This window comes from Kitasatospora sp. NPDC005748 (assembly GCF_040630735.1).
Lineage (GTDB): Bacteria > Actinomycetota > Actinomycetes > Streptomycetales > Streptomycetaceae > Kitasatospora.
On record NZ_JBEXYD010000022.1, the window covers coordinates 57,672 to 110,120 of the forward strand.

At 72.8% G+C, this 52,449-nt stretch carries 38 protein-coding genes and 3 pseudogenes (1 of these 41 cut by a window edge); 18 read left to right on the forward strand and 23 right to left on the reverse strand.

Annotated features, from left to right (window positions below; all coding sequences use genetic code 11):
* From ABZ495_RS18235 to ABZ495_RS18245, 3 genes are all read right to left on the reverse strand, one after another.
* Window positions 1–10,103: the 5' portion of a non-ribosomal peptide synthase/polyketide synthase gene (locus ABZ495_RS18235; RefSeq protein ID WP_359836812.1), read on the reverse strand. Its footprint begins 7,117 nt before the window's first position; 10,103 of the gene's 17,220 nt are visible here — the first part of the coding sequence; its start codon is at window positions 10,101–10,103; the stop codon falls past the left edge of the window.
* Between the two features lie 148 nt (window positions 10,104–10,251).
* Window positions 10,252–11,598, reverse strand: coding sequence for a serine hydrolase domain-containing protein (locus ABZ495_RS18240; RefSeq protein WP_359836814.1), 1,347 nt, complete (start codon window positions 11,596–11,598; stop codon window positions 10,252–10,254).
* Window positions 11,599–11,702: 104 nt separating this feature from the next.
* Entirely contained in the window at window positions 11,703–12,911 is a 1,209-nt protein-coding gene (locus ABZ495_RS18245; RefSeq protein WP_359808355.1) for a cytochrome P450, read from the reverse strand.
* 1,214 nt (window positions 12,912–14,125) lie between these two features.
* On the opposite strand from ABZ495_RS18245, the gene ABZ495_RS18250 reads away from it, so the two are divergent.
* A complete protein-coding gene (locus ABZ495_RS18250) occupies window positions 14,126–15,079 on the forward strand; it encodes a hypothetical protein (RefSeq protein ID WP_359836816.1) in 954 nt (317 codons plus the stop codon).
* A 47-nt stretch (window positions 15,080–15,126) separates the two neighbouring features.
* On the opposite strand, the pseudogene ABZ495_RS18255 reads toward ABZ495_RS18250, so the two are convergent.
* Together ABZ495_RS18255 and ABZ495_RS18260 are read right to left on the reverse strand one after the other, a co-directional pair.
* Window positions 15,127–15,347 (reverse strand): annotated as a pseudogene (locus ABZ495_RS18255) (ZIP family zinc transporter); the annotation flags it as partial.
* Complete coding sequence (locus ABZ495_RS18260; RefSeq protein WP_359808357.1) at window positions 15,348–16,277, reverse strand: WYL domain-containing protein; 930 nt, start codon at window positions 16,275–16,277, stop codon at window positions 15,348–15,350.
* A 56-nt stretch (window positions 16,278–16,333) separates the two neighbouring features.
* Between ABZ495_RS18260 and ABZ495_RS18265 the strand changes: the two genes are divergently transcribed.
* Both ABZ495_RS18265 and ABZ495_RS18270 read left to right on the forward strand, forming a co-directional pair.
* A complete protein-coding gene (locus ABZ495_RS18265; protein ID WP_359836817.1) occupies window positions 16,334–16,810 on the forward strand; it encodes a hypothetical protein in 477 nt (158 codons plus the stop codon).
* Window positions 16,807–17,355, forward strand: coding sequence for an NIPSNAP family protein (locus tag ABZ495_RS18270; protein WP_359836819.1), 549 nt, complete (start codon window positions 16,807–16,809; stop codon window positions 17,353–17,355). The genes ABZ495_RS18265 and ABZ495_RS18270 overlap by 4 nt, the downstream gene beginning before the upstream one ends.
* A gap of 334 nt (window positions 17,356–17,689) precedes the next feature.
* On the opposite strand, the gene ABZ495_RS18275 is transcribed toward ABZ495_RS18270, so the two are convergent.
* A complete protein-coding gene (locus ABZ495_RS18275) occupies window positions 17,690–17,950 on the reverse strand; it encodes a GlsB/YeaQ/YmgE family stress response membrane protein (RefSeq protein ID WP_329491812.1) in 261 nt (86 codons plus the stop codon).
* Window positions 17,951–18,398: 448 nt separating this feature from the next.
* Between ABZ495_RS18275 and ABZ495_RS18280 the strand changes: the two genes are divergently transcribed.
* Window positions 18,399–20,384, forward strand: coding sequence for an amino acid transporter (locus tag ABZ495_RS18280; protein ID WP_359836821.1), 1,986 nt, complete (start codon window positions 18,399–18,401; stop codon window positions 20,382–20,384).
* 500 nt (window positions 20,385–20,884) lie between these two features.
* Here the strand turns inward: ABZ495_RS18280 and ABZ495_RS18285 are convergent, their stop codons facing one another.
* Window positions 20,885–21,274: a hypothetical protein gene (locus tag ABZ495_RS18285; RefSeq protein ID WP_359808363.1), complete on the reverse strand. Its 390-nt coding sequence runs from the start codon at window positions 21,272–21,274 to the stop codon at window positions 20,885–20,887.
* Window positions 21,275–21,668: 394 nt separating this feature from the next.
* Here ABZ495_RS18285 and ABZ495_RS18290 point away from each other — a divergent pair, with 394 nt between their 5' ends.
* Entirely contained in the window at window positions 21,669–22,382 is a 714-nt protein-coding gene (locus ABZ495_RS18290) for a hypothetical protein (protein WP_359836823.1), read from the forward strand.
* A 1,192-nt stretch (window positions 22,383–23,574) separates the two neighbouring features.
* On the opposite strand, the gene ABZ495_RS18295 is transcribed toward ABZ495_RS18290, so the two are convergent.
* Window positions 23,575–24,381: a UbiA family prenyltransferase gene (locus ABZ495_RS18295; protein ID WP_359836825.1), complete on the reverse strand. Its 807-nt coding sequence runs from the start codon at window positions 24,379–24,381 to the stop codon at window positions 23,575–23,577.
* Window positions 24,382–24,538: 157 nt separating this feature from the next.
* Here ABZ495_RS18295 and ABZ495_RS18300 point away from each other — a divergent pair, with 157 nt between their 5' ends.
* The 4 genes from ABZ495_RS18300 to ABZ495_RS18315 all read left to right on the forward strand — a co-directional run bounded on the left by ABZ495_RS18300 (window position 24,539) and on the right by ABZ495_RS18315 (window position 28,214).
* Window positions 24,539–25,606: a type III polyketide synthase gene (locus ABZ495_RS18300; RefSeq protein ID WP_359836826.1), complete on the forward strand. Its 1,068-nt coding sequence runs from the start codon at window positions 24,539–24,541 to the stop codon at window positions 25,604–25,606.
* Window positions 25,607–25,612: 6 nt separating this feature from the next.
* Window positions 25,613–26,134, forward strand: coding sequence for an isoprenylcysteine carboxylmethyltransferase family protein (locus tag ABZ495_RS18305; protein WP_359808368.1), 522 nt, complete (start codon window positions 25,613–25,615; stop codon window positions 26,132–26,134).
* A complete protein-coding gene (locus ABZ495_RS18310) occupies window positions 26,131–27,144 on the forward strand; it encodes an NAD(P)/FAD-dependent oxidoreductase (RefSeq protein WP_359808370.1) in 1,014 nt (337 codons plus the stop codon). The genes ABZ495_RS18305 and ABZ495_RS18310 overlap by 4 nt, the downstream gene beginning before the upstream one ends.
* A 560-nt stretch (window positions 27,145–27,704) precedes the next feature.
* Window positions 27,705–28,214 (forward strand): hypothetical protein, encoded by a 510-nt coding sequence (locus ABZ495_RS18315; RefSeq protein WP_359836828.1) that lies wholly within the window; start codon window positions 27,705–27,707, stop codon window positions 28,212–28,214.
* Window positions 28,215–28,574: 360 nt separating this feature from the next.
* Here the strand turns inward: ABZ495_RS18315 and ABZ495_RS18320 are convergent, their stop codons facing one another.
* The 3 genes from ABZ495_RS18320 to ABZ495_RS18330 all read right to left on the reverse strand — a co-directional run bounded on the left by ABZ495_RS18320 (window position 28,575) and on the right by ABZ495_RS18330 (window position 30,584).
* A complete protein-coding gene (locus ABZ495_RS18320; RefSeq protein ID WP_359836870.1) occupies window positions 28,575–28,925 on the reverse strand; it encodes a PRC-barrel domain containing protein in 351 nt (116 codons plus the stop codon).
* Between the two features lie 331 nt (window positions 28,926–29,256).
* On the reverse strand, window positions 29,257–30,003 hold the full coding sequence (locus ABZ495_RS18325; protein WP_359836830.1) for an anti-sigma factor: 747 nt from the start codon (window positions 30,001–30,003) through the stop codon (window positions 29,257–29,259).
* Complete coding sequence (locus ABZ495_RS18330) at window positions 30,000–30,584, reverse strand: sigma-70 family RNA polymerase sigma factor (RefSeq protein ID WP_329491802.1); 585 nt, start codon at window positions 30,582–30,584, stop codon at window positions 30,000–30,002. Before ABZ495_RS18330 ends, ABZ495_RS18325 begins: the two co-directional genes overlap by 4 nt.
* A 304-nt stretch (window positions 30,585–30,888) precedes the next feature.
* On the opposite strand from ABZ495_RS18330, the gene ABZ495_RS18335 reads away from it, so the two are divergent.
* Window positions 30,889–32,529, forward strand: a complete 1,641-nt coding sequence (locus tag ABZ495_RS18335) for a molybdopterin-dependent oxidoreductase (protein ID WP_359836832.1) — start codon at window positions 30,889–30,891, stop codon at window positions 32,527–32,529.
* 129 nt (window positions 32,530–32,658) lie between these two features.
* Entirely contained in the window at window positions 32,659–33,309 is a 651-nt protein-coding gene (locus tag ABZ495_RS18340; RefSeq protein WP_359836834.1) for a fasciclin domain-containing protein, read from the forward strand.
* A gap of 226 nt (window positions 33,310–33,535) precedes the next feature.
* On the opposite strand, the gene ABZ495_RS18345 is transcribed toward ABZ495_RS18340, so the two are convergent.
* The 4 genes and pseudogenes from ABZ495_RS18345 to ABZ495_RS18360 form a co-directional block, all read right to left on the reverse strand.
* Window positions 33,536–33,760 carry a hypothetical protein gene (locus tag ABZ495_RS18345; RefSeq protein WP_359836836.1) on the reverse strand — a complete coding sequence of 75 codons (225 nt, stop codon included), beginning with the start codon at window positions 33,758–33,760 and terminating at the stop codon, window positions 33,536–33,538.
* Between the two features lie 199 nt (window positions 33,761–33,959).
* Window positions 33,960–36,197 (reverse strand): germacradienol/geosmin synthase, encoded by a 2,238-nt coding sequence (locus ABZ495_RS18350; RefSeq protein ID WP_359836838.1) that lies wholly within the window; start codon window positions 36,195–36,197, stop codon window positions 33,960–33,962.
* 863 nt (window positions 36,198–37,060) lie between these two features.
* Window positions 37,061–37,378 (reverse strand): annotated as a pseudogene (locus ABZ495_RS18355) (ATP-binding protein); the annotation flags it as partial.
* A gap of 348 nt (window positions 37,379–37,726) precedes the next feature.
* Window positions 37,727–38,977 (reverse strand): alpha/beta hydrolase, encoded by a 1,251-nt coding sequence (locus ABZ495_RS18360; protein ID WP_359836840.1) that lies wholly within the window; start codon window positions 38,975–38,977, stop codon window positions 37,727–37,729.
* A gap of 127 nt (window positions 38,978–39,104) precedes the next feature.
* Here ABZ495_RS18360 and ABZ495_RS18365 point away from each other — a divergent pair, with 127 nt between their 5' ends.
* Together ABZ495_RS18365 and ABZ495_RS18370 are read left to right on the forward strand one after the other, a co-directional pair.
* Entirely contained in the window at window positions 39,105–39,551 is a 447-nt protein-coding gene (locus ABZ495_RS18365) for a MarR family transcriptional regulator (RefSeq protein WP_359836842.1), read from the forward strand.
* 81 nt (window positions 39,552–39,632) lie between these two features.
* A complete protein-coding gene (locus ABZ495_RS18370; protein ID WP_359836844.1) occupies window positions 39,633–39,920 on the forward strand; it encodes a hypothetical protein in 288 nt (95 codons plus the stop codon).
* A gap of 403 nt (window positions 39,921–40,323) precedes the next feature.
* Here the strand turns inward: ABZ495_RS18370 and ABZ495_RS18375 are convergent, their stop codons facing one another.
* The 4 genes from ABZ495_RS18375 to ABZ495_RS18390 form a co-directional block, all read right to left on the reverse strand.
* The gene (locus ABZ495_RS18375; protein WP_359836846.1) at window positions 40,324–41,898 is read right to left on the reverse strand and encodes a SpoIIE family protein phosphatase; all 1,575 of its coding nucleotides are present in this window, start codon (window positions 41,896–41,898) and stop codon (window positions 40,324–40,326) included.
* 250 nt (window positions 41,899–42,148) lie between these two features.
* Window positions 42,149–42,565: a sigma-70 family RNA polymerase sigma factor gene (locus ABZ495_RS18380; RefSeq protein WP_359836848.1), complete on the reverse strand. Its 417-nt coding sequence runs from the start codon at window positions 42,563–42,565 to the stop codon at window positions 42,149–42,151.
* A complete protein-coding gene (locus ABZ495_RS18385; protein ID WP_359836850.1) occupies window positions 42,562–43,002 on the reverse strand; it encodes an ATP-binding protein in 441 nt (146 codons plus the stop codon). The genes ABZ495_RS18380 and ABZ495_RS18385 overlap by 4 nt, the downstream gene beginning before the upstream one ends.
* A 115-nt stretch (window positions 43,003–43,117) precedes the next feature.
* Window positions 43,118–43,492, reverse strand: coding sequence for an STAS domain-containing protein (locus tag ABZ495_RS18390; protein ID WP_359836852.1), 375 nt, complete (start codon window positions 43,490–43,492; stop codon window positions 43,118–43,120).
* A 243-nt stretch (window positions 43,493–43,735) separates the two neighbouring features.
* Here ABZ495_RS18390 and ABZ495_RS18395 point away from each other — a divergent pair, with 243 nt between their 5' ends.
* The 3 genes from ABZ495_RS18395 (at window position 43,736) to ABZ495_RS18405 (ending at window position 46,354) form a co-directional block, all read left to right on the forward strand.
* Window positions 43,736–44,605, forward strand: coding sequence for an MEDS domain-containing protein (locus ABZ495_RS18395; protein WP_359836854.1), 870 nt, complete (start codon window positions 43,736–43,738; stop codon window positions 44,603–44,605).
* The gene (locus ABZ495_RS18400; RefSeq protein ID WP_359836856.1) at window positions 44,602–45,549 is read left to right on the forward strand and encodes a sensor histidine kinase; all 948 of its coding nucleotides are present in this window, start codon (window positions 44,602–44,604) and stop codon (window positions 45,547–45,549) included. The genes ABZ495_RS18395 and ABZ495_RS18400 overlap by 4 nt, the downstream gene beginning before the upstream one ends.
* Window positions 45,550–45,787: 238 nt before the next feature.
* Window positions 45,788–46,354, forward strand: a complete 567-nt coding sequence (locus tag ABZ495_RS18405; protein WP_359836858.1) for a GNAT family N-acetyltransferase — start codon at window positions 45,788–45,790, stop codon at window positions 46,352–46,354.
* A gap of 307 nt (window positions 46,355–46,661) precedes the next feature.
* Here the strand turns inward: ABZ495_RS18405 and ABZ495_RS18410 are convergent, their stop codons facing one another.
* The 4 genes from ABZ495_RS18410 to ABZ495_RS18425 form a co-directional block, all read right to left on the reverse strand.
* Entirely contained in the window at window positions 46,662–46,988 is a 327-nt protein-coding gene (locus ABZ495_RS18410) for a hypothetical protein (RefSeq protein ID WP_359836861.1), read from the reverse strand.
* Window positions 46,989–47,303: 315 nt separating this feature from the next.
* Window positions 47,304–49,643, reverse strand: coding sequence for a collagenase (locus ABZ495_RS18415; protein ID WP_359836863.1), 2,340 nt, complete (start codon window positions 49,641–49,643; stop codon window positions 47,304–47,306).
* Between the two features lie 862 nt (window positions 49,644–50,505).
* On the reverse strand, window positions 50,506–50,649 hold the full coding sequence (locus ABZ495_RS18420; RefSeq protein WP_359836865.1) for a hypothetical protein: 144 nt from the start codon (window positions 50,647–50,649) through the stop codon (window positions 50,506–50,508).
* A 281-nt stretch (window positions 50,650–50,930) separates the two neighbouring features.
* The gene (locus ABZ495_RS18425) at window positions 50,931–51,404 is read right to left on the reverse strand and encodes a MarR family winged helix-turn-helix transcriptional regulator (RefSeq protein WP_359836867.1); all 474 of its coding nucleotides are present in this window, start codon (window positions 51,402–51,404) and stop codon (window positions 50,931–50,933) included.
* Window positions 51,405–51,461: 57 nt separating this feature from the next.
* On the opposite strand from ABZ495_RS18425, the gene ABZ495_RS18430 reads away from it, so the two are divergent.
* Complete coding sequence (locus ABZ495_RS18430; RefSeq protein ID WP_359836869.1) at window positions 51,462–52,238, forward strand: alpha/beta hydrolase; 777 nt, start codon at window positions 51,462–51,464, stop codon at window positions 52,236–52,238.
* Window positions 52,237–52,350: pseudogene (locus tag ABZ495_RS18435) on the forward strand (AraC family transcriptional regulator); the annotation flags it as partial. The gene ABZ495_RS18430 and the pseudogene ABZ495_RS18435, both read left to right, overlap by 2 nt.
* Window positions 52,351–52,449: the final 99 nt, after the last annotated feature.

Sequence of the window (52,449 nt, forward strand, 5' to 3'; positions counted from 1 at the left end):
CTCGTCCGGGCGGGCAGGCGCAGCGGCCGACCGGCCGCGGCCTGCCGGTAGGCGGTCTCCAGGTCCTCCAGCAGCACCCGCCAGGAGACCCCGTCGACCACCAGGTGGTGCACGGCCAGCAGCAGCCGGGCGGGCCCGGTGCCGCCAGTGGTGAACAGGCGGGCGGTGAGCAGCGGGCCGGTCTCCAGCCGGAACCCTTCGTGCGCCGCCGCGGTGGCCAGGGCCTCGGCCCGCTCGGCCGCGCCCGGCTCCAGGCCGGCCAGGTCGCAGACTTCGAGCAGCTCGGGCGCGGGGGCGTCCGCCGGGGCGCAGTGCTGGCGGACGCCGCCGTCCGGCTCGGCGGTGAAGCGTGACCGCAGCGCGTCGTGGTGCGCCCAGAGGGCCGTCAGGGCGCGGCGCAGCACGTCCGGGTCGACCTGGCCGGGGGTCTCCACGACCACGCTCTGGTTGAAGAAGCCGGCCTGCGGCGGGCGGGGGTCGAGGTACCAGTGCTGGATCGGCGCGAGGGCGACCTCGCCGCTCACCGGCTCGGTGCCGGCGACGGAGCCCGCCGTGCCGGTCATGACGGCCAGTGCGGCGACGGTGGGGAACCGGAACAGGTCGCGGGGGGTCAGCGCGAGCCCCGCTGCCCGGGCCCGCGAGACGACCTGGATGCTCAGGATCGAGTCGCCGCCCAGCATGAAGAAGTCGTCGTCGACGCCGACCCGGTCCACGCCGAGCAGCTCCGCCCAGATCGCGGCGAGCACCTGTTCGGTCCCGGTGGCCGGTGCCCGGTAGGCGCTGTCTCCGGACGCCGCCCAGTCGGGGGCGGGCAGCCGGCGCCGGTCGACCTTGCCGTTGGCCGTCAGGGGCAGCTCGGGCACCGTGACGAACGCGGCGGGCAGCATGTAGTCGGGCAGGTCGGCCGCCAGGTGGCTGCGCAGGGCGGTGGCGGACGGCGCCGCTACGCCTTCGGCCGGCACCAGGTGGGCGGCCAGCCGCTTGCGGCCGCCGTCCTGGTGGAGCGAGACGACCGCCTCGGCGACGTCCGGGTGGTCGGTGAGTCGCGCCTCGATCTCGGCGGGTTCGATGCGGAACCCGCGGACCTTGATCTGGTCGTCCGCCCGCCCCACGAAGTGCAGTTCGCCGTCGTCGCTCCAGCGCGCGGTGTCACCGGTGCGGTACATCCGCTCCCCCGGCGGCCCGAACGGGTCGGCCAGGTAACGGGTGGCGGTCTCGCCGGGCCGGCCGGCGTAGCCCCGGGCGAGCCCGGCGCCGGCGATGTACAGCTCTCCCACGATGCCGGGCGGTTGCGGCTGGAGCGCGTCGTCGAGCAGGTAGACGCGGGTGTTGTCCAGCGGGCGTCCGATGGGCAGCACCGCGGACAGCGACTCACCGGCGCGGAAGACCCGGCGGGTGGCGAAGGTGGTCGTCTCGGTCGGACCGTAGCCGTCGACCACGGTCAGGTCGGGGCACGCCTCCAGGACCCGGCGGACCACCGCGCCCGGCACGGCCTCGCCACCGGTCCACACTTCCCGGGCGCCGCGCAGGCAGCCGGGGTCCTCCTGGGCGAGGAGGCGGAAGAGGCCGGCGGTCAGCCAGAGGTGGCGCACACCCTGCTCGGTGACGGCGCGCCGGACCACGGCCGCGTCCAGTTCCACCGGAGGGGCCAGCACGGCCGTGCCGCCGCGCAGCAGGGGCACCCACACCTCGTAGGTGGAGGCGTCGAACGCGTGCGGGGAGTGCACGAGCACCCGGTCGTGGCCGGTGAAGGCACGGCCCAGGGCGAGCGCGGCGACATCGCGCTGGCGCACCGCGACGCCCTTGGGCGTGCCCGTCGAGCCGGAGGTGAACATCAGGTACTGGAGGTTGTCGGGGTGGACCGCCGGACCGTCCTGATCGGGCCGGCCCTCGGCGGCCGCGTGGTGCGTCGGCTCGTCCGGGCGCAGCACGCCGTCGCCGGGGCACAGGTCGCGCGCCGTCGGCTCCCAGTCGGCGTCGGTGAGCACCAGCCCGGCGCCGGCCTCGGCCAGCGTCCGGCGCAGCCGCTCGCGCGGCGCCCGCCCGTCCAGCGGCACGTACACCCCGCCGGTGCGGACCAGTGCCAGTTGGGCGACGATCAGCCACACCGAACGGTTCATCAGCACGCCGACCGGGCGTTCGACCCGGACGCCGAGCGCGGTCAGCCGGCGCGCCAGGGCGGCGGCGCGGGCGTCGAGCTCCCGGTAGCTGAGTCGCTCGTCGCCGGCTTCCAGCGCGACGGCGTCGGGCGTGCGGCGCACCTGTTCGGCGAACAGCTCGGCGACGCTGCGTTCGGGCAGGTCGGTGGCGGTGTCGTTCCAGGCGTGGAGCACCTGGGCGCGGCGCTCCGCGCTCAGCAGCGGCAGCCGGGCGGGCGGGCGCTGGGCGCCGTCGGGCATACCCGCCAGCAGGACGGTGAGGTACTCGGCCATCCGCCCAGCCGTGGCGGCGTCGAACAGCTCCGGGTCGTAGCAGAGCCGCAGCGCCAGCTCAGGGCCCGGGTAGGCCACCAGGCTCAAGGGGTAGTTGGTGGTCTCGACACCCTCCAGGCCGCTCAGGCGCAGGCCGTGGGCGGCGGCGAGTCCGTCGTCCACCGGGTAGTTCTCGAAGACGACGATGCTGTCGAACAGGGCGGTCCGCTCGGGAAGGCCGGTGAACGTCCGCATCCGGGTCAGTGGCACGAAGTCGAAGCGCCGGTCCTCGTTCTGCTCCCACTGGAGCCGGCGCAGCCAGTCGACCAGGGTGCCGACGGCCGGTACCGCGGCGCGGGTGGGCAGCGTCGCGATGAAGAGGCCGGTCATCGCCTCGGCGCCGGGCAGCTCGGCCGGCCGGCCGGACACGGTGGTGCCGAACACCACCTCGTCACGGCCTGACTGACGCCCCAGCAGCAGCGCCCAGGCGCCCTGGACCAGGGTGTTCAGGGTGAGGCCGGTGGTCTTCGCGAAGTCCTCCAGGGCCCGGGTCGCGGACGCGGGCACGCTCACCCGCACGGCCTGGCCGGACTCCGCGTGGTGGCTCTCGCGGGGTTCGCGGTCCCAGGGCAGCGGCGTTGCCTCGGCCAGGCCGCCGAGGCGCTCCCGCCAGTGCTGCTCGGCCGGGTCCCAGTCGCGCTCGCGCAGCCAGGCCAGGTAGTCGCGGTAGGGAGGGCGCTGCGCCGTCCCGTCCGGGAGGCCGAGGCCGTCGAGGACGTCCGGAGCGTCCGGCCCCGCCGCGCAGAGCGCCGCGTGGCAGGCGAAGACGTCCGACAGCACCTGGAACAGGCTCCAGCCGTCCAGGATCAGGTGGTGAAAGGACCAGACCACGCGCACCCCGGTCTCCGAGACCCGTGCGAGCGCCAGGCGCTGGAGCGGCGCCTGGGCAAGGTCGATGCCGGTCGCGCGGTCGCGGTCCAGCAGGTCGGCCAGCCGCTCGCGGCGCTCCTCCTCGGTCAGCTCGCGCCAGTCCAGGCCGGTGACCGGGACGGGGGCGCGGCGTTCCACCACCAGCAACGGCTCGGGCACGTCGTGCCACCGGACGCGGCCGCGCAGCACCGCGCTGCGCCCGGTCACCCGCTGCCAGGCCGCGGCCAGCCGGTCCGGGTCGGGTACGCCCTCCAGGACGAAGGTCAGCTGCTGGAAGTAGGCGGCGCTGTCGGCCTGGGAGAGGGCGTGGAAGAGCATGCCGGTCTGGGTCGGCGTCAGCGGCAGGACGTCCTCCACGGCGCCCGGCTCGGCTCCCACGACGCGGTCCACGGCGGCCTGGTCGAGCCGGACGAGCGGGAAGTCGGACGGCGTGCGGCCGCCCGCGCCCGGCCGGGCCGCGTGCCGGGCGAGGTCGGCCAGCGCGGTGGCGAAGCGTCCGGCCAGCGCCTCGACGGTGGAGGGCAGGTACCGCTGGTCGGAGTAGAACCAGCTGAACTCCAGCGCGTCACCGTCGAGGCGTCCGACGACCTCCAGGGCGTGCGGGCGCTCGACCAGGGGGTCGGCGTCCAGCTCCAGCGGGCGGAAGGTGCCCCGGTACAGGCCGTCCGGGCCGTCCGGGAACGCGATGCGCCCCAGGTAGTTGAAGCTGACCTGCGCCGTCCTGCCCTGCGCCGTCCTGACCTGCGCCGCCGCACCCCGCGCCGCCCCGATCCGGCCCAGCCGGTGCAGCACGTCGTGGCCCAGGCCGTGCCGGGGAACGGCCCGCAGCTGCTCCTTGACCTGCTTGAGGACCGCGTCCCAGTCCGCCTGCGCCGGAACGGCGAGGGCGACGGGGTGCCGGGTGGTGAACCAGCCGACGGTACGGCTGATGTCGAGGTCGGGGAAGAGTTCCTCCCGCCCGTGCCCCTCGACGTCGACCACCACCCGGTCCTGCCCGCTCCACCCGCACAGGACCCGGCCGAGAGCGCTCAGCAGCACGTCGTTGACCTGGGTGCGGTAGGTCTCGGGCAGGGTGCGCAGCAGGATGGCGGTGTCGGCGGCGCTCAGGCGCACGGTCACCGAGCGGGCCGAGGCGTAGGTGTCGGCGCCCGCCAGGTCGGCCGGGAGCGGGTCCGCGCGGTCCGGGAGGGCCCGCGCCCAGTAGCCCCGCTCGTCGTCGAAGCCGCCGTCGGCGGCGTGCGCGTGCAGCCGCTGGGCCCACTGCCGCAGCGGCGAGGACTTGGCGGGCAGCGCCGCCGCTCCGTCGCCGCCGTCGCGGCGGGCCCGGTAGGCCCGGTCGAGGTCCTCCAGCAGCACCCGCCAGGAGACGCCGTCCACCACCAGGTGGTGCACGGCCAGGTGCAGGACGGGCGGGCGGCCGGCCCCGCGCTCGTGCAGCACGGCGCGCAGCTGCGGCCCGTGGCGCAGGTCGAAGGGGCCGAAGTGCGGGGTGTCGGTGTCCGGGCCGCTGTGGCGGGCCAGGGCGACCCGGCGGGTCTGCTCGTCGATCCGCCAGCGCGGGTCCGCGCCGTCGGCGGCCCCGAACGATGAGCGCAGGGCGTCGTGGTGAGCGACCAGGTCGTTCAGCGCGTCCTCCAGCGCCGCCGGGTCCAGGTCCTCGGGCAGCCGGACGGACAGCGCCTGGGCGAAGTGGCCGACGCGTTCGGCGCCCGCGTCGAACCACCAGTGCTGGATGGGCGTCAGGGGGCTCTCGCCGGTGGCGGCGACCACGGCGGGGGCGGTCGGCCGCGACCGGTCGGCGGCGTCCGCGCAGCGGGCGAGCGCGGCGACCGTCTGGTGCTGGTAGACGTCCCGGGAGGTCACCGGCAGGCCGGACTGCCGGGCGCGGGCGACCACCTGGATGCTCAGGATGGAGTCGCCGCCGAGCTGGAAGAAGTTGTCCTCCGCGCCGACCCGCTCCACCTGGAGGACGTCCGCCCAGATGGCGGCGAAGGCCCGCTCGCTGGGAGAGCGGGGCTCGACGTGGCCCGCGGCGCGCGGGGCCGGTCCCGGAGCGGGCAGCCGGCCGCGGTCGAGCTTGCCGTTGGGGTTGAGCGGGAGGGTCGCCAGCACCAGGACCGCCGAGGGGACGAGGTAGTCGGGCAGCGTGAGAGCGAGCTCCCGGCGTACGGCTTCGGGCTCCGTGCGGCCTCCCGGGACGGGGACGACGTAGCCGACCAGGCGCCGGGTGCCCTCGCTCTCGCGGACGGCGGCGGCTGCCTGCGCCACGCCCTCGCAGCCGCGCAGTGCCTCCTCCACCTCCCCCAGTTCGATCCGGAAGCCGCGGACCTTGACCTGCTGGTCGATCCGGCCGACGTACTCCAGCTCACCCTCGGGGCTCCAGCGGGCCAGGTCCCCGGTGCGGTACATCCGCTGCCCCGGCGCGCCGTACGGGTCGGCCACGAACCGGGCGGCGGTCAGGCCCGGGCGGCCGAGGTAGCCGCGCGCCAGGCCGCCGCCACCGAGGTACAACTCGCCGACCACGCCCGGAGGCTGCGGGCGCAGCGCGTCGTCGAGGACGTAGCCGCGGGTCAGCGCGAGCGGCCTGCCGATCGGCGGTGCCTGCTCCGGCAGCCCGTCGCCCGCGAACCAGGCGGTGGCGTACACGGTGGCCTCGGTGGGGCCGTAGAGATTGGCGATCTCGCACCCGGGCATGACCTCCCGCAGGTCGCGCACCACCTGGGCCGGGAGGGCCTCACCGGCCAGCACGACGGTCCGCGCCTCCACCGGGGCCCCGCCGCCGGCGAGCAGGCGGGAGATCACCGAGGGCACGCCGCTGACCAGCCCGACCTGCCGCCGGCCGGGCGTGTCGGCGAGGGCGGGCAGGTCGGCGACCACCTCGACGCTCCCGCCCGCCAGCAGGGGGCAGAGCAGTTCGAAGACCGACACGTCGAAGTTGAGCGAGGTGGCGGCGATCACGTGGTCCAAGCCGCCCGGACCGAACCGCTCCCCCGCCCAGCCGGCGAGCGCGACGACCGTGCGGTGGGCGACCACCACACCCTTGGGGCGGCCGGTGGACCCGGAGGTGTAGATGACGTAGGCCGGGTGGTCCGGCGCCAGCGGCCCGAGCCGGTCGGCATCCGTCAGATCGGCTTCGTCCCTGCCCGGGGCGTCGGCGAGCTCGTCGAGGATCAGGGGCTCGCAGCCCTCCGGCAGCGCGGCGGCCGTCTGCCGGGTGGCGACGACGAGCACCGGCTCGGCGTCGTCGAGCATCAGCCGGATGCGCTCGGCCGGATAGCCCGGGTCCAGCGGGAGGTACCCCGCGCCCGACTTCAGCACCGCCCAGAGCGCCGAGGGCAGCTCGGCGGAGCGGGGGAGGCAGAGCGCGACCAGCTTCTCCGGGCCCGCGCCCCGGGAGACCAGCAGCCGGGCGAGGCGGTTGGCACGCCGGTTCACCTGGGCGTAGTCCAGTCGCACCGCGTCGCAGACCACGGCGGTCCGCTCGGGGGTGCGGGCCGCCTGCGCCTCGAACAGCTCGGGCAGGGCGACCTCCGCGGTGGTGGGCCCGGTGCGCGCGGGCGGGTTCCACGAGTCGATCAGGGTGCGCCGCTCCTGCTCCGAGAGCATCGGCAGTTCGGCCAGCCGCAGCTGCGGGCCGTCCGCCATCGCCGCCAGCAGTCGGTGCAGGTGGCGGGACATCCGGGCCACGGTCGGGGCCTCGAAGAGGTCCGTGTTGTACTCGACGGTCAGGACGCAGCCGCCCCCGGCGTCCGGGGAGAACTCCAGGACCAGGTCGAAGCGTGCGGCGGGTCGCGGCAGCGGGTGTTCTTCGAGGCGCAGGCCGCCGGCGCCCGGCAGGTCGAGGGGGGCCTGCTGGACGACGAGCACCTGCACCAGCGGGGTGCGGCTGGGGTCCCGGGGCGGGGCCAGCTCCTCGACCACCCGGTCGAAGGGCACCCCGGCGTGGACGAAGGCGTCCAGCACGGTCGTGCGCATGTTCTCGACGAACCGGTCGACGGTGACCGTCTCGTCCACGTCACCGCGCAGCACGACCGTGTTCGCGAAGAAGCCCGTCACATCCTCCAGCTCACGGCGCTCCCGCCCGTTGGTGACGGTGCCGAAGGCCACGTCCCGCTGTCCCGAGTAGCGGGAGAACAGCAGCGCGGACGCCCCCGCGAACAGGGTGAACACCGTCGTGCCGCGTCCGGTGGCGAGGTGCCGAAGCCGGGCCACCAGGTCCGCGGGCAGGTGGTGGCGGTGTGCGGCGCCGGAGGTGGTGCGCACCGCGGGCCGCGGCCGGTCGGTGGGCAGGTGCAGGTGCTGCAGCCCGGACAGGTGGCGCTTCCAGTACCCGAGGCTCCCGGCGTCCTCCGCGACCTGCGCGTTCGAGGCTTGACGCCGCTGCTCCCAGACGGCGAAGTCGGGGTACTGGAGGGCCGGCACGGGCAGCGCGTCCGGTTCGCCGGAGACCTCCGCGTGGTAGAGCGCGGCCAGTTCGCGGACCAGGACGCCCACCGACCACCCGTCGGTGATGACGTGGTGCTGCCCCAGCAGCAGCAGGTGCTCGTCGGGGGCCAGGCGCACCAGCAGCGCCCGGGCCAGCGGGCCGCCCGTCAGGTCGTAGGGGCGGCTCAGCTCGTCGGTCAGCAACCGCTCGGCGGCCTCCGCGCGCCGCACCGCGGGCAGCTCGCCGAGGTCAGCCGTGCGCAGCGGCAGGGCGGCCTGCTCCGCGATCCGCTGCACGCCCTGCCCGTCGACCGTGTCGAACGTGGTGCGCAGCGAGGCGTGCCGGGCGACCAGGCGCCGCAGGGCCCGGCTCAGCGCCTCGGGGTCCGGTGCGCCGTGCAGCCGCAGGGCCACGCCGGTGTTGTACTCCGTCCCGCCGGCCGTGAGGTCGTCGAGGAACCAGAGCCGTCGCTGGGCGTTGGACAGCGGCAGCGGCACCCCGCGCGGGGCGGCCGGGATCGGCTCGGGCGGCGCGGCGGCGCGGTGCCCGCCCAGCAGCGGGGCCAGGGCCGCCACGGAGCGTGCGGTGAAGACGTCCCGCAGGGTGAGCCGGACGCCCAGTTCGTCCCTGATCCGGGCCAGGGTGCGGGCGGCGAGGATCGAGTCGCCGCCCAGTTCGAAGAAGTCGTCCGTCGCCCCGACCGTGTCGGCGCCCAGCACGTCCGCCCAGATGGCGGCCAGGGTGCGCTCCGGCGCGGTGAGCGGTGCCGCCCGGTCGGCGGACGCCGGGCGGACGGGCGCGGGCAGCGCTCGCCGGTCGATCTTGTTCTGCGAGGTGAGCGGCATCGCCGCCAGCACGACGACGACGGACGGCACCAGCTGGGCCGGCAGCGCGGCGGCCAGGTTCGTGCGCAGCTCCGCCGGGTCGGGGGCCCGCTCCGGGTCGGCCGGGGTGACGTAGCCGACCAGGCGTTCCCGGCCCGGCTCGTCCTCGCGGACCACGACGACGGCCTCGCCGACGGCGGTGTCCCGCCGCAGGGCGGCCTCGATCTCGCCCGGTTCGATCCGGAAGCCTCGGAGCTTCACCTGCCGGTCGAGCCGGCCGAGGAACTCCAGTTCTCCCTCGGCGTTCCAGCGCGCCCGGTCGCCGGTGCGGTAGAGCCGGGCGCCCGGTTCTCCGAACGGGTCGGCGACGAAGCGGGCGGCGGTCAGCCCGGCGCGGTTCAGGTAGCCGCGCGCCACCGCTTCGCCACCGATGTACAACTCGCCTTCCAAGGAACCCGGTTGCGGACGCATCGCCGCGTCCAGCACGTACACCCGGGTGTGCGGCAGGGCCCCGCCGATCGTCGGTGTACCGGCACCGGCCGAGAGCGGCCCGGTCCAGGTGGCCACGATGGTGGCCTCGGTCGGACCATAGGAGTTGATCATGCGTCGGCCCGGCGCCCAGCGGTCGACGAGCGCGGGCGGGCAGGCCTCGGCCCCGACGATCAGTGTGCGCAGCCGGTGGGCGGTGCCCGCAGCGGGGGCGGGCAGCGTCGCCAGCGCGGCCGGCGGGATCAGGGCGTGCGTGATGCCGTGCTCGTCCAGGACGGCGGCGAGTTCGTCGCCCAGCCAGGGGCCGCCCGGGGGCACCACGAGTGTGGCCCCGGACAGCACCGAGATGAAGAGCTCCAGGACGGAGGCGTCGAAGCTGGGCGAGGAGAACTGCAGCACCCGGTCACCGGCCCGCACCGCGTACCGCTCGATGGCGGCCGCGGTGAACCCGCCGATGCCGCGATGGGTGACCGCCACGCCCTTCGGCGTCCCGGTGGAGCCCGAGGTGTAGATCACGTACGCGACGTGGTCGGCACCGACCGCCGGCCGGGGAAGGCCGTTCCCTCCCCCGTCCGCCGCGTCCAGCACGGCGCGCACGAAGCCCGGGTCGTCCAGGGTCACCGCGGGCGCCGCGTCGGCGAGCATGAGAGCGCGCCGCTCGGCGGGGTAGTCGGGATCGACCGGCAGGAAGGCGGCGCCCGCCCTCGCGGTGGCCAGCTCCGCCGCGATCAGCTCCATCGAGCGCGGCAGGACCAGTGCCACCGTCCGCTCCGGCCCGGCCCCGCGCCGTACGAGGTACCCGGCCAGCAGGTCGACCCGTGCCGCCAGCTCCCGGTAGCTCCAGGTGCGCCGGCCGTCGGTCACCGCGGGCGCGTCGGGCGTGCGGGCCACCCAGGTGGCGAACAGCTCGCCGAGCGTCGCGCCCCCGTCCACCGGGGACGCCTCGTGCTCGGGCACCCCGAAGGCTTCACCGGCCTGCTGCGGGGTGGGCGCGGGGACGAGGTGGTCGGGCTGGTCGGCCATGGAGATGAGGTCCTTCCGGGCGGGGAGGAGGCGGCGCGAGCGGTTTGCGGGCAGCGGAGTGCGGCCGGGCACGCCCGACGCGTACTCCGGCACCAAGGGCTGAACGGACTGACGAGCTGACAGGCGGACGAGCTGAGGAGCTGCGGGCTCAGGCGTGATCGGTGCGACGCGCGGTGCGCCCCGCTATCTGCACGCGGTCGATCGCACCGGTGCACGGGTCGCGGTGGAACCGCCCCCCGGCCTCCCGACGGCCGGACCCCGGGTCGACCAGGTCGAACGACAGGTCGGGGTAGCAACGCAGCGGTATCGGCACGTCGCCGTCCACCGACAGCACCGGCGAGCCACCGGGCCCCGGCGCGACGCGGTACCGGGTGCCGCCGTTGGCGTAGGCGCCCGCGCACTCGGGCAGCGCCACCGGCTCGCCCGCTGCGACGGGCTCGACCACGGTGGGCACCCGCACCCCCGCGATCCGCTCCAGGTCCTCGGCGAGGTCCCGCCAGAGCGCCGTCGCCGCACCGGCGTTGCCCGTGAAGGCGACCACCGTGCCGGTGTCCGGTTCGACCCGCAGGTGGCACGAGGTGCCCTGGGCGTTGCCGTCGTGGCCGCACCACAGCTTCTCGTCCTGCCGGAACAGGGCCAGTCCCAGCCCCCAGCCGTCGGCGAGCGCCCCCGGGTCGGCGGCGAGTTCCGCGTGGCGCAACTCCTTGGCGACCACGGGCGGCAGCGCCGCGGTCCGGCCGACCAGGGCGCCGCCGAGCGCGGCGAGGTCTTCGGCGCTCGCCAGCAGGGCGCCGGCCGGCGCCTCCAGCGGAGCCAGGTTCTGCCGGACGGGGCGGACCTGGCCCGTCGCGGTGTTGAGGGCGTGACCGGCCGCGACGGGGCGGGCGGGGGCGGACGGACCCAGGAACGCGGGCACGGTGCCCAGGGGTTCGAGGAGCAGGGCGTCCATCGCCTCGTTCCACGGCATGCCGGTCACCGTCTCCACCAGCCGCCCGGCGGCGACGTACCCGGCGTTGGAGTAGGAGAAGTCGGTCCCGGGCGCGAACAGCGCGCCCTGGGCGGTGCACACCGACGACAGGTAGTGCGCCGCGGTGGTCCGCGCCGCCGCGTCGGAGTCGGGGCCGGTGGACAGACCGCCGGTGTGGCTGAGCAGGTGACGGACCGTCACTTGTGGCAGCTCGCGGAGTTCGGGGAGGTACTCGGCGACCGGGTCGTCCGGGTCGAGGTCGCCGTCCTCGGCGAGGAGCAGCACGAGCGCGGCCGTGTAGGGCTTGGTGAGAGACCCCAGCGGGACGGCGGTGTCCTCGGCGAAGGGAGCGCCGGTGCCGGCGTCGGCCGTACCGGTGTGCACGGAGACGACCTCCGAGCCGTTGTCCAGCACCAGTTGGGCACCGGGCACCCGGTGCAGGCGGGCGAGGGCGTCGAGTCGGTGCTGCAGCTCCCGTCGCTCCGGGAACGGCGCGCGTCTGCGGGTCGGGGCAGTGTTGTACACCATGAGAAGGGACTCCCGTTGATGGCTCTCATGTGCAGGTCCGAACAGTCGGCCGCGGGTGAGCGCGGACCGACCGGGGTACGGGCGAGGGTGCGGGCGGGTCCGGCCTACGGCCTGACGACCTCGACGGGCAGGTGCCGCACGCCGAGGATCACGGCCGGGTTCTGGTACACGATGTCCTCGTAGGAGGGGACCGCCACGGAGCGGAATCGTTCCTGCAGCAGGCGCAGAGCGATCACCGCCTCCAACCGGGCCAGCGGCGCACCGAAACAGAAGTGGATGCCGTGGCCGAAGGTCAGGTGAGGATTGGGGTGGCGGGTCACATCGAAGACGTCGGGGGCGTGGAAGCGGGCCGGGTCGCGGTTGGCGGCACCGAGATGGGCGATCAGCATGGACTCGGCCGGAAGTTCGTGACCGCCGAGCACCACGGGCCGGGCCACGCGGCGACCCAACTCGGCGAACGGGGGCAGCCAGCGCAGCACCTCCTCGATGGCCGACGGGAGCAGTCCGGGGTCGGCGCGCAGCGCGGCGTCCGTGCCGGGGTGCCGGTCGAAGGTCAGCACGGCGTTGCCCAGCAGCGCGGTCGTGGTGACATGCCCGGCGACCAGCAGCAGGGCGACGAACCCGACCATCTGCTGGTCCTCCAGGCGGACGCCGTCCACCTCGGCGGCGATCAGCCTGCTGGTGAGGTCGTCCCCCGGGTGCGCACGGCGGGCACGGATGTGCTCCAGCATGTACCCGTTCATCTCACGGACGGTGGGGGCGATGGCCTCCAACGCCCGTGACAGGTCCGCCATGTCGGGTGCTTCGCCGAGCTGGTCTCCGCTGAACAGGACGCTCGCCCAGTCCTGGAAGAGCCGGTGCTCGTCGGCCGGCACACCGAGCAGTTCCGCGATGACGATGATGGGCAGCGGGTACGCCAACGCGTCGACCAGGTCGAACCGGTCCTGGTCCGCGACGGCGTCCAGCAGTCGCGCGCACAGCGCCTCGATCCGCGGCGCCAGCCCCTGGACGACCCGCGGGGTGAACGCCTGGCTCACCAGCGCGCGCAGTCTTCGGTGGTGCGGCGGGTCCATGCCAACGAAGTTGCCCTGCCGGAAGACCTCGAAGTCCTCCTGGGTGGGGGCGAGGGAGGAGAGATCCGAGGAGTAGGTCAGCGGATCGGCGAGCACAGCGGCCACCGTCGCGTAGTCCAGGACCTGCCACAGGCCCTGACTCTCCTCGTACCGAACCGCTCCGGCCTCGCGATCGTCCGACCAGCGGTTCGATATCTCCTCCAACAGTAATTCCGGGCTGCCTAACTGACGAGCGGTCACCAGTTCTCCTTGGGTCGGGACTCGCGAGCATCACAGGGTCTGGAACGGGATACGCCGGGTCGGGCCCAGCGGACATGCGCCATCGGGCCGCACCGCGGCGCCCGGCGGGGCACAGCTCTCCCCGGGCACGCCGCTGGGAACGGCCCGGACGGCGGGATCCGGCTGACCCCCTACCGGGGTTCCGGCGTCCGGGCGAAGCGGGGCGACCGAGACGCCCGTCGCAGCCCGGCGCGCCTCAGCGGTCGGCTGTCATCGCGCGCCCCGACCCGCACGGCGAACCAGCCTGACATCGCATTCCCCTCACCCTTCTCCTCTGTGCCACGGCTGCACAGCACCAGCACGCCCCGAGCCGATCGGCCCCCCACGGCGAACCCGCCATAGTCTTCACGGTGAGTCACACCATGGCAACCCCCCGAGGTCGAACCGGAAGGAATTCTCAGGTGCGTCTCGGGCAGGACGCCGATCCGCCGTTCGTCACCCCCGTCTGCCCCGTCAGCGCGCCCTCAACCAGGTCTGCACCGTCTTCGGCTCTGCCTCCCGCGCGGGCGGCTCGACCGGCGGTGCGGGTAGTCGTCGATCGGACTCGCGCCCTCGGCCCCCGCCTCCACAAGCGCACCCCCCATCCGCGTCCGCCGGACCGGCGCCGGGGTCCCCCGGCGTCGCACCCGGCCGCACGAGCAGGAGAACGGAGCCTCACTGAGGGGTGCTCCGCCGGACGGGAGCCGACGGCCGTCGGAACGGCACGGTCAGGGGGCCGTTCGACCGCCGGTCACCAATGGCCGGTGGCTTGGCCTGTTGCCCGGGCGGTTCGGCCCACCACCATCAGGGCGTCCGGCTCGCGGCAGCGTTCACCTCTCCGTCCCGGCTCGGCGGAGGGCATCCGGACATCAGGATCTCTGCAGCAGGCCCAGTGAGCGATCGCGCAAACGCAGTCGCACCACATGGTGGATCTATCAAGAAGGAGGGTGAGTTCAGCGTGACGTCCGATATCGGTCTCCGCCTCGCCATCGACGGATCCGCACAGAAGATGAAGGGGGGCCATCAAGAACTCCCCTGGTCCAAGGTCCGGGGACTGGCGTCCGGCAACGACAAGCCGGCCGGCACGGCCCACGCCGCACGCGCCTGGAACAGCTTCTGCGCCGCCTCCGGGTCGAACACCGCCGCCCGGCAGGTTGCTCGGCGGCCGTCGACCCCTACCCACCGGGACGGTGCACATGAGTGACGACCAGCCCGGCCCGTACGGCCCCCAGCCACACCACCAGCCCGGCCCGTACGGCCCCCAGCCACACCACCAGCCCGGAGGGTTCGGACCGGCGGCGGCCTCCGGGCCGCAGCCGCTCGGCCAGCAGGGCTGGGGCCCGCCCCAGCAACCGCACCCCTTCGTACAGCAGTTCCCGTACGGCGGCGCACCGGGTGGCTACCCGCCGCCGAAGCCGGCCGCGGGGAAGAGGACGGGCCTGATCATCGCCGGAGTGGTCGTCGCCCTCGCGGTGATCGCGGGAGGCGCGTACGTCGTGGTCGGCGACGACGGTGGGGGCGCGGGCCACGGTGACGTCACCGCGGACAGCAAGGGCTACACGCTCGTGGCTCCGGAGTCGGTCGATGCCTACAAGAAATCGGGCCCGGCCAGTGCGCCCGGAGAGTTGACCGCCGAGCAGAAGAAGGAGGCGGCGGGCGGCGGTGTGAACAACGCGCAGGCGGTGTCGGGGGTCTACAACGCGGCAAGCACTGACCCCGGCGATCCGGCGAAGGTGGGAGGCAAGCGCCTGATCTTCGATGGCCTCTACGGCGACATCCCCGACCCCGCCACGGCGCTGGACCACTATTTCGCCAACATCACCAAGAAAGGCTTGAAGGGTGACGGCAAAGCGCGTGGTCTCAAGCTGGAGCGCCTCGGAGAACCCAGGGCCGTGAAGCCCGACGGTTTCGAGGGCGCGCTCATGAAGTGCCAGGACGTGAAAGTCACCCCTGACAAGAACGCCGACGCCCCGAAGGGCGGTCCTGCGGAGTTCCGGTTCCCGGTCTGCGCCTGGGCCGACTACTCCACGCTGGGAGGCGTCAACGTCGTCGAGTTGGCGCAGGCGATGAATGGTGGCAAGGGCGTCTCGCAGGAGGAGGTGGCCGCCTTGACCGCCGAGCTCTACAAGACGGCGCGCAGAAAGGCCTGACGCACAGGGGGAGGGGCCCGCCCGAAGCGATCGCCCCTCCCCCGCGCACCCTGCCGCTCGCTCTCCGAGGGCTGCGACGGGCCGTGCCCGGACCGCTCGCGATGCCGGGCTCCCCGCCGCGCCGGCACCACGTCGCCCACCGTGTACGCCGCCGCTCCCCCAGCGCCCCCACGGCGGCCGGGCCCGGTCCGCCCTCCTCGTACGCCTCACCCAGCAGCTCGCACGACACCGCCGACAGCAGTACCCCCGGGGATCCCTCTGCCCGGAGTCATCCCCCGTAGCGGGTGGCCAGGGTCCGTACCGTCTCGGCGATGCGGTCGCGGAGTTCGGCCGGTGCCATGACCTCGATGTCGGTGCCCAGCCGGAGGAACTCTCCGTGGGCGTGGTCGATGGACTCGATGGGCAGCCGGGCTTCCGTCCACCCGTCACCTGCTGGTGTCACGCCGAGCCGGCGGGCTCCCGCCGGGGTGAGCCGTACCAGAGCCTCCCCGGTGTGCAGCCGGGCTCGGAAGTCGGCGAGGTAGGTGTTCCAGTGCACGGCCAGGTCGAACCCGTCCGGGACGACGAACTCCTCCTCCAGGGGGCGGAGTCGAACGATCTGGTCGACCCGGTAGGTGCGGATTCCGGTCGGCCCGCTTGCGACCAGGTACCAGCGGCCGGCCTTGAGTACGAGTCCGTACGGCTGCACTCGCCGCTCGATCTCCTGCGGTGCCCGCCAGCGCCGGTACCGCAGGACCACCGCCCGCCGGGCCCACACCGCGGCGGCGATCGCGGCCAGGTGAGGGGTGCGGTCGGCATCGCCGTACCAGCCCGGGGCGTCGAGCAGGAAGCGTTCCTGGATCCGCCCGGCGTGCTCGCGCAACTCGGCGGGAAGGGCGGCCCGCAGCTTGAGCTGGGCGCTGGTGAGTGCCTCGCCGAGGCCGAGCTCGGCGGCGGTGCCGGGGAGTGCGGCGAGGAAGGCGGCCTGCGCCTCGTCCGCGGTCAGCCCGGTGAGTCGGGTTCGGTAGCCCTCGACCAGCCGGTAGCCGCCCGCGTGCCCGGCGTCGCCGTACAGGGGTATACCGGCGGCCCCGAGCGCCTCGACGTCGCGGTAGACCGTACGGACGGAGACCTCCAGTTCCGCGGCCAGCTGCTGGGCCGTCATCCGGCCCCGGTTCTGGAGCAGCAGGAGAAGGGTGACCAGCCGGCTCGCACGCATGCTCCCCATTATCCACTGACAGCGGATGTCAGTGGAGTGCCCCTAACCTGCGGCGCATGAACGACTTCGACTTCTTGCACGGCTCCTGGCACGTGGCCAACCGGCGCCTCACCACCCCGCTCGACGGCGCGGGCGCGGGCGCCGGCACCTGGGAGGAGTTCCCGGGCCACTCGGTGATCCAGCCGTTGGTCGGGGGCGCCGGGAACATCGACGAGATCACCTTCCCCACCCTCGGCCGCCAGGGCGTGACCCTGCGGCTGTTCGACCACGGGACGAAACTGTGGTCGATCCACTGGTCCGACAGCCGGACGGGCCGGCTGGATCCCCCGGTGGTCGGCGCATTCACGGGCGACCGCGGTGACTTCCACGGCGAGGACACCTACGACGACCGCCCCATCCGGGTGCACTTCACCTGGTACCGCCTCGGCCCGGACGCCGCCCGCTGGGAGCAGGAGTTCTCCGGTGACGGCGGCCTCACCCGGGAGCTCAACTGGATCATGGACTTCACCCGCACCGGGCCGGCCGGCGTATGAGCATCGTCGAACTCCGGCAGTACACCCTGCGCCCCGGCGCCCGGGAGACCCTGATCGAACTGTTCGAGCGCGAGTTCGTGACCGGCCAGCAGGCGGCCGGCATCACGATGGGGGGCCGGTTCCGCGACCTTGACGACCCGGACCGCTTCGTCTGGTTGCGCGCGTTCCCCGACATGACGCACCGCCGGCACGCGCTGGAGGCGTTCTACACCGGCACGATCTGGCGCGAGCACCGCGACGCGGCCAACGCCGCCATGGTCGACAGCGACGACGTCCTGCTGCTGCGCGGTCCGGGGTTCACACCTGAGCCGTCCACCCGCGAGGTGGTCGCGACGCTCTGCCGGCCGTCGGACGCGGCGGCCTTCGACACGTACGCCGCCCGGCACCTGGACCGGCGGCATGCGCTGCACCGCACCGAGCACGCCGAGAACGACTTCCCCCTCCTGCCTGTCCGCACCGGGGTGGACGTGCGGGTCTGGTTCGGCCCGGCCGAGCCACCACCTTGGCCGATCCGGCGGCTGCGGCTGGAGCCCGTGACGAGTTGACCTCGTGCTGCCACGAGGCGGGGAGCCGCCCGGCCAGGACTACCGCGGTGACCTGAGCACCGGCCACAGGGTCCGGGCCACGCCCATCGGCTGTCCCGGAGCGGCAGCCGCCCGCACCGGCCAACCGGCGCCGGGTGCCGGGTGCCGGCACCACCGTCAGGCAGCGTTCCGCCCCGTCGTGCAGTGCCGCTCGGTCGCTTCGGTCGCCGCGCCGGGCGGCCTGTCGGGTGGACCGGCCCGGGAGGGCCTGCCCGACCGATCACCCGACTCCAGCGCATGCGAGTGCCCCGCCGACCGAACAGGGCGACGGGGCACCGTGAGCGGCGGGCGCCGGTCAGGCGTGTCGGCGGCCCCACAGGGGTGTGACGACCATGATGAGGACGGCGGCGGCCGCGATCTGGAAGATGTGACGGATCCAGTCGATGCCACCGGTGTCCGCGACACCGAAGGCGCCGGCGAGCGCGTTGCCGATGAGACCGCCCACCACACCCAGGATGACGGTGAGCCACAGGGGAATCGGCTGGCGGCCGGGGATGACCAGCTTGGCCAGTACGCCGATGATGAGACCCGCGACAACGGCCCAGATGAACGACATGATCTTCTCCTTGTACGCGTAAGGCATGACCGTCCGGTGATGCGCCCCGCCTTCCCCGTCAGGGCCGCCGCACACCCGTTCCGGACGGGTCTCCCACTCCGTCCACCCGGCCTGGGCGGCCGAGGTGTCCCACCGCTCGGCGTCGCCGGCCGACCCGCCAGCGGCCGGCACCGGCCTTCCCTTCCTCCATCGCGGCCCTCTGCCCGGTCCGTGACCGACGCGGGCCCCCGTCCAGGCGGTGCGGGTCGGCCGGAGGCTCGTTTCTCGCAGGGGTGGACCGGGCCGGAGGCTCGTTTCCCGCGGGGATGTGCCGGCAGCGACGGGGAAGGAGGCTCCCGGTCCGGCGCGTCCCGGCCTACCCCCCGTTCGGGACGGTTGCCGGGTAGCGCATACTCACCTGGCCACGGCGACTGCCGCGGTGTGCTGAGCCTCGAAGGGTGATGGGGGAATGAAGGAGGGTCCGGCCGATCTGGCCGTTCCGGAAGTGGTGGAGAGCGCTGCTCCGCGGACGCAGCCGACCGGAGGCGTCGGGCGGTGGCTGCTGCGCCACCGGGTGCAGCCGGTGGGTCCGGCGGCCGCCGAGGGGCACACCGAGCCGCAGGCGTGGTGGAAGGTGATGTGCCTGACCGGGGTGGACTACTTCTCCAGCCTCGCCTACGTGCCGGCCATCGCCGCGCTGGCCGCTGGAGCGGTCTCGCCGCTGGCGACGTTGCTGATCGTGCTGCTGACGCTGGTGGGGATGCTACCGATGTACCGGCGGGTCGCGCGGGAGAGCCCCAACGGCGCGGGGTCGGTGGCGATGCTGGAGGACCTGCTGCCGTTCTGGCGGGGCAAACTGTTCGTTCTGGTGCTGCTCGGTTTCGTCGCCACGTCGTGGATCATCACCATCACGCTGTCGTCGGCGGATGCCTCCGTGCACCTGGTGGAGAACCCCTACCTGTCCGGTGCCCTGCACGGCCACGAGGTCGCCCTCACCATCGGGTTGCTGCTCCTGCTGGGCGGGGTCTTCCTGCTCGGGTTCAGTGAGGCGGTCACCGTCGCCATCCCCCTCGTCGCGGTCTTCCTCGTCCTCAACGCGGTGACCGTCACCGTCGGCCTGGTGGACGTGTTCACCACGCCGGGGGCCTGGTCGGCGTGGACGGACGCGCTGGCCGAAGGCGGCGGCGGTTTCAGCGGCCTGGCCGAACCGGCGCTGCTGGCGTTCCCGCTGCTGGTGCTGGGCCTGTCCGGTTTCGAGACGGGCGTGAGCATGATGCCCCTGGTGGCCGCCGAGGGCGCGAACCCGGCCGAGCGGCTTGAAGCGCGCATCCACAACGCCCGCAAGTTGCTGACCACCGCCGCGGTCGTCATGAGCGTCTACCTGCTGGCCGCGAGTTTCGTCACCACGGTCCTCATCCCCCACAAGGAGTTCGAACCCGGCGGCGCGGCCGGCGGACGCGCACTGGCGTGGCTGGCCCACGAGAAGGTCGGCGAGGCGTTCGGCACCGTCTACGACGTCAGCACCATCCTGATCCTGTGGTTCGCCGGTGCCTCCGCCATGGCGGGTCTGGTCAACATCGTCCCCCGTTACCTGCCCGACTACGGGATGGCTCCCGAATGGGGACGGGCGGTGCGCCCGGTCGTCCTCGTCTACACGGCGCTGTGCATCCTCATCACGATCGCCTTCGACGCGGACGTCAACGCGCAGGCCGGCGCCTACGCCACCGGCATCCTCGCCATGATGGTCTCCGGTGCGTTCGCGGTCACCGTCTCCGCGCTGCGCCGGCGCCGCCGTGCCGCCACCGCGGGCTTCGCCCTCCTCACCGCGGTGCTGTTCTACGCCCTGGTGTCCAACATCGTCGACAAGCCGGACGGCATCGCCATCTCCGGCCTCTTCATCCTCGGCATCATCACCGTGTCGCTGGTCTCCCGCGTCTCGCGCACCACCGAGCTGCGGGCGGACCGCATCGTCCTCGACCCGGCGGCCCGCCGGTTCGTCACCGACACCCTCGCCCACGACCAGGCCATCAACATCATCGCCAACCGCCGCCAGGCCGGCGACCGCGCGGAGTACGAGGACAAGGAGCGCGAGCAGCGCGGCATCAACCCGGTGCCCGGCCCCGCCGACGTGCTGTTCCTGGAGATCGACGTCGTCGACCCCTCCGACTTCAGCGAAACCCTCACCGTCCACGGCGTGGAGGTCGACGGTTACCGCGTCCTGCGCACCGAAGCCCCCGCCGCGCCCAACGCCATCGCCGCGATCCTGCTCGCTCTGCGCGATTCCACCGGCGTCCAACCGCACTGCTACTTCGCCTGGGCCGAAGGCAGCCCCCTCAAGCACATGTTCCGCTACTTCCTCCTCGGCCGCGGCGACACGGCCCCCGTCACCCGGGAGATCATCCGCAAGCACGAACCCGACCCCGCCCGTCGACCCGGCATCCACGTCGGCGGCTGACCCCGAAGCCCGGTCACCCGCCCCGAGCCGACACCTCCCAGGCGCTCCCCGGCTGCTCCGGCGGCGGCCACCGGCGGCGGCCACCGGCCCAGCCGGAGCGCCGAGTTCGCACGGGTTCTCCATTCGCCCGAACAAGCCCTCACCGTCACACCGGCGAAGGGCCGCCACCGAATCGGTGGCGGCCCTTCGCTGTCCGCTCTACCGACGGAGAGGGGTGTTCCCGACGTGTCGAATTCCGCGCAAGCGCGGGCGGACACACCAGCAGGTGCGCTCCGCCTCGACCACTGCTGTGCGGCTGCTCCCAGGGCATCACCGGTCAGGCGTCCCGGGGCGGCGGTTCGCTTGCCCGCAGGCTCACGCGGCACCTCGAAGCGCGGGCACACCGCCTGGACAACCAGCCGGACGGTGTGGCCCGATCCGCTCCGGATCGGGGAGAAGGGCCACGTTCAGAGCCGGGTCGGTGTCCTTCCGGGGCGCGGTCGACCCGGAGGGCCGCACGGTCAGCGGCGGCGGCCGCCGACGTGGCGGTCGTCGGCCAGTGCGGTCAGTGGGCCGTACTCAGAGGAGAGCTCGCTCCACGTCAGGACCTCGCCACAGCGGGCCGGGAACGTCTTCGGGTCGAATTCGGGCATGGTCCAGGTGCCAGTTCCCCGGTCCCTCAGCCACAGGTCCCCGTCGCCGTCGACCACAGTGGGCGGGGCCGGTACGGGCTCGGCCTGATCGGTGGGATCCCAGGTGACCCGGCCGGGGTGGGAGGCGCGGCGCAGCTCGGTGGTGGCCAGCCGTGCGGCCAGGTCGCGGGCGGACTCTTCGGTGTCCTTGACCGACGCGAGCCGGTAGGCGTCGTCGAGGACGGGCAGGGCTGGATTCTGGCTGCGCTTGGAGCTCATACGCTGGCTACCTCCGTAGGGGGCGCCACATCCGTTATGGCACCCCGTGTAGGAGAACGGTATCCGAGGCGGGAGCCGGGCCGGGCACGATCACCGTCCAGGTGGAGGGTGGAGGACACCGGGTCGGTGGGGCCGGTGGTGAGCTGGTCCCGGGCATGGCGCAGCCGCGGTGGGTCGGGGAGCGCGGTGTCGTGAAGGCCGAACTCTTCGAGATCCCTTCGGGATCCGACCAAGCACGCGAGTGCCACCTTGGGCGGATGGTCGAACAGCCCGTGAGGTTCGCTGCTGTCCCCGGCTCCCTGCGGGGTTGCCCGGGTGCAGAGCGGGCAGGCGCGTCCTGAAGGCGATCATCCGTACGGCGGTCGCCGTTCCCACATGTGAGTGAGGTCACCCCTTGGCACCTTCCGTCGAAACGAACTCCGGCGTCGCAGCCGCCATCACGCTCGTCGAAGGCCAGCTCTCCCGGCTCGAGGAGCAGAAAGCCGCGCTCGAAAGCGAGTTGAAGCGAGTCGCCGCGTACGTCACCTCGCTGCGGGTCGCCCTCGACGGCCTGCTCGCAGCCGACGCGGCCCTACGGCCCTCCGTCGGCACGACAGCCGAGCCTGCCACTCCCCCACCCGTGTCCGCCGAAGAAGCTCCGGCGGCAGCGGAGCCGGAGCCGGCCGGGGCCGCCGCGGGGCCGCTCCCCCCAGCCGACGAACCGGAACCGAAGAAGGCAACCCGGCGCCGGGCGCCCGCCACCAAGGCAGCGCCCGCCAAGCGAACCGCACGCAAGCCCCGCGGGACCACCCCTGCGGCCGCCGAAGCCGGCGCCGGCCCGGCCGAGAGCAAGCCCGAGGCACGGATCGCGAAGAAGACCCCGGCGAAGAAGTCGGCCTCGCCGGCTCCGGCAGCCCCGACGGCACCGAAGCGATCCCGTGGGATCGCCGACGATGTCCTGAACGCCCTCGCCGCGGCCGGCAAGCCGGTGCGGGCGGGCGAGGTCTCCGCGACCCTCAGCCCCGGCAGCACGGACGACAACGTCCGCACGACCCTGGAACGGCTCGTCAAGGCCGGCCGGGCACAGCGTGCGGGCCGCGGCCTGTTCGCGGCACTGCCGACGAGCTGACCCCGCGCACCGGGTGGCGAACGCCGCTGGGGTAGTGGATCTTCCGGGGCCGGTCGGATTCGTTCCGACCGGCCCCGGGACGCGCCCCGCGCGTTCGGCCGCCGTGGTGCGAAGGTCACCTACTTCCCCGGCCTTCGTACTGCCGCGCGGAGCGAGCGGACGTCTGTGGGAGCGGCCCACCGGCCTTGTCGTGCCGAGTCGCGGCCGGCCCGGTTGTGCGTGCGGGTGCGCGCGCGGGGTGCGTCTGCCGCGGGAGCCGGCCACGGCGCGCCGAACGCCGCGTCTCACGACCGGGATTGGGCCACCTCTCAGCGGGCAAGTGATCTCCACACCACACCGGACCAGCGCGCGGAGGCGGCTGTGACTGTCATGACTCGGCTGATCGCTCCACCCCTTCTGGGCTCGACGCCGGCCAGGCCGGCCCCTTGTGCCTCTCTCCGCTTCGCTGCCGGATCAGCCGATGCAGTGGACCATCCTGGCCGCCATCGAGCGCGGACAGTGCAGGCCTGAACCCTGCCGCCGCGGCTGTCTCTCGTACACAGACCCGGATATGTGCTCGACCACTTGTGTGAGGAGTCCGATGATGCCCGTCCTCGTCCTTCTGTCAGCGCCTTTGCTTCTCGCCGCGATCTTCGTCATCGCCGGATTGCGGCCCGCGCGCGGCAGGAGCAGTCTGCCGCAAGCGGCCACCGCCCGACGTCGGCTCACCCGGCGCCATACTCAGCATCTCCGCCGTGCAGGCCAGACGCTGTGAGTGTCGATCACCCGCCGACGATGCGCCGGGCCGCACCACTCAGCCCCCGTAGGCCCTGCTCAGGTAGGGATGCGGGAACCCCTACGCTCGCCCGGGGGCCCGAACAGCCGGGGCGCGGAGTCGGCGGTGACGTGGCGGCGTGGCCTCCTCGGACGATCGCGGAGAACGGATCCACCCGCGCCGGTGTCCTGTGCTCGTGAAGGCGGCCGTGGGCGGCGGCACCTCGCAGACCCGGCCCGCTCGCCCGTCCTGCTCCCTGCTACCTGCTACCTGCTACCTGTGGCGACCTGCGTGACGGCCCAGTGCCCCGACACGGCCCAATGGCCCAATCCGTCCTTCCCGGCCCGCGCACCGGTCACCGCCCCGGCGCCGCGGTACTCCCGGAGGATCGGACGGTGAGCGAGGCGGTGCGGTGTGACGAGGCCGCGCGTGCCGCTGTCAGGTGAGAGCGGTGCCGCGCAGCAGGAGCAGGGCGATGTCCAGGGCGGCCAGCGCGAGGCTGGCGAGGAAGGGCAGGCGGCTGCGCGGGTCGCGGGTGGGGAGGGCGACCGTGAGTGCGAGCGTGCCGGTGGCGGCGAGGCAGGCCCGGTCGGTGGTGGTGAGGGGCCCGGGCGGTCCCAGGACGAGGGCGGCCGCCCCGGCCAGCAGCAGGGTCGCGGCCAGGGCGCGGGTGAGGTGCGGGCCGAGGCGGTGGGGCAGACCACGCACTCCGGTGGCCAGGTCGCCGGGGATGTCGGGAAGCGCGTTGGTGAGGTGAGCACCCGTACCGAGCAGGGCGCCGGCCGCCGTCACCCACGCCGGGGGCCACGGGTGGCCGGGCAGCGCGAGGGTGACGAAGGCGGGCAGCAGCGCGAAGGCCCCGGCGTAGGGCAGCCAGGACAGCGCCGTGCGCTTGACGCCCAGATTGTAGGACCAGGCTGCCGCGACCCCGACGAGGTGGGCGGTGCCCGCCGCCAGTCCGCCCGCCAGCGAGAGCGGGACGCACAGCGCGAGTGCGCCCCCGGCGGCGGCGGCCACGCTCCGCGGGCGAACGACGCCGCCCACCAGCGGCTTGTCGGTGCGGCCGGTGGCGAGATCGCGGTGAAGATCGATCCGGTCGTTGCACCAGCCCACCGACAGCTGCCCGGTCAGGACCGCCGAGGCCACCAGCGCGCTTCCCGCCGTGCCCCGCCCCCAGGCCACGGCGAGAGCGGTGACGACGGCGGTGACGGCGAGCGCGGGGGCGGCGTGGGAGGCGGCCAGCATCCCCCGTGCCGCTGCACCCCTCCTGGACTGCGGTTGAACGGTCGGGGTTGCCGCGGGCCGGACTCCGGTGGTGTGCACGTCCTCATGCTAGATCGGGCAAATCGCCGACCAGCGTACATTTCATGATGAAGTATCAGATCACGTCTAGGGTGAGCCGGTGACCACAATCGCGGCTGTCCACGGCGTGCTCGCGCCGCACCGGTACGAGCAGGGCGAGATCACCGAGGCCCTGACGGCGATGTGCGCGGCGTCCGACGCCCAGCGCGGCGTCCTCCAACGGCTGCACGCCACCGCCGCGGTCGGCACCCGCCACCTGGCTCTGCCGCTGGAGCGTTACCGCGAGTTGGGCGGGTTCGGCCGGGCCAACGACCTGTTCATCGACGTGGGGCTGCGGCTGGCGGAGGAAGCCCTGAGCGGCGCCCTGGCGGCGGCCGGTCTGGCGCCCGAGGAGGTGGACCTGGTGGTCTCCACCTCGGTGACGGGTATCGCCGCGCCCTCGTTGGAGGCCCGGCTGGCCGGGCGGGTGGGCCTGCGGCCGGACGTGAAGCGGGTGCCGATCTTCGGCCTGGGCTGCGTGGGCGGCGCCGCGGGCCTGGCCCGGTTGCACGACTACCTCCAGGGCCGTCCCGGGCACGTCGCGGTCCTGCTCTCGGTCGAGCTGTGCTCCCTCACCTTGCAGCGCGCCGACACCTCCGTGCCGAACATGGTGGCCGGCGCCCTGTTCGGTGACGGCGCCGCCGCCCTGGTGGCTGTCGGACGCCACCACCCGCGGTCCGGGGACTTCGCGGGGCCGCGGGTGGCGGCGACCCGCAGCCGCCTGTACCCGGGCACCGAGCGCGCGCTGGGCTGGGACATCGGAGACAGCGGCTTCACCATCGTCCTCGGCGCCGAACTGCCCGAACTGGTGCGCCTGCACGTCGGCGAGGACGTCCGGTCCTTCCTCGCCGAGCACGACCTGAAGCCGCCGGACGTCACCGGTTGGGTCGCCCACCCGGGCGGACCCAAGGTCCTGGACGCCTTGCAGGAGAGCCTCGGGCTCGACGCCGGCGCGCTGGAACTGACGCGGCGTTCACTGGCCGAGGTCGGCAACCTCTCCTCCGCCTCCGTCCTGCACATCCTGCGCGACACCCTCGCCCACGATCCGCCACCACCCCCCGGCGGCCCCGGTCTGCTCCTCGCCATGGGACCGGGCTTCTGCTCCGAACTCGTCCTCCTGCGCTGGTAGGCCCGGATGCCCCTGTACACGCTGCTGGTCCTCCTGGTCGCCGTCGAGCGCCTGGCCGAACTCGCCGTCGCGCGCCGCAACGCCGCCTGGAGCCGGGCACGCGGCGGTGTCGAACACGGCTCCGGCCACTACCCCGTCATGGTCCTGCTCCACACCGCACTGCTGGCCGGCTGTCTGGCCGAGGTCCACCTCGCGCACCGTCCCTTCCTGCCGGCCCTGGGCCTGCCCATGCTGCTCCTCGTACTCGCCGCCCAGGCGCTGCGCTGGTGGTGCATCCACTCCCTGGGGCCGCGCTGGAACACCCGGGTCATCGTGGTGCCCCACCTGCCGCTGGTCAGCACCGGCCCCTACCGGCTATTCAGCCACCCGAACTACCTCGCCGTCGTCGCCGAAGGCGCCGCCCTGCCCCTCGTCCACGGCGCCTGGCTCACCGCGACCGCCTTCACCCTGCTCAACCTCCCCCTGCTCGCCACCCGGCTGCGCTGCGAGAACGCCGCCCTGGCCGACTGCGCCACGGCGTCGACGTGATCGACCTCCTCGTCGCCGGCGGCGGCCCCGCCGGCCTCGCCACCGCGATCCACGCCGCCCTGGCCGGGCTCGACGCGGTGGTCCTCGAACCACGTCCCGCCCCGATCGACAAGGCGTGCGGCGAGGGACTGATGCCCGGGGCCGTCCGCGCCCTGGCCGCCCTGGACGTGCCGGTGGTCGGCCACCCGATCCGCGGCATCCGCTACCTGGACGACCGCCACCGCGCCGAGGGCAGGTTCCGCCACGAGGCGGGGATGGGCGTGCGGCGCACCGTCCTGCACGCCGCGCTGTCGCGCCGGGCGGCCGAACTCGGCGTGCCGGTGCTGGCGGGGAAGGCCACCTCCGTCCACCAGGACGGGGACAGCATCACCGCCGCCGGACTCACCGCCCGCTACCTGGCCGCCGCGGACGGCCTGCACTCGCCCCTGCGCCGGCAGTTGGGCCTGGAACGCCCCGACCCGCGACCCCCGCGCTACGGCCTGCGACGGCACTTCGCGGTGGCGCCCTGGACCGACTGCGTGGAGGTCCACTGGTCCGCACTCGGCGAGGCCTACGTCACCCCGCTCGGCCCGGACCGGATCGGCGTCGCCGTCCTGACCGGCGAGCGACTGCCGTTCGACGCACTGCTGCCCGCGTTCCCCGCACTCCTTCACCGCCTCACCGCCCACCGCGGCTCGGCCGTACGCGGCGCCGGACCGATGCGCCGGCGGGTACGGGCCAGGGTGGCGGGACGCGTCCTGCTGGTCGGGGACGCCGCCGGCTACATCGACGCGCTCACCGGCGAGGGCATCTCGCTCGCCCTCACCGGCGCGGCCCACCTGGTGCGCTGCGTACGCGCCGGCCGGCCGCTGGACTACGAGCGGGCCTGGCGCCGCGCCACCCGCGACCACCGCCTGCTCACCGGGGCACTGGTACGCGCCCGCGTCAACCCGCTCCTGGCCCCACGGATCGTCCCCCTGGCCACCCGCGCCCCCGCGCTCTTCACCGCCCTGGTCAACCGCCTCACCTGACGGTGATGACGTCCGTGGTGATGGTGCCGGCGAGTCGGTTCCATCACCTCGTGGCCCCGAACGCGCCGCGCACGGGCACCATCCGGAGCCAGGCCGTTCCTTTCGGATCTCGACACGCTGGACCGGACGGCCGCCAACACCCCGCCGGGGTGGTCCTGAGCCGCCGCCCCCTCGATCCGCACGGGATTTCCGTCCCCGACAAACCGCCGTTCCCAGGTCAGCGGGCATTTCGCGGGCGCGTCCCGTGATCCGTCCGGCTAAGCGGAAGTGGGACTCTGGACAGCCCGCACCGGCCCGATTACAGTCAGTGCGGGGCCTGCGTCAGCAGGAAGCTAAATCGGGGGCGGCACATTCATCGTCGGCAGCGGGAAAGCCGTCCCGTTCGGCGATTCACCATGTTTTCCGGGTCGGCGTCGATCGACGTTCCGATTCCGGAATTCGGCGCACCGAAGTATCGGTTCTGCCCGGCTCGGCACGGGCCGGTGCCCCTCGGGTCGGCGCCCCTCGGAGCCCCTGTCCGCAACTCGTCCGCAACTCGCCCGGATCAAGGAGACACCCTCATGCCTCTGTCAGCGGCTGACCTCGCGAAGCTCGGCGACACCCCGGTCACGATCCAGTCGGACCACTACCCGAACATCTACCTGCGCCTGGACGGCACCGGCGTGACCCAGTTCGCCGGCAGCGGCGCGGGAAAGGTCAACTGCCAGTTCGGCACCGGCCCCTGGACGGCATTCCGGGTGCGACCGCAGAGTGACGGTTCCTTCGCGTTCGAGTCGGTGGCCTTTCCGGGCGTCTTCCTGCGCATGGACGGCGCCGGAGTTCCGGACACCATGGCCGGAGGGGGGGCCGTCAACTGTCAGTTCGGCGCTTTCCCGTACGAAATGTACAAGCTCCGCGCGCAAGCCAACGGCTCATTCTCGTTCGAGTCGGCGACGGCATTTCCTAACCACTTCCTGCGCTTGGTGGTCGGCAGCGGCGTGACCGCCGCGACCGGCCCCGGCGGCACGGTGAACTGCCAGGTCAACGCCAACGGCGGCGGTGACGAGAAGTTCTACATCGACGTCGCCTGAGCACCTCCGCGGGCCGCTCCCGGCTCGCCCGAGCGTTTCCGCGGGCCGCACCTGCCGATCGGCGGATGCGGCCCGCGGCCGTTCCCGGGTGGCCCTCTGGGCCTTCTCCTTCGGATCTTGCCGGATCAGCGTGCGGCCAGGTGCCCGCCGGCGCGCTCGGCGACGGCGACGAGGTCGGCGACGGCCGGCACGGTGTGTGTGCCGGCATCGTCCGTCGAACCACCGGGAGGGGCACGGTCACCGCCCCGCTCGTACTCCCGCCCGTACTTTCCGGGGGCGTCGAGACGGACCCGCACCGTGGACAGCGGCGGCCCGGACCCCCGGGGCGGGGGTCCGGGCCGGATGCCGGCGCGGTGGTTCTCAGAGGCGGGGGTCCGTCGTGGGGTGGCCGTAGTAGCCGCCGACCTGTGTGTGGTAGCCGGCGTCGTCGCTGTGCTTGTCGGGGTCGAACTCCGGCGCGTTCTTGATCTCGTCCTTGGTGCGGTTGATCCACACCGTCTTCTCGTCGGAGTCCACCCGCACGACGGTGCCCGCGGGCAGCAGGACGTGCTTGCCGAAGATCCACGGGCCGGTGTCGACGACGACGTGCGCCGAGTCGACGTCCTCCGTGTGCTTGTCGATCTTGCCGATGTGGCCGTCCGCGGCTTCCACCCGGAAACCGGTCAGGTCGGTGCCCGGGGTGTAACCGGTCGCCTTCTGGTAGTCCCACATGCCGCTCACAACTGCCTCCTCGGTGTCGGTGTGTGAACCGCCGTCTGCCCGCGCCGAGCACCCCGCACACGTCGTCATCCACGATCCGTCGAGTTCATCTCGCAGCGCCCGCATCCGCTCCCCGCCCGCCGGTCCGAGTCCTGTTCAGCGCGAGGATCCCCTCGGGGCCTTGAAGTGGGTAGCGGTCACCGGGGGCGACAGGACGGGCATGTTCCCTGTGGTGTGGGCCACCGACGTCATCGTCTTCGGCCAGCCGTACCTGCTCTCCCGGTGAGGGCAAGAGATGCACCGGTTCCGCTGCCCGTCGGGCAGCGGAACCGGCCGTGAAGGGTCAGGCGAACGGGAGCAGCACCACCGGCGCTCCGGTGGGCTGCGCCGAGCCGCCGGCCGGCTCGACGGTCACCCCGATGCCGGTCGCGCCGTTCACGGGCCCGGTCAACAGCGTTGCCCCACTGGCGGACTGCATCAGGCCGGCGGGGCGCATCGTGCCGCCGTCGTTGAACCACAACTCGTAGGTGGTGCCGGTCTTGAGCTCGGGCAACCCGGAGACGAGCAGCCCGGCGGTGTCCTGGTTCCTGGACCACACCACGGTCGCCACGCCGCTGCCGCCGGTGACCGGGCCACTGGCGGTGCGGGCGTCCGGTGCCGTGAGCAGGCCGCCGATCCGGTCCTGCTGCTGCTGGAGCGCCGCCGCCCGAGCCCGGGCCTGGTCGGCCTGATGGTACTGCTGCACCGCGATTCCGCCCGCACCGAGCGCCGCCGCCAGGCACGCCGCCAGCGCGAGCCGGTAGACGGCCCGGCGTCGCTGTCCGCCGCGCCTGCCCACGGGCTGCTGCCTCGATCGCGGAGGTTCCTGACGGGTCGTGTCCAGGGACGCCATGACCCGCTGTTTGAAGTCGCGCGGCACCGGCATGGCCTGGGCAGAGCCCAGACGCGCGAGCGTGGCCGAGAACTCGGCGACCTCCAGAGCGCACGCCGGGCAATGGGCCAGGTGGCGTTCGAACTCCTCGCGCTCGTCGAGGTCGAGGGCGTGCGCGGCGTACGCGCCGGTGAGGGTGTGCAGGTCTGCGGTACTCATACGGTCACCCCCAGGCAGTCGCGGAGCCGGATCAGGCCGTCGCGCATCCGTGTCTTGATGGTTCCCAGCGGAGCCCCGAGCAATTCCGCCACCTGCGGATAGGTGAAACCGCTGAAATAGGCCAGGGTCAGCGCCTCGCGCTGCAGCTCGGTGAGGCCCTTGAGGCAGCGCCGGACCTGCTCCCGCTCCAGCCGGCCCTCGACCTGCTCGGCGACCTCGTCGAAGGGCGGGGTGTGCGAGGCGGCGGCGATCCGGTGCTCACGGTCGGCGGTCGCCTGCGCGGCGCGCACCCGGTCCACCGCGCGCCGGTGCGCGATGGTCAGGACCCATGCCATCACCTCGCCCCGATCGGGCCGGTACTGGGCGGCCTTGCGCCACACCTCCAGCAGCACCTCCTGCGCGACCTCCTCCGACTGCGCCGGATCGCGCACCACCCGGCGCACCAGCCCGAGCACTGGCCCGGCCACGGCGTCGTAGAGGCTGCTGAAGGCGTCCTGATCCCCCAGGGCGACCTTCCCGACGAGTTCCTTCAGGTCGGGACCCGGTCGGCCGGGACCGGACAGGCGCAGCACCGCGCTCACTGCGGGACCTGCACGAACAAGGGCCCGGCCGAAAGGGCCGAAAGGGCCGAAGGCGGGACGAAGGGGATCAAGGGAGCCTCCATGACCCGGCGGGAGCGGTCCCGCCAGAGCCGACGAACGAGAAGTGACACCGGTTCTTCGGTGCCGCGGCCTCCGCGGATTGCCGAGCCGGCGATTGAACCTGCGTTCTTCGAATCGCGCCTCTTTATCACGCCTCACGCACGGGCGGCGGGCATTCGCCTTCCGTTCACTTGCGCGCGTGGCCCCGAGAATCGGCACCCATCCGCCGCCCTGGATGCGCCGAATGGCCGACGTGAGCATCAAGAGCCCCTCCCGAGACGTGCGCGACCGGATCCTGCGGTCCGCGGCGGCGGCCGCCACCGGTCTGGCCGCCGCCGCCGCGGCCGTCGGCGCGGGCGAGCTGGTCGCCGCGTTCACCGGACCAGACACCGCACCCGTGTACGCGGTGGGGTCGGCGGCGATCGACCTCACGCCGACTCCGCTCAAGGAATACGCGGTCCGCACCTTCGGCACCAACGACAAGCCCGTCCTGCTCACCGGCATCTACCTCACCATGGCCCTGCTCGCCGCCCTCGCCGGAATCCTCGCCCGACGACGGCCGCTCGCCGGCGCCGCGGTGTTCGCGCTCTTCGGCGGCGTCGGCATCTGGGCCGCCCTCTCGCGACCGGCCGCCACCACCACCGACGCACTGCCCGCCGTCACCGCAGGCATCGTCGGATTCGCCGCGATGCTCCTCCTCGCCCGACTTCTGCGCGGGGCCGCTGCCACCGCATCCCCCGACGGGACAGGCGCGCGGCTCCCCGAACCCCTCGCCGTCACCGAGCGGCCGGCTGTCGACGTGCCTCCGCAGGGCCCCAGCCGCCGCACCGTCCTGGCCGTCACGGGCGGCACCGTCGCGTTCGGCGCCCTCACCGGCTTCGGCGGACGAGCGCTCTCCGACAACCGCTACGACATCGCCGCCGCCCGGGCCGCGGTCCGTCTCCCCGCACCCGCCGAACGCCTGTCGCCGCTACCCGGCTCCCTCCACCCCGCGGCGCCCGGCCTGTCCCCGTTCACCACCCCCAACGCGGACTTCTACCGCGTCGACACCGCCCTCACCCTGCCCCGGATCGACCCCCGGCACTGGTCACTGCGCATCCACGGCATGGTCGACCACCCGATCCTGCTCACGTTCGACGACCTGCTGCGCCTGCCGCTCCAGGAGCTGGACCACACCCTGTCCTGCGTCTCCAACGAGGTCGGCGGCCCGTACGTCGGCACCACCCGCTGGCTCGGCGCCTCACTGCCCGCCCTGCTGCGCCGGGCAGGGGTACGACCGGGCGCGGACCAGCTGGTGGGCCGCTCCCAGGAGGGCATGACCATCGGCACACCGCTGGAGTCCGTGCTCGACGGCCGCCCGGCGCTGCTCGCGGTCGCGATGAACGGCGAGGCCCTTCCGGTGGCCCGCGGCTTCCCCTGCCGCAGCGTCGTACCGGGCTTCTACGGCTACACCTCCGCCACCAAGTGGCTGGTCGACCTGGACGTCACCACCTTCGCCGCGTACGACCCGTACTGGGTCCGACGCGGCTGGGACCGCCGGGGCGAGGTACGCACCGCCTCCCGCATCGAGGTCCCCGCCCCCTTCGCCCGCGTCCCCGCCGGGGACGTCACGCTCGCGGGAACCGCCTGGGCCACCCACCGGGGCATCGCCGCCGTGGAGGTGCGCATCGACGGCGGCCCCTGGCAGACCGCCCAGCTCGCCGCCGACGGCGGACCGGACCTGTGGCGGCAGTGGACCCACACCTGGTCCGCCGCGCGGCCCGGCACCCACCGCATCGAGGTGCGGGCCACCGACGCCTCGGGGGCCGTCCAGACCGAGCAGCGCGCCGCGCCGTTCCCGGCCGGCGCGACCGGCTGGCACAGCACCGTCGTCACCGTCACCTGACCCGCCCGACCGCCCGGGCCCGGCCCGTGGCCGAGTCGGCAGCAACCACCAAGGCTTCGGGCCGACCTTCCGCCGGCCCGAATCAGTACGCCACTACCTCATGAACCCGTCCAGATCAGGAGAAACCTCATGTCGCTGTCCCACATCCGCCGCTCCTCCCTGGCCACCGTCCTGGCGGCCGGCGCGCTCGCCCTCACCTTGAGTGCCTGCAGCAGCAGTGGCAGCGGAACCGCCATGGACACCCCGTCCGCGTCCGCAGCCGCCTCCTCCGCCGTGCCGGCCACGGCCACGCCCGTGCAGGTGATGGACCAGCCCTTCGGCGCCGCCTGTGCCGCCGTGCCGAAGGACGGCGCCGGATCGTTCACCGGCATGGCCAAGGACCCCGTCGCCACCGCGGCCTCGAACAACCCGCTGCTGTCCACGCTGGTCACCGCGGTCAAGCAGGCCGGCCTGGTCAACACCCTCAACTCCGCCCAGAACATCACCGTGTTCGCCCCGACCAACGACGCGTTCGCCAAGGTCCCCAAGGCGCAGCTGGACGCGGTCCTCGCCGACAAGGACAAGCTCACCAAGATCCTCACCTACCACGTCACCCCCAACCGCCTCGCCCCCGCCGCGCTGCCCGGCACCCACAAGACGCTCGAGGGCAGCGAGCTGACCGTCACCGGCTCGGGCCAGGAGTTCACCGTCAACAAGGACTCCAAGGTGCTGTGCGGCAACGTCCAGACCGCCAACGCCACCGTCTACATCGTCGACACCGTCCTGATGCCCACGTCCTGAGCCTGGCACGGCCGCCGACCACGCCGGGGGTCGGCGGCCGGCCGCGTTCCAGCCGTCGGCACCGATCGGCCGCGAAGTTCCTTCGCCCGCCCACCAAGCCGTCGCCCCGGTGCCTGCGAACCCTCAGTAGGAAGCGCGCAGTTCAGCCGGCAGCAGTCCCGCCCATCCGCGAAGCGGGCGCCGCGGACCGCGCGGACCCCCTCACCGGAGAGCATCCGCCATGAACCTACGACACCTCGCAGCACCCCTCCTGGGCGCCAGCGAACTCAACCCCGCCCTGCCCCAGGATGCCACCGCCCCGGCCCTGTGCGGCCCACTGCACTGACACGCTCAGGGTGAAGTCGGCCAGGTCGACGGCCACCAGGCCCTCGGCCTCGCCGACGGCCTGGTCGAGGGCGTGCTGGAACCGGTCCGTGTTGTCCACGGTGAGGTCGCCCGTCAGGGTGCGCACCACCGCCTCGCCGACGACGGCGAGGGTGGCCGGGCCGTCCGGCGCGGTCGGCGTCGGTCGGCTCCCACGTCCTGTCGTGCTGCTGCCGCTCGGCTTCCTTCCTCGGCCGGACTCCCGATGATCGTCCGCATGTCCACGGCTCGCCGTAGCGCCGCTCCGGGGTAAGACCCGCCGCGGGGGGCCGGGCCCGCAGGCATCGCTACACGCAGCCGGCGCCGGGGCTGTCCGGTGCGGCCGGGCGGGGGAGGCGGGCGGCGGCGGTGCCGAGGCCGGTGGGGCCGGAGAGGGCGCGGCCGTAGTGGTGACGCAGGTCGGCCTCGCGGTAGCGGCCGCTGATGGCGTGCCAGTGCAGGTTGCCGGTCATGACGGTCCTGAGCCGCTCGACGTGGTCGGCGACGGTCTGCCGTTCTGCGCCGTCGAGGTCCAAGTCGTCGCAGAGGAAAGGCAGTTCGGCGGTGGCCAGATGCTCGAACTCGTCGAGGCGTGCGGTGGCGAGGTCGGCGACGACCCGGGCCGCTTCCGGGTAGCCGCAGTCGAAGAAGTGCCGCACCACGAGCGGGGCGTTGTGGAAGTCCCCCTCGAACTCGACCTCCCGCTGGTACGAGAAGAGGTCGTTGACCAGGCCGGCGTGGTCGGCCGCCGTCCGCTCCAGGGACCGCACGGTGCCGCTGTTCCGGACGGCGTCGGACAGCGGCCGCTGCACCCCGCCGCGCAGCAGGGCCGGGACAGTGGTGAAGAATTCGGCGCCGACGGTCCGGCGGCGCAGTTCGAGGAAGTCCACCGGATCGGGGATTCGGTGGTGGGCGAGGTTGGCGATCTCGGTCAGCCAGCCCTCGAACAGCTCGGCGAGCAGGCCGCGCACGGTCTCCCGGGCGGCGGGCGTGAGGCCGGTGCCGATCCGGGACCAGAGGTCGGTGAGCCCGCGCTCCAGCGCGTCGGCGGGCACGATGGGAACGGTCGGCACGGGAGAGGTGATCTCCATCAGCCGGGCGGCGGCCAGCTTGGCCCCGGCGAGGTCGCGCCGGCACCCGTAGGCGGTGTCGAAGAAGTCGTCCCCGTAGCAGCCCCAGGCGATCAGGGAGGTGGCCGCGGTCAGCTGCTCGGCGGTGAGGTCGGGCATGGTGCACGCTCCGAGCAGGCCGAGGTCGAAGCGGGTGAACGTCTCCTCGGTCCACACCCGCCGGCCGCCGGCCCGCGGCTCCGGGGCGTACATGCCCATCCGGCCGGCCCATTCGGGCACCTCCCTTCGGACCCGGTCCACCTGGGGGCTGACCCGCAACCGGGCCGGGAACCGCAGTTCGGGGACCTGGGAGGGCCCGGTGGGCTGGTGCGGCACGAAGGCGAAGTTGCGCAGGCGCTTGGCCCCGGTCGCGCCGACCACGCGCTTGATGTCCATCGCCGAGGTGCCGAGCGTGCCCAGCGGCAGGGGCAAGCCGACCTGGGCGCCGCCGCCGTTCATGTAGCGGCTGGAGCGCAGGTGCCACTCGTGACCGCCTGCCTGCCAGTCCTGCAGCCCCTTGACGTAGGCCGCGACCCGGGCGGTGTCGTCGGCGCCGAGGCCGTGTTCGGCGAGCAGCGGGCCGAGCGCGGTCAGCGCGGTGTCCTCGAACTGCTGCAGCCGGGACGTCAGCAGGTCGTTGACCCGGTCGGCGGCCTCCTGCGCGCTGATCCCGAAGAAGGTCTCCAGTACCAGTACGCCGTTGCTCAGCTCGCCCTCCTCCTCCATCTCGCGCTGGTACGAGAAGAGGTCGTTGCGCAGGTGCACCGCGTCCGAGAAGGTGTCCCGGAGCACCTCCAGCGGCCGCGACCGTGCGACGGCGGCCGGGACCTCCGCCCCGGCGGCGTGCTCCACCAGCACAGCCGACCAGGGCGCACCGCCGACCTTGCGGCGCATCTCGATGTACTCGACGGGGTTGGGGACCCGGCCGATGCTGATGTTGGACAGCTCCCAGATCGACTCGTTGAGCAAGTGCTCGGTGCTCAGCGCGAAGCGTTCGCGCCAGTCCGCCGAGGTCCCAGGGGCGGTGCGCAGCCACAGCTCGGCCAGGCCTGCCTCCACCGGGTTGCGGGGCTCAGGCACCGGAGTCGCGGGGTCGAGCGGCATGAAGGCGGCCAGCCGGTCGAGATAGGCCTTGCCGCCGGCCCGGTCCTGGCTGCGCTTGAAGGTCTTCACGAAGTGGTCGTCGAAGAAGAAGACCCACACGTACCAGTCCGTCAGCAGCGCCAGCTCGGCTTCGTCGCAGTCCGGATGGGTGTAGGCGCACAGCAGCGCGTAGTCGTGCGCGTCGAGGTCCCGTTGCTCCCAGATGCCCGAGCCCTCCAGCATGCCCATGCCGTGCGCCCAGTCGCGAGAGTGTTCCCGGGCCTGCTCCAGGTGCGGGTTGAGCCGGGCCGGGTACGGCAGGTAGAAGGCGGGGAGGTTGAAGGGCTGTGGCATGTCGCTTCACGCTCTCTTCTGGGAAACGGGGGAACGTGTCGATGACGCTCGCCGGCGCCGATCTCACCGCCGGTGTTTCGGCGCCGCAGGCCGCGGCCGGACGTTGCGGGATGAGCGCATCGTTTATGCAGAATCGTCCGGCTTGCGATCACAGGCGGCGGCTCGTGCGTCGGCTATGCGGAGTTGCCGGGGCGGATCCTCATGTCCGGAGATCAAGGCCGGGCACGCCCGGTACCAGCACGGCGGCCATACGGTAGCCACCGACCGGCAAGAGGGCTATCGAGCACTGGGCGACTCCCATGAAACGACAGAACTTCGGTATGGAGATTCAGGGTTCAGGCGCATGGGTGACCGTATAGGCACCTGCGGCAGCCCTGACCACACCGGACTCCGCTTCACTCGAAGAGGTGATTTGTAGGTCTCCTCCGGAATTTCGCCGGGCCCCGTACCTTACGGTCCAAGAGTTGCGCGGCGACCAGACCGCACCACCAGCGCCGTCCTCCACACGAAGGACGGGAACAGGAAATTCTTCGGCACGTCCAAGGTTAGGGAAGGCCACTCTGGGCTCTTTGGGCCGCAAGATTTCCTGTTCCCCCGGAAGGCAGGCATCCTCCGGCCCAGGCGCGTCGGGAGGCCCGCCCTCAGGTGACTGCTCGACGGTGACGGCACGCGGCAGCAGCGTCCGTCCACTCCCCGTCCGTTCCACGCATGGGACGCGACACCTCGGCAGCGACATCCGCCGCTCCATGTACCGCCCCGTCCACGACAGCGTCGGTGCCCCCGACCAGACATCACGCACCCGGCCCTCCCGGGTGCTCGCCGACAGGCGCAGGGGGTGCCGGGCGAGTCGGGGGCGTCAGGGGTCAGGAGGCGGGGAGGTCGAGGGTGGCGAGGGCTCCGCCGTCGGGGGCGTTCGCGAAGGTCAGCCGGGCGTTGAGGACGAGCGCCTGCCCGGTGGCGATGGTGAGGCCGAGGCCGTGTCCCTGGCCTCGTTCGGCGGCCCCGGTGCGGAAGCGCTGCGGCCCGTCGGCGAGGAGGGCGTCGGGGAAGCCCGGTCCGTGATCGCGTACGGCGATCCGGCTGCCGGTGACGGTGACTTCGACGGGGGCGGTGCCGTGCCGGTGGGCGTTGGCGAGAAGGTTGGTGAGGATCCGCTCCACGCGGCGCGGGTCGGTGCGGACGGTGGCGGGCCTCGTCAGCCGGAGGCGGACATCGCCGTCGTCCCGCACGACTGACCCACCATCCGCGTCGAGGGTGGTGGACCCCGGCACGCCCGGCGTCCACCGCCCTCTTTGCGCGCCCCGGCTCACGCGTCGAACCTCCGGCCGAGTTCGCCGGACCCGGCGCCTGGCGGGAGCTGCCCGGATCGGCGCCGATCGTGAGCGGACACCCGGCATCGGCGCTCACCGCGCCTGGGACTCCGGACAGGTGGTCCGTCGTCCGGTAGGACGGCTGCCGCGCCACCCGATCGAACTCTCGCCCTCCGTGCCGGCGTCCGACGGACACCGGCTGAGCTGCCTGCTGGAGTACTAGCGGGCGTCGGCGATCACTGCCGGGGTGGCACCGAGCCACCAGGTGGGGTTGGCGGTGCCGTCGGTGGTGCGGCCGTCACTGTGGACGTAGTGCCGCACGTCGCGGCCCGGCTCGGCGTACTCGCCGTTCAGGGCGCGCTCGACCCATTCGGCGCCGAACCGGAAGACCTCGGCGGCGATGCCGCCCAGCGGGTGGAACTCGTTCTCGTAGACGCGCATCTCCTTGGGGGCCCGGACCCGCTCGTAGTTGGCCAGCGCCTGCTCCAGCACGGTGAGTTCGTCGAACTCACCGATGCCGTACACGACCGGGCAGGTAATCTCCCGGACGAGGTCGCCCAGCGGCATCCGGGCGACCAACTCGGTGTCGAAGGCGTCCTCGTCGGTGTAGCCGGCCATGAACATGTAGTTGTTCTTGAAGGTGGGCTGGGCGCGCTCGAAGATGGTGGTGAAGTCGCCGGTGACGGCTTCGAAGGCGGCCAGCGCGGCGAGGCGGTGGTCGGTGGCGGCGGCGCGGGAGCCCCAGTAGCCGCTCATCGAGATGCCGAACATGCCGATCCGGGCCGCGTCGACCTCCGGCAGCGAGGCCAGGTGGTCGATGTAGCGGCTGATGGCGCGCTCGTAGTTGGTGAGGTCGACGGTCAGCCCGTTGGCCCGGCTCTCGCCCTGGCCGGGGCCCTCGATGGACAGTGCCACGATGCCGCGAGAGGTGTAGTACCGCTCCGCCGCGTAGATGTAGTCCTCCTTGATCATGTCCATCCCCGGGCCGAGGATCACCGCGGGGGCGTTCCTGACGTCTCCGGCCGGCAGGTGGATGAGGGCGAAGATCTGCTTGCCCTCGAAGTCGAGGACGACGCGTCGTACCCGATTGTCACGCAGTGCGCCCAAGCGCTCGACGCAGTGGTTGGCGTGCTCGCGGAAGGCGAGCTTGCGCGGGTCGTTGGCGTCGAAGATCGAGTACTGGGCGCGGCCCCACATCACCGCGGCGCGCACGTAGAGGTCGGCGGCGGTCTGGGCGAAGCCGCCGCGCTCGTGGTGGGCGGCGCGCTCCTCGGCCTGCCCAGCGATGGTGGCCCAGGCCTTGGGGAGCATCACGCCGCTCCGCACCAGGTCGAAGACCTTGTCGAAGTCGGTGTGGTCGTGGCCGAGCTGCTCGAGGGTGCCCTTCGCCTGGGGGTGCAGGGCGTCGAATCCGCCCTGGGCGAGGGCGATGTCCAGGGCCCAGCTCTGGCCGGTGGATCGTGCGGTCATGACAGGTGTCCTCACGTGAAGGGGATGCGAGGTGTTCCGTTCGGCAACACCTAAGTACTTAATCAATAAGTACTTAGGATAGGCTGGATGTCAACCCGCCCCCGATCAGCGACACGGAGACCCTCCGATGCCCGATCCAACCCGCGACGCGGCCCTCGACCGGCTCGCCCGCGCCGCCTACAGCCTCAGCGCGGCCGACTCCCGCCTGCGCGGACGCGCCACCCGCACCCCCGGCGCCCTCTCCCTCACCCACGCGCGAGCGCTACGCGTCCTGGCCGACACCGGCCCACTGCCGATCGGCCGGCTGGCCGCCGCCACCGAGACCACCGGCGCGGCCACCACCCAACTGGTCAACGGCCTAGCCGCGGCCGGCTACGTCACCCGTGAACGCCCCGCAGACGACAAGAGGTCCGTCCTGGTCACCCTCACCGACACCGGCCGACGCCGCCACCACGAACGCCAGACCGCCCTGGCCCAGGCGCTCGACACCGCACTCGCACGCCACGAAACCACCGCCCTGGACACCGCGACCGACGTCCTGCGGCAACTCGCCGCCATCTACGACCAGCTCTGAGCGGGCGCCTGGCCCGGTGGACCTTCCGTCCGGGCCCGCGTCCTCCCTCTCGACCCCCACCACACCGCAGGAGAAAGAGCCGTGGCCGACAAGGACGTCGAGCGGACCAACGAGCGGCGCCACGTCCCGGAGCCCTGGGGGCCGGGACTCGGGACGTGGGGGGCCATCGCACTGATCGCCTTCGGAGGCGTCGCGGCAGCATGGGTCTCCTTCAGGCTGCCCGGCACCCCGGAGGAACCGGCCTCCGGCTACTACCAGGCCGCCAGGGTCATCGCCATCGGCCTGGTGACCGTGGGCTGCGCCTTGCTGGGCCGCCGCCGCGCCCGAGCCGCAGCCGTCGAGGAGACGAGCGAACCGGAACATGTCTGACCCCACCGGTCGGTGAGCGACGTCAACGGGCGCCACGCTGAAACGCGTTCTGCCAGGCGTGGGTGCGTTCGACCTGCCACCGTCGGCTCACCCGGCGAACTGGCCCGGACCTGGCGGGTCAGGTTGCCGGCCAGCTCGTTGACGTTCTCGGTGAGCCGCTTCCAGGTCCCGGAGACGCCCTCGCCCTCCGGCCTGGCCGCCGAGCCGTCCCTCGCTGCCGACCTCGCGGGCCACCCGGGTGACCTCGGCGGCGAAGGCCGAGAGCTGGTCGAGCCTCGCGGATGGCCGGCCGCTGTCCGTGGTGCGGACAGCGGCCGGGGCCCCGAGCCCGTCATCGCCCTCCGGTATGGCGCACGGCGGGCGAGCCACGGGAATCCCGTGGAGAGAGCTCCGAGTCGGGCGGTCAGCGGCTGATATGGAGAGCGCAGACGTCGTCGTGCCGCCCGCCCGGGCGAGCGAGCGCCTGCATGAGTGAAGTCAAGAAGTCCGGGGCGCCGGCGTGCGCCGGTGCGGTCCGTGTCAGTCGGGCGAGGCTCTCGTCGATGGGCTCTTCAGGGGTTTCCACGAGGCCGTCGGTGTACAGGAGCAGGTGGTCGCCGGGCAGCAGGTCGAGGGTGGCCGCGTCGTAGTGGGGCGTGGCGGTCGCACCGAGGAGTATGCCGCCGGGCGCGGGCAGGAGGCGGGCTTCGCCGGCGCGCAGGAGCAGGGGCGGGAGGTGCCCGGCCCGGACCCAGGTCAGCCGGGAGGCGGCGGGCTGGTAGACGGCCATGATCATGGTGGCGGTCCGGCTTTCGCGGTCCGCTGTGTGGAGGAGCAGGGTGTTGAGCCGGGTGAGGATGGTGGGCAGGGGTGTGCCGGTGATGGCCATGCCCTTGGCGGTGAACCGCAGCAGGGCCATGGTGGCGACCGCGTCGAGTCCGTGGCCGGCGACGTCGCCGACGACGAGCAGGGCGTTGCCGTCGGGTAGTTCGATGGCGCTGTACCAGTCGCCGCCGAGGTTGAGGCCTTCCTGGAGGGGCTGGTAGGCGACGTCGACGGTCAGGCCGGCCAGGTGGAGGGTCTGCTGGGGGACGGGGAGGAGGGTGTCCTGGAGGCGGGCGGCCAGGTCCCGTTCGGCGGTCAGCAGGAGCTGCTGGGCGAGCGCGTGCTGCTGCTGCTCCAGCAGTTGCTGTTCGGCGTGCTTGGCTGCGGTGATGTCCTGGAAGAAGCCGTGGAGGTGAACCGGTCGGCCCAGGGCGTCGGTCTCGGCCTCGGAGACGACCCGCACATGCCGGACCTCCGAGGATGGAAGCTGGATGCGGAAGGTGTGGTCGACCGGCTCGCCGGATCCCAGGAGGCGCCGGATCGCGTCGTCCAGCTCGGGGCGGTCCTCACTCACGGCCTGGGCGGCCAGTGCTTCCAGCGTCAAGGGTCCTGCCGGCCGGTCCCGGCCGAAAACGGAATACACCTCATCGGACCAGGTGACCTCACCGCGGACCAGGTCCCGGTCCACCCAGCCCATCCGCCCCAGGCGCTGCATCAGGGCGAGACGGCGCTGCTCGCGTTCGGCTCGGTCGAGGCGCTCCCAGGAGACGATGAGCCCACCCTCACAGGGAACGGCCCGGACCCGGTAGCGGGACAGGCGCGGAATGCCGGCTGCTGTCTCCTCGTACTCCAGGTCGCCCTCGTACCCCGCCCCGGTCTGCAGCGCCCGGAGGTAGCCCCGCCACAGGTCTGTCCCCGCCACCCCTGGGTAGGTCTCCAGCACGCTCCGCCCCACCAGGTCGGGACCGTGGCGGCCGGCGACGTCCACGGCATCGGGTGAGGCGGTGGCGAAGCGGAAGTCTGTCACCTCGCCGAGGGGCCCGCGCTCCGGGAGGAGGAAGACCACCGACCCGGAGAGGGCTGCCAGGACGCGTTGGACCACCGCCGCGGCGTGGTCGTCCTGCGCCGGCGGGCCCGCGGGCAGCCGTCGTGCCGCCCATTCCTGCTCCCTCATGCAACGAGCATGTCACGCGCACGGGGCAACGGCGGTGGCCGGGCCGGATGCGGGACGAGGGACTGGCGCGCTGGCCTTCGCCTCCGGGATCCGGCGGGCACGGGCGGCGAAGCCGGGAGTACGGCGCAGGTGCCGGACCAACGGTCGTGTGGTGGACGGGCGGGAGTTCCCAGGATCTCCCCGCCCCCTCAGGGCCCGGTGCGCGTGCCGGGCGGCGGTGCCCGCATGCCGTGCCGATGCGCTGACGTGCTCAGTGGCCGTCGTGCAACAGCCCGCTGCGCAAAGTCGCCAGAGCCCGGGACAGCAGCCGGGAGACGTGCATCTGCGAGATGCCGAGCCGCTGCCCGATCTGCGCTTGCGTCAGTTCCTCGCCGAAGCGTAGCGAGATGATCGTGCGGTCGCGGTGGGGCAGGGCGGCGATGAGCGGCTTGAGGGCGTGGAGGTCCTCGACGCGGGAGAGCCGCGCGTCTTCGAAGCCGAGCCTGCGCATGAGGGTGCTCGCCGGCGAGGCTGCCTCGAGCTGCGTGTCCAAGGAGCCCGCCGTGTAGCCGTTGCTCGCGGTGAGCGCCTCGATGACGTCCTCCTCGCTCACCTGAAGGCGGACGGAGAGCTCCGCGACGGTCGGGACCCGGTCCAGGTGCTGCTCGAGCTCGTCGGAGGTGCTCAAGGAGCGGCGGGGCGGGGGGTGTCGATCTCCAGCCACACCGATTTGCCGTCCGCGTGGGAGTCGGCTCCCCAGCGGTCGGCGAGCTTGGCGACGATGTTCAGGCCGTGGCCGCCCGGCAGGCCCGGGGCGCGCGGCTCCCGCGGGCGGGGGAGGTCCGGGCTGGCGTCCGTGACCTCGATCCGCAACCGGGCGGGGGCGGTGTGCAGCACCAGTTCCCGGGCGCCGCCGGCGTGCAGGACGGCGTTGGCCAGGAGTTCGCTGACGAGCAGCAGGACGTCGTCGCAGTTCTGGGCGTGCCAGTCCGCCAGGGCCCGACGGGTGAACTCCCGCCCACGGGAGACCTGGCCGGGGACGCCGAGCAGCCTCAGGCGTCTGACCTGCCCGGCGGGCGGCGGGCCCGTCGGGCAGGCCCCGGGGAGGTCCCTGTCGCTAGCCATCTACCATCCCTCACAGACCGGTCGAACGGGGCGAGATCGAATCGGAACGTCGTTGGGCGCGTGCCCTGAGAATGCCGGGACACACCTTGGCTTCGCTCCCGGCGGGTGGACGGTCTCAGCAGCCCTCGACGGCGTCGGCGACGCCGGCGTACAGGTCGAAGACCTCGGACGCGCCGGTGATCTCCAGCAGCCGTGCCACCTGGGCGGGGACGGCGGCCAGCCGCAGCCGACGGCCCGTCTCCTGGAGCGTCAGCCGGGTCTGCAGCAGCAGGTTCAGCCCGGAGGAGTCGCAGAACCGGACCGCCTCCAAGTCGACGACCACGACGCCGGCGGGACTCGCCAGGGCCTCGCCCAGCACGGCGCGCGCGGCGTCCGCGTGGTCCAGGTCCAGGTCGCCTTCCAAGCGACTCACCACAGACCCCTGCCTCGCTGCCACCGGCTCGGCGGGCGCAGGCCGGTCGGCCGTGCGGTCGTCTCCCTCGGTGTTCATCTGTCCGTGCCTTCCTCGCGGTCCCCGGGGCGGCTGCCTCCGGGCGTGACAATACGGTGAAGACCGCGCGGGGCGGTAGCGCGGGCCCGCGCCGCACCCGTCGCAGCACCGGGCCGTCCTCTTCCCGGCCCTGCCAGGTACCACCTCCGGTGCCCGCGGTCACGGTCGGCGACCGCTCTTGTAGGCTCGCGTCGCGGTTGCCGGCAGCGGGGCGGCCGGGCGGAGTGAGCCGAGGAGGAACCGGTGGGCCGGAAGACGGACGGTGACCTGCCCGTACGCCGTGGTGGGCACCTGTGTCGCACCTACGCCGACGAGAGCCACTGGGCCCTCCAGCTGGGAGACCTCCTCCGCGAGGGAATCGCCCTCGGCCAGCAGGTGCTGTACTACGCCCACACCCATACCCCGCTGGAAGTGACCGACCGGGCACGCGCCGACGGACGCGACCTTCGGGCGGCAGTCGAGCGGGAGCAGCTGAGGGTGCGCAGCGCCGCCGACTCCTACCTGCGGCACCTGCCCTTCGACCCGGACCTGATGATCACCGGCCTGCGGGACAGCTGCCGCCTGGCTCTGGCCCAGGGGTGGAGCGGCCTGCGCGTCATCGGAGAGATGGACTGGGCCACCCAGCACGTACCGGGCGCGGACCGCCTCCTCGAATACGAACTGCGCCTGGACACCGAAGTCTTCACGGACCTGCCCGTCACCGGGATCTGCCTCTACACCGCTCAGGCCGCCACCCGCTCCCCCGCCGCGCTCGCCGCCGCCACCCACCACGACCTCGGGAACGCCGGCGTGCCGGGCAACGACGCCAGGCTGACGGCCCGGCCGCTGCGGCCAGGCGGCCGGATGCGCCTTTCGGGAAGCGCCGACTGGGACAGCAGGACAGAACTCGCCGAGATCCTCGCGGCCGTCTGCCGCCTGCCGCTGCCCGTGGTGCACCTGGACCTTCGCGGCGTCGACTTCACCGACACCGCCGCAGCCGCCGCGCTGGCCCGGACCACCGCCGTACTGGCCGGGCAGGACCGGCGCCTGGTCCTGCACCACGCACCCCCCTCACTGCGCACCGTGGCGCAGATGTTCCCCGAAGACTGCAGGGATCTGGAGACGACGGCATGACCGATACCGCGCGCCCCGTCGTCTCCGCGGGCCCCTTCGTACACCCGGCGCTGTTCTACCGCACCACCGGCGAGTACGTGGCCACCGTCGGCTCCTTCGCCCGCGCCGCCCTGGCCGCAGGCGAGCCCTGCCTCATCGCCGTCCCCGCCTACCAACTGGAAGCCCTTCGGCCGGCGCTCGGCGACACCGGGGACGGCGTCGAGTTCGTCGACATGACGATCCTGGGCCGTAACCCCGGACGGATCCTCGCCGCGCTGCAAGGCTTCGCCGACCGCCACCCGGGCCGGGCCGCACGCATCGTCGGCGAACCGATCTGGGCCGGACGCAGCCACGCCGAAATCCTCGAAGCCACCCGCCACGAGGCCCTCATCAACACCGCGTTCGCCCGCCGCAGCGCCACCATCCTGTGCCCCTACGACGTCACCGCGCTGCCGATGGCCGTCGTCGCGGACGCCCGCCGCACCCACCCCACCCTCTGGGACGACGGCAAGGATCTCACCAGCGCGCTCTACGCCGACCCCGCCCTGGTCAGCGCCGACTGCGACCAGCCGCTGCCCGAACCCGTCGGCGCCACGGCACTCGCCTACAGCACCGGCCAGCTGGCACAGATCCGCCACCACGCCGAAACCTGGGCCCGGAGCACCGCCCTGACACCCGCGCGCCAGGGCGACCTCGTGCTCGCCGTCAGCGAAGCCACCGCCAACTCCCTGGCCCACGGCGGCGGCAGCGGCACCCTGCGCCTGTGGACCGGGGAGAACGCAGCGGTGATCGCGGAGATCCACGACGACGGGCACCTGAGCGACCCGCTCGCCGGCCGCCACCGCCCCCGCCTCGCCTCCACCGGTGGGGGCCGCGGCCTGTGGATGATCCACCAGCTCTGTGACCTCGTCGAAATCCGCGCCACCGAAGGCGGCCTGACCCTGCGCCTGCACATGACCCCCTGACCCTGGAGCCGAGGCACCCCGCGCTGATCCGTATCCCGTGGGAGGAACAAGCCCGCCCTGCTGGAGCGGATCGCTTCCTGGCTTCGGCCGGGTGGATGGTTCCTGGGCACCACTGGGCACCACTGGGCACCAAGCCTGGACCGGGACTGATGAGAACGCGAGTGTCGGACTCCTGATCAGGGGCTGCGTTCGGACAAACAGGTGGCCGGGACGAGGGTGACGCGGCAGGATGCTCCGCATGACCTTGCCCACCCCCGAGCTGCGCACCGCCCGCTTGCGACTGAGGCCGTTCGCCGACGCCGACGCGGCGCCGCTCTACGCGCTGCACAGCAGCGCCGACGTGCTGCGTTACTGGGACTCTCCCCCTTGGACCGAGCCGGCCCGGGCGCAGCGCTTCATCGCGGCCTGCCGGACGATCGAGGAGGAAGGTACGGGAGCGAGGGTGGCCGTCGACCGCGACGGGGCGTTCATCGGCTGGTGCGGGCTGACCAGCTGGAACCCGGACTTCCGCAGTGCGTCCCTGGGCTACGTCTTCGATGCCGCCGCGTGGGGCCACGGCTACGCCACGGAGAGCGCGTATGCCGTCCTGCGGTGGGCGTTCGACACCCTGGACCTGAACCGTGTCCAGGCCGAGACCGACACCCGCAACGTGGCATCCGCCCGGGTACTGGAGAAGCTCGGCTTTGTCCGCGAAGGCACCCTCCGCGAGGACTGCGTCGTCAACGGCGATGTCTCCGACTCCTGGGTCTTCGGTCTCCTGCGCCGCGAGTGGCCTCCGACGGCCGGCCGCCAGAGCCTGTGGTGAAAGTGGCCAGAGACCTGCGGGAAGCTCACCATTCGTCACCAGCTCGGGCAAGGCGCAGGCCATGAAAGGACAGGATGAGGTCGGGCTGGAGCACGTCGTCGTCGAGAGAGCCGAACTGTTCGACAACGACGAGTCGTTCAGGCGAGCGCAGATCCGAGCCGCAGGTCCCCTCACCGGGTGAGCGCACGACCAGGCGCCCGCGCCGAGCACGGCCCCACGCGCAGGGTTCCCCGTCTGCCGCGCACACGGCAGACGGGGAACCCTACAGGTCAGCCGCCCGGATACCTTGCCAGAACGGCCGCGCCGGTCAGGAGAAGATCACCGAGCGGAGCTTCAGCCGGTCGCCGCGCTTCTTGCCGGGGTTCATCACGTAGTAGGTGTCACCGTTGCAGTCGAAGTCGAGGAACACCGTGGCCGTGGAGGTGGTGAGGTTGTCCGGCGCAAAGGCCGGGTGGTCCTCGGTCGCCCCGAACAGGTTGATGCACTTGCCACTCTCCGGGTCGGCGAGCCCGGCCGGAACGCCCCGGCCGACCTTGTAGAGGAAATCGCCGACGGCCGCGTGCGCGGAGGTCGGCACCGACATCGTGATCAGCAGGGCACCCGCCGCCGCGATCAGCGTGTTACGAAGACGCATCATGAGTCCTTGCGTGAGAAACGCCGGTACGTCCGGCGCGGTACCGGTTCCCAACTCCTCGGCTCGCCATGGGCGAGGCACCCGGCAGAAGAGCGAAGACCACCCGTCCGGGTGCACTCCGGCCTTACGAAGCACCGTCACGCTGCGCCCCGGCCAACGCCGACCGCCACCGGACAGGCGGGGAGACCAACAGGACCGGGCCGGGGCGCAGCCGCGTCGAAGCGCACGGAGAGCCGTCGCCGGTCCCTCGTGCCGTGAACCGACCCTTGGCCGCCGTCGGCCCGAGGGGACCGGCGACGGCTCGTGCAGGGTGTGTCAGCGGCGGAGCGGGCCTTCGCAGGTGTAGTCGGCGGTGCCGGCCCGGCCGGAGGGCCAGACGTCGACCTTGCCGAACCAGCAGTTCATGTCGGCCAGGTTGTCGGCGGCGGCTCCGGCGCGGCCGACGAGGAAGTAGTCGACGGTGGCGGCCATGTCCTGGCGGGTCCGGCCGGCGTCGAGGGTGTTGGTGAGGCTGGCGGTGATGCGGCCGGTGCAGCTGAAGCGCATCTTGTTGTCCCAGTCGCCGTTGTCCTTGCAGACCGGGGTGTTGCCGGTGGCGGCGGCGAACGCCGACTGGACCTCGGGGGCCGTGGCGTAGTCGAGGTTGGCGTTGGGTGTGTAGGTGGTCACCGGGACGTACAGGTTGTCGGCCTGGGGGACCTGCGTGTTCAGGTAGGCGGTGTACTCGGCCTGGAGTGCGTTGTCGTGGCCGAGACGGTCGCGCCAGGCGTCGTAGCCGGCCCTGTCGTCGGCGCGCAGCAGGCGGTACATCTCGGCGAGTCGGTCGGGGTGCTTCTCACCGAGGAGGTTGAAGAAGGTCGCCGCGTACGGGTAGGCGCGGAAGCCCTGGTTCTCCCAGGTGGCGTGGAGGATCTGGTCCACGGTCAGACGGGGGGTGCCGGCCTGGTCGTCCCAGCCGACCTGGCGGACCATGTACTTGCGGGCCTTGACGCCGTCCTTGGCGGTGGACCCGGCGAAGTACTCGGCGGTGCCCTCGTTCATGGCGAAGGTCGCGGCGCCGGGCCAGCGCGTGGTGTAACCGGACTCGGGTATGGCCCAGCGGGCGTTGAGGTAGTGGACGTACTCGTGGCGGAAGAGCTCCTCCAGGGAGAAGTACGACTCTGCGGTGGTGCGCTGGTAGGTATAGAAGGTGGAGTTCTCCTCGATGAACATGCCGCCGTTCTCGACGTCGCCGATGCCGAACAGGAGGGACTGGAGGGCCCGGTAGTTGGACTTGGTGTCGTAGAGCTGGACGGTGAGGACGGGGTGGTCGTCGCCGGGCAGCTGCTGGTCCGTCCCGAGGGTGCGGAAGAACTGCGCCTTGACCTGCTTGGTGGCGTAGTAGAGCTGGTCGGCGGTGGCACGGTCGAGGGCGGTGCGCACGACGAGCGTGCCGTTGTCGTAGCTGTAGGTGGAGGGGAAGACCATCCGCTCGATGTCGGCGCGACAGACCCCGTACTGCCGGCACACGCCGAGCCGGTTGAGCGGCAGGAGGAGGTTCTTCCAGGGGTTGCTCATCCGCCCGAAGACGGACTCGACCTGCTGGAACACCGATCCGGCCTGCGAGGTCAACTCCGCCTTGAGGGCGTCGATCTCGCCGAAGCGGCCGTACTCCAGCAGGGCGTCGGCGACGGCCCACTCGCTCGTGGTGCCCTTGAGGTGGGAGTAACCGGCGTAGGCGTTGAAGGCCGCGCGGTAGTCCGCGTCGGCCGCGACGGCGGCACGGAAGAGGCCCTGCGGGTCCTCGCCGACGTTCGAGATGCCTTGGAAATTGATCTGGAGGGCGCCCTGGACGGCCCAGTTCCAGCCGGTGTCGCCGATGGTCCGGCTGCCGGGGGCGAGCGTGCGCACGATCTGCTTGACCAGCGGGAGCCGGGCGACGCGCAGGCCGGGGGCGGTGCTGGTCTGCAGGAGCTCGCCCATGGTCGCGCCATTGCTGGTGGTGGGCTCGAAGACGCGCGGGTTGCCGGTGTAGTCGCGGATCGCACGGTCGACGGCGGCCGCCGTCGCGGCGTCGTGGAGATCGATCTCGTCGTGGGAGAAGTCGAAGTAGACCGCGATGTGCAGGTAGTACCAGAGTTCCTGCTGGTTGAGGTTGTTGGCGCTGTCGAAGCGCGGGGCCAGCTCGCTGACTCTCGCGGCCACGGCCCGCACGTGGGCGGGGGTCATGACCTTGGCGGTTTGGACGTTCCAGTCGATCAGCAGCGGTCGCAGACAGCCCTGGTAGGTGTGCCCGGGATCGGTGAGGAAATCGACCAGGGCGGTGGGATCGAGCGCGGTGAAGGCCTCGGGGGTGCAGGCGGCGTGCTGCGCAGCGAGGGCCGCGGTGCTCGGATCGGCCGTGGGACTGCCGCCCTGCTGCGCGGTGCCGGTGGTGGGCTGGAGCTGTTCGCCGCCCTCCCAGCCCTGCGGCGCCGGCAGCGCGGAACCACCGCCGGCGGTGGCGGAGTGGGCGATGTCGCCCACTGGTCCGGCCGCGCCGGGGTGCGCCTGCGTGACGGCGCTCGTGCTCGGTCGGGCGGCCGTGGCGTGCTGACTCTGGATCAGCGGCGAGGCGAGGGCAGTGGTCAGGGCAACGGCGAGCAGGCCGTTTCGTACGGTCGAGCTGGACAGCACCAGGGCTCCTGTGGGGGTGTGGGGTGAAGGGAGGTGTCCTGCGAAGGTCGCCGGATGCGGCCGTTCGGACCGCGCCGCATGCGGCGACTGCCCCCGGATGGGCGGCACATGGAAGCCGGCCCGCCGCCGGGGTCCGGCCGGGTGGAAGGACCGGCCGGTCTCGCTCCCGTGCGCCGGTCCCGTTGTGGGGCACGGAATGCGACGGGAGTACAGGGGATCGCCGAGGGCGGCGCGGGAAGGTGCGCGGACGACGGGTCGCGCTGCGGGGTGGCGCGGTGGCCGGCTCAGCGGCGCAACTCTCGCCGGGCGAAGGAAGGGCGGGGGCAGTCCGAACCGCTGACGGGCGACTGCGGGCGATGCCGATGGGACACCGGGGCTCCTGTGGGGGCGGAGGCTGGGGTGTGCTGGAACTCGAAGGGGGCGCGTTCTCAGCAGTACAATAGTAATGTGAAATGGCATTAACAAGAGGGTGTCCGTCGTTGTCAGCGCGCTCCCACCCCTCTGTCGACGGGTGGGCACTCGCCTCGAAGAGGCGGCTGTCGGCGCCCCCGTGCCGACGGCACGGAGGACGACGCACGGTGGTGGTTGCTTCACCGCGGCACCAGGCCCGCCGGTCACCGGCTACTGGTACACCGATCCGCACCTGGGCCGGCACCGTGCACGCCCCCGGTCCCTCCGACACCGACGCCGAGAAGACCGCCCTCAACACCGCGCTCGGCACCCGCCCGCAGACGAACACCACCGCCCCGGGGACGGCCCGCCCCTCATTCGGCGGCGGCCGTCCACATGCTCCGGACCTGGTCGAACCCGGTTGCGAACCCGGGATTGACCGTCCGTCCGAGCGGTGTATCGTCTCGCCGGTTCACACCTCGAACCGCGGCTCGTCCGCGTTGTGGTTCTTGAGCTCTTCGGCGATGTCGAACGTCTTGCGCATGAGCGTGACCACCCCGAGCTGTCGCGTCGTGACACCCCGTCGGCCGCGCCGGCCGGCGGCACGCGAAGCCACCGGTTCAGCTACGCAGCAGGTCCGACACCGGCGTCGCCGCCGGACGCCGGGTACCGCGGCCCGCGTGCCGAAGCCCTCCGGGGCTCGTCCCCGGAGGGCCTCCGGGGACGGGAACCGCAGGTCGGCGCCCCGCAACGACGTCCGCACGGCTGACAGAAGACGCCGATCCGTCTTATCGACGCGGATCCAGGAGCCTTCGGACAGCGATCCGCTCGAATTCCCCCCGGCCGGTTGCGGTGCCCTCCCCGCAAAGCGATCTCCCTGGCCTCGTACGGTCCGGTTCAGTCGACGTCGGCGTTGCCCATGACCTCGAGGAGGCGGGAGAGGACTCGGAGGCAGGCCTCGACCTCGGTCTCGGTGAGGTCACCGCCCGCCTGGCGCAGCACTGTGCGTTCGCGCCGGATGACGGCGGCGATGGCAGCCCGGCCCTGTTCGGTCAGTCGGATGAGGGACGATCTCTGGTGGGCCGGGTTGGGGGCGGACTCGACAAGACCTCTCGCGGCCGCGTCATTGACCATGCGCTGGACGAACTGGCGGCTGAGCGCCTGCGCCCGACCCATCTGGGGGACGGTCATGGGTCCGTGGTCACGGAGCAGGCTGAGGACGGCCCGCTCCCCGACCGACAGCCCTTCGGCGGAGATGTCCTGCTCCACCTTGCGGTGGGTGCACCGGTACAACGGCCCCACCAGGTCGAACACCTTGGTGAGCCGGTCCGTCAGCTCCTCGGACGCCTGGCCGGTATCTCTCTCGTTCACCCCGCCATGATGACACCCGGGTTGCCATTCCCCTCCAAGAATGACACCTTGGTTGTCATGAATGATCTGTTCTGGCGGGACACCGGCATCGGCCACCCCCTCGTCCTGCTGCACGGTGGCTTCCTGGACCACCGCATGTGGGACGACCAGATATCCACCCTCGCCGCGCGGCACCGCGTCATCGCACCCGACGCCCGCGGCCACGGCCGGTCCGCCAACGCCACCGAACCGTTCCGGCACACCGACGACCTCGCCGCGCTGCTACGGCACTTGGACATCGGCCCCGCGGTCCTGGTGGGCGTCTCCATGGGAGGAAGCATCGCGGTCGACACCGCCTTGGAGCATCCGGAACTGGTCAGTGCCGTGGTCGTCAGCGGCGCCGGAACCAGTGAGCCGGTCTTCACGGATCCCTGGACCACCCGAACCTGGACCACCTGGCAAGCAGCGATGGCGGCCGGCGACCTGGACGCCGCCGTCGAGGCCTTCACGCTCTTCGCCGCGGGCCCGGACCGCACCGTGGACGATCTCGCCCCCCAGGTCGTCGACCGCCTGCGCGAGATGACCCGCAGCACCCTGTCCAAACACACCCCCGACGAACCCGACCTGCGCGTCCCTGTCCGCGACACCTGGGACCGTGTCGCCAGGATCGAGGTGCCCGTGCTCGCCATCAACGGTGCCGTCGACTCACCCGACCACATCGGCATGGCCGAACGCCTCACCCGCACCGTCACCACCGGCACCGCGATGTCGATCGACGGGGCTGCCCACTACCCCAACATGGAACGCCCGGATGCCTTCAACAAGGCCCTCGAAGACTTCCTGCAGACCATGTGACCGCCTCACCGCGGCCGCCTGTGCCCGCACGCTCGGCCTACCCGACGCGTCCGACCCTTCGGCGTTCTTCCGGAAGGCGACGGGCATGCGCCCGGACGCGTGGCAGGCGTCGGGCTCGGGCGCAGGGTCCTCGTGCGGTTCGCTGACCGGCCCGGGGGGCGTCCGGGCCGGCCGAGGTGACGGGGAGCTGTCCAGCCGCTCCGCCGGTACA

What these genes read in the sequence shown, in the direction of transcription:
- ABZ495_RS18390 (WP_359836852.1), bottom strand. Translation starts at nt 43,492, where the DNA reads ATGAACACCGAGGGAGACGACCGCACGGCCGACCGGCCTGCGCCCGCC.
- ABZ495_RS18320 (WP_359836870.1), bottom strand. Translation starts at nt 28,925, where the DNA reads ATGTGGGACTACCAGAAGGCGACCGGTTACACCCCGGGCACCGACCTG.
- ABZ495_RS18315 (WP_359836828.1), top strand. Translation starts at nt 27,705, where the DNA reads ATGCCTCTGTCAGCGGCTGACCTCGCGAAGCTCGGCGACACCCCGGTC.
- ABZ495_RS18350 (WP_359836838.1), bottom strand. Translation starts at nt 36,197, where the DNA reads ATGCCACAGCCCTTCAACCTCCCCGCCTTCTACCTGCCGTACCCGGCC.
- ABZ495_RS18340 (WP_359836834.1), top strand. Translation starts at nt 32,659, where the DNA reads ATGTCGCTGTCCCACATCCGCCGCTCCTCCCTGGCCACCGTCCTGGCG.
- ABZ495_RS18375 (WP_359836846.1), bottom strand. Translation starts at nt 41,898, where the DNA reads ATGAGGGAGCAGGAATGGGCGGCACGACGGCTGCCCGCGGGCCCGCCG.
- ABZ495_RS18240 (WP_359836814.1), bottom strand. Translation starts at nt 11,598, where the DNA reads ATGGTGTACAACACTGCCCCGACCCGCAGACGCGCGCCGTTCCCGGAG.
- ABZ495_RS18295 (WP_359836825.1), bottom strand. Translation starts at nt 24,381, where the DNA reads ATGCTGGCCGCCTCCCACGCCGCCCCCGCGCTCGCCGTCACCGCCGTC.
- ABZ495_RS18430 (WP_359836869.1), top strand. Translation starts at nt 51,462, where the DNA reads ATGAATGATCTGTTCTGGCGGGACACCGGCATCGGCCACCCCCTCGTC.
- ABZ495_RS18265 (WP_359836817.1), top strand. Translation starts at nt 16,334, where the DNA reads ATGAACGACTTCGACTTCTTGCACGGCTCCTGGCACGTGGCCAACCGG.
- ABZ495_RS18285 (WP_359808363.1), bottom strand. Translation starts at nt 21,274, where the DNA reads ATGAGCTCCAAGCGCAGCCAGAATCCAGCCCTGCCCGTCCTCGACGAC.
- ABZ495_RS18400 (WP_359836856.1), top strand. Translation starts at nt 44,602, where the DNA reads ATGACCGATACCGCGCGCCCCGTCGTCTCCGCGGGCCCCTTCGTACAC.
- ABZ495_RS18365 (WP_359836842.1), top strand. Translation starts at nt 39,105, where the DNA reads ATGCCCGATCCAACCCGCGACGCGGCCCTCGACCGGCTCGCCCGCGCC.
- ABZ495_RS18325 (WP_359836830.1), bottom strand. Translation starts at nt 30,003, where the DNA reads ATGAGTACCGCAGACCTGCACACCCTCACCGGCGCGTACGCCGCGCAC.
- ABZ495_RS18250 (WP_359836816.1), top strand. Translation starts at nt 14,126, where the DNA reads ATGAGTGACGACCAGCCCGGCCCGTACGGCCCCCAGCCACACCACCAG.
- ABZ495_RS18410 (WP_359836861.1), bottom strand. Translation starts at nt 46,988, where the DNA reads ATGCGTCTTCGTAACACGCTGATCGCGGCGGCGGGTGCCCTGCTGATC.
- ABZ495_RS18405 (WP_359836858.1), top strand. Translation starts at nt 45,788, where the DNA reads ATGACCTTGCCCACCCCCGAGCTGCGCACCGCCCGCTTGCGACTGAGG.
- ABZ495_RS18335 (WP_359836832.1), top strand. Translation starts at nt 30,889, where the DNA reads ATGGCCGACGTGAGCATCAAGAGCCCCTCCCGAGACGTGCGCGACCGG.
- ABZ495_RS18260 (WP_359808357.1), bottom strand. Translation starts at nt 16,277, where the DNA reads ATGCGTGCGAGCCGGCTGGTCACCCTTCTCCTGCTGCTCCAGAACCGG.
- ABZ495_RS18275 (WP_329491812.1), bottom strand. Translation starts at nt 17,950, where the DNA reads ATGTCGTTCATCTGGGCCGTTGTCGCGGGTCTCATCATCGGCGTACTG.
- ABZ495_RS18305 (WP_359808368.1), top strand. Translation starts at nt 25,613, where the DNA reads ATGCCCCTGTACACGCTGCTGGTCCTCCTGGTCGCCGTCGAGCGCCTG.
- ABZ495_RS18360 (WP_359836840.1), bottom strand. Translation starts at nt 38,977, where the DNA reads ATGACCGCACGATCCACCGGCCAGAGCTGGGCCCTGGACATCGCCCTC.
- ABZ495_RS18270 (WP_359836819.1), top strand. Translation starts at nt 16,807, where the DNA reads ATGAGCATCGTCGAACTCCGGCAGTACACCCTGCGCCCCGGCGCCCGG.
- ABZ495_RS18385 (WP_359836850.1), bottom strand. Translation starts at nt 43,002, where the DNA reads ATGGCTAGCGACAGGGACCTCCCCGGGGCCTGCCCGACGGGCCCGCCG.
- ABZ495_RS18280 (WP_359836821.1), top strand. Translation starts at nt 18,399, where the DNA reads ATGAAGGAGGGTCCGGCCGATCTGGCCGTTCCGGAAGTGGTGGAGAGC.